Origin of the sequence: Rhodoglobus aureus, assembly GCF_039527955.1 — a bacterium.
In the GTDB taxonomy this organism is placed as follows: Bacteria; Actinomycetota; Actinomycetes; order Actinomycetales; family Microbacteriaceae; genus Rhodoglobus; species Rhodoglobus aureus.
Map to the genome: position 1 here is coordinate 115,343 of NZ_BAAAKW010000030.1, position 46,546 is coordinate 161,888.

A 46,546-nucleotide genomic window follows, 5' to 3' on the forward strand; every position below is an offset into this window, starting at 1 on the left:
GCCATTGAGCTTGCCCGCCTATGAACCTGTACCGGTCTTTGTAGTGAAGATCGACGACGACGGCGGGGTTCTCATCGACCCCGAGCTCACTGTCGCCATCGAGGGCTAAACGCCCTCCTCACGAGACCATTAAGGAAAGAAACACATGTCAGTACTCCAAGTCAAAGACTTACACGTCAGCGTTGAAACCGAGCAAGGAACCAAGCACATCCTTAAGGGTGTCAACCTCACTATCAAGCAGGGCGAGATCCACGCGATCATGGGTCCAAACGGCTCAGGTAAGTCGACGCTCGCCTACACAATCGCTGGCCACCCCAAATACCACGTCGAGAGCGGATCGGTAACGCTAGACGGCGAAGAAGTGCTCGACATGAGCATTGATGCGCGTGCCCGTGCTGGACTTTTCTTGGCCATGCAGTACCCGGTTGAAATCCCCGGGGTCAAAGTTGCCGACTTCCTTCGCACGGCAAAGACCGCGCTGAGTGGCGAGGCGCCCGCGCTCCGCCCGTGGATCAAAGAGGTCAACTCCTCGATGAAGGCACTGCGCATGGATAAAGCTTTCTCTGACCGCAATGTGAACGAGGGTTTCTCTGGCGGCGAGAAGAAGCGCAACGAGATCTTGCAGCTTGAACTTCTCAAGCCACGATTCGCGATTCTGGACGAGACCGACTCAGGACTCGACGTTGACGCGCTCAAGATCGTCTCTGAGGGTGTTAACCGCGCTCAAGAGTCGACCGGTCTTGGCTTGCTATTGATCACTCACTACACCCGCATCCTCCGGTACATCAAGCCGGATTTCGTGCACGTCTTCGTCGATGGCCGCGTCGCTGAACAGGGCGGTCCTGAGCTTGCAGATCGCCTAGAGAACGAAGGCTATGATCGATTTTTGACCGACACGAGCGTAGTCTAAGCGTATGTCTACAGTTTTGGCTCCCGCGCTCTTCGACGAGGTTGAAGAGGCGCTAAAAGACGTAGTGGACCCTGAACTTGGCGTCAACATTGTCGATCTCGGCCTGATCTATGATCTGAGCTGGGATCCCGAGAACAATGCGCTCATCATCAGCATGACGCTCACTTCGGCAGGATGTCCATTGACTGATGTCATTGAAGAGCAGATCGCACAGTCTCTCGACGATGTTGTTCAAGCATTCCGCATCAACTGGGTGTGGATGCCGCCGTGGGGACCTGAGAAGATCACGGATGATGGTCGCGACATGATGCGTGCCCTGGGGTTCTCAATCTAGTTAGCGTTCTCGTGTAGCGAGAAGCCGTCGCGATACCGTGCGCCAAAACACGAGCGACGAACACTCCGGATTGTGTAGATCTTCGACTGCACTGCACTGCACTGCCAACGCTAGGAAGTAGACTAGTTGGTTGGTGCTGTCGCCTGTGAACCCCTACCCCAAAGATTTGGATGTTTTGCCGTGCTTGCTGTGCATGATCTCGAGTTGCGCGTTGGCGCACGCATGCTGATGCAGGGCGTCAATTTCAGAGTAGATCACGGCGACAAAATCGGCTTGGTCGGGCGGAACGGTGCGGGCAAGACAACTCTCACCAAGACGCTAGCTGGCGAGCTGGAGTCCACCGGCGGCTCAATCGAGCGCACCGGTGAAATCGGCTACCTGCCTCAGGATCCCCGCTCAGGGAATCCAGAAGACCTTGCACGCACGCGAATTCTCGACGCGCGTGGTTTGGGCAGTATCGTCCTGAAAATGCGTCAAGCTCAAGACGAGATGGGCAGCAGCGATCCCGAAGTCAGCGGTGCCGCCATGGACCGCTACGGCAAACTGGACGATCGATTCCTTTCATTGGGTGGCTATGCTGCCGAAGCGGAAGCGGCATCAATCGCAAGCAATCTCAGCCTTCCCGACCGAATCCTCGACCAGCAGTTGTCGACGCTTTCGGGCGGCCAGCGACGACGGATCGAGCTCGCTCGCATTCTGTTCTCGGGCGCAGACACGATGCTCCTCGACGAACCGACCAACCACCTCGATGCCGACTCGGTTGTGTGGCTCCGCGAGTTCCTCAAAAACTTCAGTGGCGGTCTGATTGTGATCAGCCACGATGTTGAGCTTGTCGAAGACACCGTAAACAAGGTTTTCTATCTGGATGCCAACCGCCAGCAGATCGACCAGTACAACATGGGCTGGAAGCACTACCTGCGCCAGCGCCAGTCTGATGAAGAGCGCCGCAAGAAGGAGCGTGCTAACGCCGAGAAGAAGGCAAGCACGCTGCAAGCCCAGGCAGCAAAGTTCGGCGCCAAGGCGTCCAAGGCTGCCTCTGCTCATCAGATGGTTGCTCGAGCAGAGAAGCTGCTTGCCGGCCTTGATGACGTGCGCGCCAACGATCGAGTTGCAGCGCTTCGCTTCCCAGAGCCAGCTCCGTGCGGACGAACACCGCTCATGGGCTTCAACCTCAGCAAGAGCTATGGATCGCTAGAGATCTTTGCTTCGGTAGATCTCGCGATCGACCGCGGATCGAAGGTAGTGATCCTAGGGTTCAACGGTGCGGGAAAGACCACGCTGCTGCGCATGCTCGCCGGGGTCGACGAGCCCGATACCGGACATATCGAACCCGGGCACGGGCTCCGCATTGGTTATTACGCTCAGGAACACGAGACGATCGACGTCAAACGTTCCGTACTCGAGAACATGGTGTCGTCGTCGCCCAATATCACTGAGATGGAAGCGCGACGCGTTCTCGGTTCGTTCCTGTTTAGCGGCGATGACGCAACAAAGCTTGCTGGCGTTCTCTCCGGTGGAGAAAAGACCCGACTCGCTCTCGCAATGATCGTCGTCAGCGGCGCCAACGTGTTGCTTCTCGATGAGCCCACAAACAACCTTGACCCCGCGAGCCGTGAAGAGATCCTCGGCGCACTCTCCAATTACAAGGGTGCCGTTGTACTCGTAAGCCACGATGAGGGCGCTGTCGAAGCCCTTAACCCCGAACGAGTCCTCATTTTACCTGACGGCATTGAGGATCACTGGAACAAGGACTACGCAGACCTCATTTCCTTGGCCTAACTCGCGGGTAGCGGCGCCAGCAACTGATCGGGCTCAAGACCTACGCGTCGAGAATCGCGTCTTCGATCTCTGCATCAGTGGGGCCACGATCCTCTACTTTTTGTTTGCGCTTTTCAGCGCGCTCTCGCTCAGCAGGATCCGCTTCGTTGATAAGTCGGTACTCCTGACGAACTGCCCAGCCAAGTCCAATGAAGGCTAGGACGCCGAACGCTACCCACTGGAACGCGTAGGACAAGTGTGCGCCTTCATCGAGAAGCGGTTGTGGGTAGGCGAGTGGCATATCGGCGACGCTGGGAGACTCGGATGCCAATAGCCCGTATCCACCGATATAGGTGGGTTTGTCAACAAGATCGGCAACTGTTGGCAAATGGATTGTAGCTACCTGGCCGTCTGGTGCTGACCGCCCTTGAACCGTCGGCTCGCCCGGCTTGAGACGCAGCACAATCTCGACGCGCCCTGTTGGGGGAGCGGGCACAGCATCCGGAGAATCTTGGGCATTGCCCGCGGGCACCCAGCCGCGATCGACCACGATCACACGACCGCTCTCAAGTTCAAACGGCACAAGAATCTCGAATCCCGGCTGCCCAGAGTACGGTCGGCCACGAACCAACAGCTGCTCAGATTCCAGATACTCACCGCTGACGGCTACTGACATCCACTTATTGTCGATATCAAACTCGGTGAGCTCTGGCATAACCTTCTCGAGTTGCCGGGGTGCGGCGTCCCAGTTTGCGCTGACACGAGCCACTTCCGCGGCGGCTTCCCCGCGGCGATCAAACTGCCACTGTGAGAGAAACACGCAACCGATTGCGAACGCGATAACTAGGGCCAAATATCCGAACCAGCGTTGAGAGAAGGCGAAGCGCCACTTTTTCATTGGGCGGCACCGTCGGGCACGACAGTGGCGGGATGTGCAAGATCGCTGACGACTACAGGAAAGCCTCGCGAGCTGAGGTACTCATTGAGGTAGTCGACATGTTCGTTGCACGCCAGCCAAATTTTTACGCGATCAAGGCCATGGATGCGCGGATTGCGCCAATTGACGTTCCATTCGGCGTCTAGTGGGCACCCTGCTCTGGAGCACTGCGACGTTGCCGGGCCGTTCTCACCGATCACCGAGCTGCCTCATCAGGAGCGCGAGGAATATGTGCCGAACTGGCAGGCTCTAAGGCGAATTGACCTGGAACATCGATCGTGCCGGTTCGTCGCGTGTGGACGTTTGCAAGCACAACGGCGACATACGGCAACACGACCGCGCCCAAGATGGGCAGCACTAGCCACCATCCGCTCACGAAGACGCAGAGGATTACACAGACGACTCTGATCCCCATAGCAATCGAGTAGTTGACCACGCGCCGTCGGCGCTCGTCATCGGGTCGCTCGGGAAGCGAAGTTATCGACTCAGGACTGTTCATGGGCTTTCTTAGGTTGCCGAGGAAGGTACCCCTAAGCCTACGCCGCTGTTCGCGACTATATGCTGGGAACTATGAGCAGCACAGCACCTGAATCACGAGTCGTTCTTGTCACCGGAGGCAACCGCGGCATTGGCCGGGCAATTGCCGAAGAGTTTGTAGCTCAGGGGCACCAAGTTGCCGTCACCGCTCGCTCTGGCACGGGCCCCGAGGGCACCCTCACGGTAGTTGCCGACGTAACTGATGCTGCCAGCATTGATGCAGCATTCACCGAGATAGAGTCCAAACTCGGCCCCGTCGAAGTCGTTGTGGCTAACGCCGGAATTACGCGCGACATGCTGCTCATGCGAATGAGCGACGACGATTTCACTCAGGTGATCGATACCAACCTTTCCGGCGCCTTTCGTGTCGTCAAGCGTGCATCTAAAGGGATGATGAAGGCGCGCTTTGGGCGCATCATCCTCGTTTCGAGTGTCGTCGGACTTCTCGGTTCCGCTGGCCAAGTCAACTATTCGGCCTCCAAGAGCGGCCTCATTGGTCTCGCTCGCTCGCTGACTCGCGAGCTGGGAAGCCGCGGCATCACCGCAAATGTTGTGGCTCCTGGGTTTATCGAAACTGACATGACGGCCGCGCTGCCGACTGAGCAGCAGGATGCGTACCTCAAGCAGATTCCGGCAAGTCGCTTTGCGCAGCCACAAGAGGTCGCGAAAGCAATCGCATGGTTGGCGAGCGATGACGCGGCGTATATCTCTGGCGCCGTGATCCCGGTCGATGGCGGCCTCGGGATGGGTCACTAGCCCCAAGCTTCGCCGACGCGACGGCCAACTAGCCGCGAAGCCCCAGCAGGGGCAAGAGCGCGCTCAAATCTCGCGAATCAATGTGCACGTCGACATTGGCACGCACAATCGGTTTCGCCGTAATCCCGACGGAGAGCGCCGCAGCCTTCATCATGAGCAAATCGTTGGCACCGTCGCCGACGGCGATCGTGGCCGATAGGGGAGTGCCTGAGTCCTTGGCCCATTCGTGCAGCGCATTCGCCTTGGCCTGGGCGTCAATGACCGGCCCAATGACTTTTCCAGTGAGCCTGCCATCGATTACTTCGAGACGGTTGGCGCGGGCATAGCTCAGTCCAAGCGTGCGGGCGACAGGATCCAAGAGCTCATGAAACCCGCCGGAGACAGCAGCCACTAGACCGCCGGCAGCGACGACCGCAGCAATCATCTCCTCGGCCCCATGCGTCACCTGGATGTCGCGTCCGCTCTCAGCGAGCACAGACTCAGGAAGTCCTGCCAGGGTGGCGACTCGTGCCCGCAAGCTCTGCTCAAAGTCGAGTTCGCCGTTCATCGCTCGCGTAGTGATCTCGGTTACCTCTGGTTCGGAACCAGCATGGGCGGCGAGCAGCTCAATTACTTCGTTCTCGATCAAAGTGGAATCTACATCGAGAATGACGAGAAATTTTGCCAAGAGATTGGGCCTTTCGTGCGACAGCTGTGGTCGTGGATAGTCGGAACCGCACGACACCGAGTGCCAGACTATCGGGATCACTCGAGTGGCTTACACGCGCGATCGTCTGAGCGAATAGGATAGGTGATCATGGCTAGTGTCCTCTCTTTTTCTGACGTATCCGTTACTCGCAACGGCACCACGATCCTCGACTCGATTTCTTGGAGCGCCGAGGCATCCGATCGGTGGGTGATTTTGGGTCCCAACGGTGCAGGCAAGACAACGCTGCTGCAGTTGGCTGCCGCACAGATCCACCCCAGCTCGGGAAAAGTCGTTGTGCTCGAGAGCACCCTCGGTTCTGCTGATGTGTTCGATGTCCGACCGAGAATCGGGTTCGCGTCCACGGCGCTCGCCCGTCGTGTGCCCAATAGCGAGCGTGTAATCGACGTTGTTCTTACCGCCGCATACTCAGTCACTGGTCGCTGGAACGAGCAATACGAGAAGGTAGACCTCCGTCGCGCCCGTCGCGTTCTTGCAGAGTGGAGCCTCTCGCACTTAGAGGACCGCCGCTTTGGTGATCTCAGCGATGGTGAGCAGAAGCGAGTTCAGATTGCTCGCTCGGTAATGACTGATCCAGAGCTGTTGTTGCTCGACGAGCCTGCCGCGAGCCTAGACCTCGGTGCACGCGAAGAGCTCGTTCAGCTATTGAGCGGTTATGCGAAGGCCGAAAGCGCGCCTGCGATCGTCATGGTTACTCACCACGTTGAAGAAATTCCTCAGGGATTTACCCACGCGCTGATTATTACCGACGGCACAGTGCATAGCGCCGGTAAGATCGACGATGTCGTTACGTCAGAGAACTTGAGTGCCGCTTTTGGACTCGAGCTCATCATCACGAAAGACGCCGGCCGCTACACCGCACGAGCTGCCTAAACCTCTGATAGGCTTGTGTGTCGGTCCGCGTGACCGCCTACGTCTTTTTTTAATCCAGAACCCAGGGAAATCCAATGAAGTCCGAGACCCACCCCACATACATGCCCATCGTTTTTCGCGACCTCGCGTCGGGCTCCACGTTCCTCACTCGCTCAACTGTGACGAGCGAGAAGACGATCGAGTGGGAAGACGGCACCACCTACCCGGTGATTGACGTCGAGATCTCCTCCGAGTCGCACCCGTTCTACACGGGTAAGCAGCGCATCATGGACTCCGCAGGCCGTGTCGAGAAGTTCAAGAACCGTTACAAGGGCTTCGGCAACTAGTAACACCCAGATTTCACTGAAGGCGACCGATAATCGGTCGCCTTCAGTCGTTAACAGAAGGATTCGAGCAGAGCGCGCACTTCATACGCCCTGCCACGGTCGCCGGTTCTGTTGTGCGAGCACAGCTGTGCTCGCTACTGCCGTGCGCGCTACTGCTGCGGGAAGGAACGAACCGGCCACTCACCGTTGGCGACAAAACTGTGATCGCCCTTTGACGAACGCATGTAATCCTGAAAACTGGCAGCCTGATCGGCATACCACTGGCGCTGACGATCGTGGAGCTCTGAGAACGGGATGCTCAGCTCGTCGGTGAACTTCACGAGTAGCGCTTGAGCGACGCGAGCAGCCGCGATCGCATCCGAGCCAGCATCATGAGCGTCATCAAGCGAAACACCGTACAGCCCTGATGTCACCTCAAGGGTGCGTTTTCCGCGACGGTAGCGATCTACTGCTTTATCGATCACGAGAGGATCGATAACGACGTACGGTTCGAGAAGAGAATCGATCGAATAGCGTCGGCACTCTCGGTCGAGCAACGAAAGATCATAGGGAGCGTTGTACACGACGAGGGGGATACCCAGGGCGCACGTGACTTTGAGGGTTTGCGCGATTTCGGCAACAACGATCGCAGCCTCACGACCCTCAGCACGAGCCCGTTCGGTCGAAATTCCGTGAATTGCGGCAGCGCCTTCCGGAATTTCCACCCCCGGATCTGCCAGCCAATCCCACCGCGAGATTACGACGCCAGCGGAATCGACAATCGCAATACACGCTGAAACGATTCGACTCGTTTCAACGTCGACGCCGGTGGTCTCAAGATCGAAAGTGGCTAAAGTGCCCGAGTTGCTCATGAACTCAGCGTAGGCGGACGCACCGACAGCAGGAACGCGGCTCGCGGAGATCTAACCGCGAAGCCCCATTGTCGACGGCGCGGATGCCAGCAACACAGCGACGACTGCCTACAATTGTGTGAATGAGACCCGCATCGCCGTACGGAGCACTGCTCGACCAGAATCCGGCGAGGCACTCCACTATCGACGTGCTCGGCGCACCCACGCACTACTGGGAGTACGGACCTGCCGATGCCGAGACTGTGCTCGTGCTTGTGCACGGGTTTCGGGGAGACCACCACGGTCTGGATGCTGTGTGCGCGCATATTCGCGGCATCCGCATCGTTAGTCCAGATATCCCCGGTTTTGGTGAGTCCGCACCGCTCAATGGCCACGCCCACGACATCACTGGTTACGCAATGTGGTTGGAAGCATTCGTCGGCTCGCTGGGGCTCAGCGGGCGCGCCGTACTTCTTGGGCATTCCTTCGGCTCAATCGTCGTAGCGGCAGCCATCGCTCGTGGGCTGGCTACTCCGCAACTTATCTTGGTGAATCCCATCGCCGCACCGGCACTCGCCGGGCCCAACGCGGTCTTGAGCAAGATCACCCTCGGGTTCTATCGACTCGCGCGAGCGCTCCCGCACGCGCTCGGTGCACCACTTCTCAGCAATTGGCTTGTCGTACGCGTGATGAGTCTTGCAATGGTCAAAACTCGTGACCGTGAACTTCGCCGTTGGGTTCACCAGCAGCATCACGCCCACTTCAGCAGCTACGCAAACCGCGACAGTTTACTCGAGGGATTTGAAGCATCCATCGGCTCAGACGTGAGCATGTTCGCCGAACAGCTTTCGATGCCGACCTTGCTGATTGGAGCACGACAGGATCCGATCAGCCCGGTGCCTGCGCAGGAGCGGCTCGCGACGTTGATTCCGGATGCACGACTCGAACTTTTCGACAATGTCGGCCACCTCATCCACTATGAATGGCCGCGCGAAGCAGCCGAGCTAATTGTTGCGTTCCTCAACTCAGGAACAGTTGCGGAGACCACCACATGAAAATATTCTTCGATTGCCGCTACACGCGCATAGGCAGACACGATGGAATCAGTCGCTACGGCTCACGGCTCGTAGAAGAACTGAGCAAGTTGCATCCAGTGACCATGTTGATTTCTGATAAGCGTCAACTGGAGCTGTTGCCCGATCTTCCGTGGGAACTCGTGAGTTCACCAACCGGCGTGGGCGAGCCCTTTGTGGCCCTTCAGGTCAACAAGCTCAACCCCGACGTCGTATTTACTCCGATGCAAACCATGGGACCGTTCTGGCGCAAGTACACACTGGTCACTACCGTGCACGATTTGATCTATTACAAGCACCCCACACCGCCACACAACTTGCCCTGGCCGGTTCGAGTGATGTGGCGCGTTTACCACCTCACCTGGGCGTTCCAGCGGGCACTTCTCAATCGGGCGGATGCTCACGTTACTGACTCCCAGACGACTCGAGATCAAATGCTTGAGCACCGTCTCACCAAGAATCCTATTTCGGTCGTCACGCTGGGCACAGACAGCCCTGACGAGTCCCCGGTGCGCGCGGTTCCCACCTCACGCGAGCTGGTTTACATGGGCTCCTACATGCCGTACAAGAATGTGGAGCTCATGGCGCGCGCTCTGCAGGACCTGCCCGGCTACACCCTTCACCTCATGAGCCGCACGGACAATGACGTGAAGGCCCGGTTGACCGAGCTCGCCCCAGACTCAAGCCTGATCTTCCACGACGGGGCCAGCGATGAGGTGTATGTCGAAACACTGTCGCGGGCAACGGCGCTCGTGTCAGCGTCGCGGGATGAGGGTTTCGGTCTTCCTCAGGTAGAAGCGATGGTGTTGGGAACCCCAGTATTGCTGAGCGACATTCCGATCTTCCGCGAGATCTCTGGACCTGCCGGCGGGTTCTTCAATCCGGATGAGCCCGCAAAACTTGTGCGTGAAGTCCGAGCACTCGAAGATCCCGCAGTCTGGCAGAAGCGCTCAACCGCCGCGCGCGCCCGATCCGCAGACTTCACGTGGACGAAGGGTGCGGCTGAGCTTTCTCAGGTGTTGCAGGATGCTGTGGCAGCCCGCACGCAATCACGCAAGTGAGCTACCGCGTTGCCCCGCTACTGAACCGACGACTCCCGGCGCGCGATAACGTTCTGAGCGTCGAACGGCTCTCCACCCTTGGTTTCTGACTCGGCTTCAATTGGGTCATCGAAGTTGACCAAGTAGAGAGATCCATCGTCATGGCGAAAGCTGTGCACTGAACCGTTGACGATTGGCGCGCGAGGTCGCTCTGGTGCCACTGCGGCCAGGATCGCCGCAATCACACCACCGTGGGCTACAACGATCATGGACTTCCCATGGTTTCGTTCGGCAAGCTGCACGAGAGCGGGGAGAGCTCGTTCACTCACAGATTCGCGTGTTTCGCGGCCGGGGACTTCGGTATCTCCCGGATAGAGCGCGTCTACTTCAGTGTCGGTGCGCCCTTCGGCATCGCCATACCGGCGTTCGACAACCTCGGGAAGTGCAATCGGCGCTGCCAGACCGACCTCGGCGGAAATGATCTGCGCGGTTTCCATGGCGCGCGAGAGAGGGCTGGCAAAGATTCCATCCCACTTGCGTCGGGCGAGCAGTTCTCCGGTGGTCCTTGCTTGAGCGCGGCCCGTCGAATTCAGCGGAATATCGCTGCTGCCCTGAATGCGTCGTTCACGGTTCCAGTCCGTTTCGCCGTGACGCACGAGGTAAATGAACACAAAACTCCCTTCGATAGCAGCCCACGCATTCGCGCTTGTGGAGCGCTCAGGCGGTAAGTCGTTCCAGCAAATCGCACAGAATCACGGATGCTCCGCCGTCAAGCTTAACGTCGGCCCGCCGATCAGCTTTAGTTGTGCCGCGATTAATGATCACGAGAGGAATGTGCTTGCGAAGTGCTCGCTCCACCAGTCGGATTCCGGAGTTCACCACGAGCGATGAGCCCGCGACGATGAGCGCTTGTGACTGATCCACGAGCGCGGATGCGAGCTGGAACTTTCGGGTGGGAACAAACTCACCAAAGAAGACGACATCCGGCTTCAGCATGCCGCCACAGACGGTGCACTCCGGAACCACAAAAGCGTCGACGTCGTGGACATCGGCGTCACCGTCGGGGTTGAGGGTATGGGATTCAGATTCTTCTAACCACGGGTTGAGATCTTCGATCCTCTGAGCGAGAGGGGTGCGAGCGTAATACTGGCCGCACCGAAGGCAACGGGCTCGGTCTATGCTGCCGTGGACATCCACAACCCGTGTTGATCCTGCCTGCAAGTGCAGCCCGTCAACATTCTGAGTGATGACACCGTTGCTCAGTCCGCGACGTTCAAACTCAGCAAGGGCGGAGTGGCCATCGTTGGGGGCGGATGCCGCAAATCGCTTCCATCCCAGGTGGCTTCCCGCCCAGTACCGCTTGCGAAGGTCTTCGGCGCTCTGAAACTGCTGAAACGTCATCGGATTACGCACAGCGGCACCCTCACCGCGATAATCGGGTATGCCGGAATCGGTGCTGAGGCCAGCACCCGTGAGAACGCTGATGAGCTTTCCGTTGAGGAGCTCTGCAGCACGGTCGATGTCGTGGCTTCCGTTTTGTGTCTGCACACCTCCAGCGTAGACACTGCTAACAGCACAAATGCCTCGTCAAGCCTCTCTGAGCCGCGAATCTGCAAGTTGGGAACACATAGTGAATGTCGTCAGGGTCACCGAACTCTCCGATCCACGGTTGAGCGACTTCGCCAACCTCACCGATGTTGCCCTTCGGCGGCGCACTGAACCTGAGGGCGGCTTGTACATTGCCGAGTCGTCGAAGGTCATTGCTCGCGCTCTGCGCGCCGGACACATCCCGCGCGCCGTTCTTGTACTCGAACAATGGCTCGACGACGTTGCCGAACTGCTCGGTGACTCAGACGCCCCTGTCTATGTGGGGGAGCCAGAGCTGCTGGAACAGCTCACGGGGTTCAATCTTCACCGCGGCGCTCTTGCCTCGATGCACCGCCCACAGCTGCGCTCCGTTACGGAATTAATCGAGGGCGTTCGGCGCATCGTTATCCTCGAAGACATCGTTGACCACACCAACGTTGGTGCGGTGTTCCGTTCGGCTGCTGCGCTCGGAGCGGACGCTGTTCTCATTACGCCGCGCTGTGCAGATCCGCTATATCGTCGCAGCGTGCGGGTAAGCATGGGCACTGTGCTTCAGGTGCCCTGGACCCGGCTCGACAACTGGCCTGCCGATGCACAGGTGCTGCAGGCGGCTGGTTTTCACCTCGCAGCACTCGCGCTGAGCGACGACGCAATCGATCTCGACACGTTTGCCGCGAATGCCCCTGAACGTGTTGCCCTGATTCTCGGCACGGAAGGCGATGGCCTTTCGCGGCAGACAATCGAGGCTGCCGACAGCGTTGTTAAGATTCCCATGATGCACGGCGTCGATTCGCTCAATGTGGCTGCCGCTAGCGCAGTGGGCATGTACACGCTCCGCGTGCGCTAGCGCTCACCCACGACCAAACTGTTACCGTTATGCGGTGCCGCTGACTCAATATCAAATCTTTCGTCGCCGTCGCGTTATCGTATTTTCCGCGATCGGTGTTGTGCTGGCAACGGCCTTCTACTTGCCAATGACGTTGCTAGCGCCGCTCGGTGAAGTGTCTGCGTCAGTGATAGCACCGGCAGCGCCGGAGCTCCCAAAACCAGAACTCGCGTTCCCAAGCTACGGAGCATCGGCCATCGCTGACCTTGACCGGCCTGGAGTACTCGCTAAAGCTGGCAGCGATGAGGCTTTGCCCATCGCCTCAATAACCAAGGTCATTACCGCGCTTGTCGTGCTCGACGCGAAACCACTCAGCGCAGATGAGGCGGGGCCCACGATCACGTTCGGGCCAGCCGATCTCGACTACTACTACACGCAGCAGTCGCAATTTGGACTCGTGTGGCCAGTAACTGACGGCCAACAACTGTCGCAGCGCGAGGTCATGAACGTCGTGCTCCTTGCTTCAGCCAACAACTATGCCCAGTCGCTGGCGCGGTGGGCCTACGGCTCAGAGGAAGCGTTCGTTGCCGCTGCTGCGGCGTGGCTTAGCCAGCAGGGGCTCGGCAATACGACGCTGACCGAGGCGTCGGGCATCCAAACTTCTAATAAGAGCACTGCGGAGGACCTCACGGAACTCGCACGACTCGCGATTGAGAGTCCTGTCGTTGCCGCGATCGTGTCAACGCCATCCGTTGACGTGCCGGGGCTAGGCACAGTGAGCAACCGCAACCAGTTGCTCGGCATTGACGGCGTCGACGGAATCAAGACGGGAACGCTCCTCGACGACTGGGCCTGCCTACTCTTTTCTACCGATGTCACCATCGGCGGCGAGATCAAGACGCTCGTCGGCGTTGTCGTTGGTGGGCCAGATCATCCCACTATTGCTGCGGCAATTCGTGCCCTCATTGCGGATGCGACTGAGGGGTATACCGAAGTGACCCTCGCAAGTGCCGGTGAAGAGTTCGCCGAGTACGACACGCCGTGGGGTGACGACTCGAGCGCTGTCGCCTCCGACACGGTCACTCGCGTGGTGTGGGGCGAGGACGACATCACAGCGACAGTGGATGCCGAACCAGTCCGTCTCACAGATGCGGGTGCGAGCGCGGGTGTGGTCTACGTTCGCATCGGCACGGAGTCCATCGAGATTCCGTTGGAGTTCAGCGACGAGATTGACGATCCCGGCGTGTGGTGGAGACTCACAAATCCACAGAGTCTGTTTTAGTTTACGAATAAACACTGGGCTCACAGGCACTCGCGGTAGGGTGGAGTGCATCTGGAGCACCCGCTCGTATGTCACATGGCTGGGAAGTCATTCGAAATTTCTGAGGTCACGTGAGCAGTTCTCTCTCAGCCGATTCCGCACGTGTAATTAAAACTGGTCCACGCGGTGTTGGTAATCCCATCAGCGAATTCGCCGCGCTACTGCGCACTGTTCGCGAAGCTGGACTGCTGCGTCGCAGCCGAAGCTTCTACATCATCACTTTTGCTGTCATCACCATTGCTATGGTCGCAGCGTGGTTCGGCTTCGCGATGCTCGCAGGCACATGGTACGTGCTGCTTATCGCTGCCGCCATGGGCATTATCTTCACGCAGTATGCGTTCTTGACCCATGAGCTCGCTCATCGTCAAGTGTTCGATTCGAGCAAGCTCAATGACACTCTCGGACGTGTCTTGGCCGATCTCGTGGTCGGTATTAGCTACGCCTGGTGGATGAATAAGCATTCGCGTCATCACGCTAACCCCAACACGGTAGACAAAGACCCCGATATCGAGACCGACTTCATCATTTTCCAGAAGGAAAAGGCTGTCGGCCTCAAGGGAATTACTAAGTTCATGGCCAACCGCCAGGGCTACCTGTTCTTCCCCGCGCTTCTCCTCGAGGGTTTCAACCTTCATTCACACGCTTTCCAAGAGGTTTTCAATCTCAAGAAGAAGGTAGATAAGCGCTCGCTCGAAATCGCGCTCCTGCTTGTGCGAAACATCGGTTACCTCGCGGTCGTCTTCACATTCTTGCCTGTGGGCATGGCGTTTGCTTTCCTTGCGGTTCAGATGGGCATCTTCGGCCTGTACATGGGTGCGTCGTTTGCCCCCAACCACAAGGGAATGCCGATTCTGCCGAAGGGCTCGAAGGTTGACTACCTGCGTCGTCAAGTGCTCACGAGCCGCAACATTCGCAGTGGTCACTTCATGAACCACTTTATGGGCGGCTTGAACTACCAGATCGAGCACCACTTGTTCCCCACGATGCCGCGCCCGCACTTGCGTCGCGCCGCAGAGATGGTCAAGGAGTACTGCAAGACCAAGGACATCAGCTACACCGAGGTTGGACTCGTCACGTCGTACGGCATTGTGATCCGTTACCTCAACGAGGTCGGACTCGGTGCCGACGGTGACCCGTTCGATTGCCCCGCTGCTGGCCGAACCGGCTACACCGGCTAGGACACCGCATACATACTAGAAGGGCCTCTACCGAGCTGGTAGGGGCCCTATTAGCATTGTCCTGGCTTAGAAGCCCGGGCGCTTGGCCGTGATGTTGTCTCCCGACGACTGATGACGAATTCGCCGCAGCACCCAGGGCATGAAGTGTTCGCGGGCCCAACCCATATCTTCGACACGGGCTCGACGCCACCGCCGAGGGGGTAGGGGCTCTGGCTTGAACGGTTCGAGTTCGTTCGCGACGTTGAGCGCGTTAAGAACCATACGGGCTACGGTGTGATGGCCGACCGGCGAGAAGTGCAGGCGGTCCGGTGCCCACATTCGCGGATCAGCAAGCTCTCGCAATGACCACATGTCGGCGACGACTGCATCGTGACGCTGGGCGATTGCGCGAATGTTCTCGTTATAGATGGCAACTTTGCCACGCATGCGGCTGAGCACCGGCGTCATCCCAATGTCTGGTCCGGTGAACAGGATCACGGTTGCGCCATCTCGACGTAGACCTGCAACGAGCGTATCGACCCGGGCAGCGACCTCATCGGGGTCTGAGCCAGGCCGAATGATGTCGTTACCGCCGGCAGAGACGCTGATGAGGTCTGGCTTGAGCTCCAGCGCCGGCTCAAGCTGTTCGGCCTGCACCTGGTTCAATAGTCGACCGCGGATGGCAAGGTTCGCGTAGGCGAAGTCATCTTTGTTGTGGCCAAGCACCTCGGCCACGCGGTCAGCCCAGCCTCGATTGCCGCCGGGGGAGTCGGGTTCGGGATCGCCGATCCCTTCAGTGAATGAGTCACCGATCGCTACATATCGGGTCCAGGGATGTTGTTCTTCCATTTGTCTAGCTTGCCTCAGATCGTGTCTCAGGTCTTGTCTGTGCGAAACCCGTGTGATTCCTGTGAGCGACCTGTATGGCTTGACCCCTGAACGGGGTTCATATTATATTTACTCACGGTCTTCACCTCGAAGACCATTTAACCCCGTTTGGAGAAAACACAATGGGAATCATCGGTTGGATCATACTGGGACTGATCGCTGGCGCTATTGCTAAGGCCATCCTGCCTGGCCGCCAAGGCGGCGGTTGGATCGCGACACTGGTCCTCGGTGTCGTTGGAGCCCTCATCGGCGGTTTTATTGGAGGCCAGCTCTTCAATATTGGACTTGAGAACTTCTTCTCGATCCAGACATGGTTGGTAGCCATCGCTGGCTCCGTTCTCGTACTGTTCATCTACGGGCTGGTTACTCGCGGCTCACGTCGCTAACTCTTTATCGGCATGGCGGGCGGCACACTTCGGTGTGCCGCCCGTTGTGTTTAACACCAAGCGTGGCAATTGATCCGCTGCCCCGGAGTACTTCGCAGGTTTACCGCGCACGTTCAGTCAGAGGCTGCTGAGACAATAGACACATGGGCAAGCAAGACGGACTGAAGCGGCATGTTTCCGCGACCGACATCGATGACAGCAGCGCGACCATCCTGCACGTCGACATGGATGCCTTCTTCGCTTCGGCCGAGCTCCTCGACCGCCCAGAGCTCATCGGCAAGCCCGTGATTGTCGGCCACAACTCGACCCGCTCTGTCGTCACGGCGGCCACCTACGAAGCACGCAAGTATGGCGTCAACTCGGCGATGCCGATGGCTCTCGCGCTTCGTCGCTGCCCCCAGGCCGTCGTGCTCGAACCGCACTTCGAGCGATACCAATACTTCTCCACACAGGTCTTTGAGATCTGCGACGAGCTCACCCCCAAGGTGGAGCGATTGGGCATCGATGAGGCCTTTCTGGATGTCGCTGGTGCGCGCGCCATTTATGGCTCGCCGATAAAGGTGGCCGCCCTACTGCGCGCGCGGGTGCTCGCCGAGACTGGTCTGGTCTGCTCGGTGGGTGCTGCGGCATCCAAATACGTCGCCAAGGTTGCCTCTGGTTTGTCGAAGCCTGATGGGTTGTTGGTGATCCCTGCCGACAAGACGATCGAGTTTCTTCACCCGTTGCCCATTTCTGCGCTGTGGGGTGTTGGGGGCAAGACCGAGGAGGCGCTTCAGCAGCGGGGATTCTCTACCATTGCCCATATTGCCCACGCTGATCGTGCATCGCTGACTCGCGCAGTGGGGGAGGCAAGCGCCGTTAAGCTGCACAATCTCGCGTGGGGCAACGATCTGCGGCAGGTGGTAGAACGGCCGGCAGAGAAGAGCATCGGACACGAGACAACGTTCGAGTACGACGTGCTCGACGCTGACGAGATCTGCAGAGAGTTATTGCGGCTGTCGGGAAAGGTCGCGATTCGCCTGCGAACAGCGGGCATGGTGGCGCGCACTGTTGTTCTCAAGTTGCGGTTTGACGACTTCAGCACCGTGACTCGCTCGCGCAAGCTTCCCGAACCCACCGACTTGGGGCGCACCCTCTATGACACAGTGCGAGGCGTCTATGAAGAGTTCGCGGCGGAAGGCCGGCCCGTGCGACTCGTCGGCGTGCGCGGTGAGCAGCTTGTCGATCCTGGTGGCACGCTCGTGAGCTTGTGGGACACGACAGATGGCTGGCGAGACGCAGAAGAAGCGATGGAGGCGGCGTGTGCACGTTTTGGCCGAGGAGCTGTTGGCCCCGCTCGCTTGTTAGGCGCTGAGCGTTCTGAACGGCCGCGGCTCGGCCAACGCGATTAGCCCGCGCCCACAGCGAAACTCCGCGGTGGCGACCATCGATGTCAGTGAGAAACGGTAAAGTCTTATCAAGTGAGCACTTCATTGCCTAGCCCAACTGTGGGCACGTTTGCGGCGGAACATCTCTCACCGTCGTACCCTGAGCGAGCCGCCAGAGGCACCGCATCCAAATTGCGAGCGTGGCAGGCCGAAGCTCTCGATCTGTATTTCGAGCGGGAGCCGCGAGACTTTCTTGCCGCAGCAACCCCCGGTGCCGGCAAAACTACATTCGCGCTGCGCCTGGCTGTAGAACTCATCGCCCGTCGCGAAATCGATCGCGTAACCGTTGTCGCGCCTACCGACCACCTCAAACGGCAATGGGCCGACGCCGCCGACCGTGTTGGGCTGCGCCTCAACCCTGGGTTCTCCAACGGAGACGCCTGGGGCGGGCGCCGGTTCAACGGAATCGCCGTCACCTACGCGCAGGTCGCCATGAAGGCGTCCCTGCATCAGGAAATCACCGACTCTGCACGAACCCTCGTGATTCTTGACGAAGTGCATCACGGTGGTGATGCCCTCAGTTGGGGCGACGCCATTCACACAGCATTTGGTCGAGCGACCAGACGCCTCTCGCTCACCGGAACCCCGTTCCGCAGCGACACTGCCCCCATTCCGTTCGTCACTTACGCCCCCGACGGTAAAGGCATCCGCACCTCCGTCACTGACTACAGCTACGGCTACGGCCGAGCACTCAGCGACGGCGTCGTGCGCCCGGTCATGTTCATGGCCTATGCGGGCAAAATGCGCTGGCGCACCCGAATGGGCGACGAAATGGAAGCGCGTCTCGGCGAAGGCGACACCAAAGACGTCACCTCGCAGGCGTGGCGCACTGCTCTCGACCCCAAAGGCGAATGGATCCCGGCGGTGCTGCGTGCGGCCGACCGTCGCCTCAGCGAAGTGCGGCATTCGATTCCGGATGCCGGTGGACTCGTCATCGCTACCGACCAGCTTGCTGCCCGCGCCTATGCGGGGCTCATCAAGGAGATCACGGGGGAGTCGGCAACCATCGTGCTCTCCGACGAGAAAGAATCTTCCGCTCGAATCGAGAAATTTGCTGCGAGCGACAGCCGGTGGATGGTCGCCGTGCGGATGGTGTCTGAGGGCGTAGATGTTCCTCGACTCGCCGTCGGAGTGTACGCAACCTCGGCTTCCACACCGCTCTATTTCGCTCAAGCGGTCGGTCGTTTCGTGCGTGTGCGCCGCCGTGGCGAAACCGCATCAATTTTCTTGCCGAGCGTGCCGTCGCTGATGCTTCTAGCCGAGAAATTGGAACAAGAGCGTGATCACGCGCTCGATCGCGACAGCGCACAAGATGAAATGCTCGACGACAGCCTTCTCGACAGCGAAAACCGCGAAGAGAAAACGAGCGATGAACTTGCCGACGAATTCATCTGGGAAGCAATCGAGTCAGACGCAAACTTTGATCGGGTTCTCTTCGACGGCAACGAATTCGGTTTCGCGGCCGAGACTGGCAGCGACGAAGAACTCGACTTCATCGGGCTCCCCGGAATCTTGGAGCCCGACCAGGTGCGCGAACTACTTTTACAGCGCCAGAAACGCCAGTCGCGCCGCGCCGAAAGCAAGCCCAAGGCAGATCAGCCACAGCCGCTCTACCGCACGCTCAAAGAGCAGCGCACACTCCTGAACAATCTGGTGGGTCGACGCGCAAAACTATCCAACGAGCCACACGGGCTCGTTCATGCAGAACTGCGACGAGTGTGCGGCGGCCCGGCCGTTGCCCAGGCGACGGTGACTCAGCTGCAAACTCGGATCGACTACCTGAGTAAGAGCAAGCACTCCTAACTGGAGTGGGCCCCGAAATCCTAGAGAACACTTGGTGCTGAGCTCTCTGCACACACGTTCATCGTGGTTTCGCACAGTGCCGGTCAACGAATAGCGCCTGTTAACAAGAAAACGCCCCCGGTATAGGACCGAGGGCGTTTTCGTTACTGAACTATCAAGATCAGATGGGGCGGATGTTCTCCGCCTGGGGTCCCTTGGGACCCTGTGTGATGTCAAACTCAACCTTTTGGTTCTCGTCGAGCGACTTGTAGCCATTTGTTGCGATGGCCGAGTAGTGGGCGAACACATCAGGACTTCCGTCCTCGGGGGCGATGAAGCCAAAGCCCTTTTCTGCGTTGAACCACTTGACGGTACCTAGTGCCATTTAAAACTCCTCCAGGAGCGTTCTTTCAGGCCCCGACAGTCGAGGCCGCATCCATGCCTTGTATAGAACATGAACGATTACATAAGGCTATATCAGTACAGGGCTTCATGTGTCATCTATTTCATTAAGTTCACACAACGGTAATGAAACGGTCGCTAGTGAAAATCACGCGACTGAGTGCGGGGGAGCCCTGAAAGCGGCTCAAACCGGTCGGCGAGCACGTTAATGACGCCATCCTCTGATCGCTCAATAATGCCCCGAACAATAAGCGCAGCACTGTCACGAGCGACCCTGCGATACCGTCCCCACACACCAACACTGCAGATCACGTTGATCAGACCGGTTTCATCTTCGATATTCATGAACGTGATGCCGCTAGCTGTTGCCGGGCGCTGCCGATGAGTAACAACCCCACCGATCTCAATCCGGCGCCCTGACTCGGTAACAGTGAGATCAGCGGCAGACAACACCCCGCGGCTCGTCAGCGCCTCACGGAGGTGAACCACGGGGTGACTCTCTGGCGAGATACTCGTTGCCCACAAATCAGCCATCAGATCATCGAACTCGGTCGCCAACGAGAACAGTGGCGGTTGCACCGTGACCATGCTGTTGGGCAAATACTCTTCACGATCGTGTGCAGCATTGCCCGCATTCCAGAGCGCCTCTCGACGCGTGAGCCCTAGGTCCTCGAAAGCACCCGCCGCAGCCAGCGCTTCTAACTGTTTCGTTGTGAGCCCCACGCGGCGAACCAGGTCATTCATCGAAACGAACTCACCAGAATCACGCTCAGCCACAATCTTCTCCGCGACAGCTGTGCCGATGCCCTTCACCTCATCCAAACCAAGACGCACAGCAAACGCGCCATCTCGGCGATGGTCATCAGTATCAAAATGAGCCGAGCGATCAAAGGGGCCGACTGGAGGCTGTTCATGATCTACACAGCGACTGTTTCCGGTGGGAGCTGTGCTCTCGGCGTGCTGCTCAAGCACAGCAAAGACTCCAGAACGTTGGATGTCAGGGCCACGCACCTGCACACCGTGACGCCGAGCATCCGCCACCAACGACTGCGGAGAATAAAACCCCATCGGTTGCGCACGCAGCAGAGCCGCAAGGAACGCGGCCGGATAGTGCAAGCGAATCCAGGCACTGGCGTAGACGAGCAGTCCAAAACTGAGGGCGTGGCTTTCGGCAAAACCAAAACCGGCAAATGCTTGAATGCTCTCGTAAATGCGGTCGGCATCCGCCCCAATAATTCCGTTGCTCGCCATTCCGGAATAAAGCTTCGACCGCAGTTTGTCGATGCGTTCGATACCGCGCTTAGAGCCCATGGCCCGCCGGAGCAGGTCAGCATCATCTGCCGAGCAACCGCCAACTGCCACCGCGATTTGCATTAATTGCTCTTGAAAGATCGGCACACCCAAAGTGCGCTCAAGAGGCTCGACCAAGTTGGGGTGCAGATAGGTGATCGGGTCGGCACCCATTTTGCGGCGCACATAGGGATGAACAGCCCCACCCTGAATTGGCCCGGGCCGCACCAGCGCAATCTCCACCACCAGGTGATAGAACTCGCGCGGCTGTAAGCGCGGCAGTAGTCCCATTTGGGCGCGACTCTCAACTTGGAAAACACCAACGGCATCCGCTCGACACAACTGGTCGTAGACACCCTGCTCTTCGGCAGGGATAGTCGCGAGATCCCAGCGTTCACCGAGGGCCTCATCGACGAGATCGAAACTGTATTGCATGGCCGACAGGATTCCGAGGCCGAGCAGATCAAACTTGACCAGCCCCATCCACGCGCAGTCATCTTTATCCCACTGCACCACCGTGCGTTTCTCTTTGCGGGCATGCTCAATCGGCACGACCTCGCCGACCGGCCGCTGCGTCAGCACCATTCCGCCCGAATGGATGCCCAGGTGCCGGGGAAACTTCATCACCTGCTTGGCAAGATCCAACACCGAGTCGGGGATGTCGTGGTCGACTCCCGAAACCTCAGAACCCCACCGTTCCATTTGCTTCGACCACGCGTCTTGCTGGCCTGCGCTGTAGCCGAGTGCTTTCGCCATATCGCGCACAGCAAATCGAGGACGGTACTGAATAACGTTCGCCACCTGCGCCGCATTCTCGCGCCCGTAGCGCTCAAAGACGTATTGGATGACCTCTTCTCGACGCTCGGAATCAAAATCGACATCGATGTCGGGTTCTTCTTCCCGCATCGCCGAGATGAATCGCTCAAACGGCAGCTTGTAGCGAAGCGGATCAACCGCCGTAATTTTCAGCAGGTAACAGACCACTGAACTTGCCGCCGAGCCTCGCCCCTGGCACAGGATTCCCCTCCCTCGAGCGAACGCCACAATGTCGTGCACGATCAAGAAATAACCCGCGAAGTTCTTTTCCTCGATCACATCAAGTTCGCGCTGGATACGGGCCCGATTCTCATCAGAGAGATCGATCTTGCGGTCGGCAACACCCGCCCACGTCAACTCACGTAACCAACTTGACGGAGTATGGCCATCTGGCACCTCCTGATCGGGAAGAGCCGGCTTAGCTTGTCTCAGTTCGAATGCAGCCTCGTTCGCAACGTCAACCGTCGCGGCCACGGCCCCCGGGTAACGGGCAAAGCGTGCAGCCATCTCAGCCCCCGACCTCAAATGGGCTGTTCCCGCAGCGGGAAGCCACCCATCCATCTCATCAAGACTGCGCCGAGCACGCACGGCAGAGATCGCCGAATGCAAATGGTGTTGGCGCGGCGTTGCATAGTGAGCATTAGAGGTGGCAACCACGCGGAGGCCTCGCTGGGCTGCAAGAGAATAGAGAGCGTCGTTGTAGGCCGAATCGAGGGGATAGCCCTGATCGAAGAGCTCAACAATCACGGACTCGCTGCCAAAGAGTTCACACAGTCGGTCAAGCTCGTGGCCTGCCTCCAGCATCGATTCACGGGTGGGAGCTGAATTCAGTTGCGTGCCACAGAGTGCTCGGCGCACTGCCCCCTTGCGGCATCCCGTCAGCACAAACCAGTGCCCCCCTGCCAAATCAGCCAACTCGTGCAGGTCGTACTGCGGGCGACCCTTTTCTCCGCCCGTGAGTTGGGCGCGGGTAATGGCCAGCGCCAACCGGTGGTAGCCCTCCTCTTTGCGGGCAAGCACCAGCAGGTGTTCACCTTCTGGATCGGCATTACCTGCTTGCGGTCCGGTGAGGCCCAAGGAAAGTTCTGCACCAAACAGCGTCGAGAGCCCCAACTCGGCGGCAGCCTCAGCCATCCGCACGATGCCGTAGAGCCCATCGTGGTCGGTAAGGGCAAGAGCGGTGAGCCCAAGTCGAGCAGCTTCTTCTGCCAGCTTCTCTGGCATGCTCGCGCCATCAAGAAAGCTGAAACTCGAGTGCACATGCAGTTCGGCATAGGGCACCACGTCAACGACGGATGCTGCCTCTGGGTCGTGCAGCGGCCCATCGTTTGGCGCCTCTGGCTGCGCGATCGGCGCGACATAGGGGGCACGCTTGCTCGACACCAAGGACATGGCGCGCCCGTCACCGGCCTCACCGATGGGTGTGACAGCGCCAAAGCCCGACAGCGTGCGCTCCAACTGATGCCACGGAATCGGCGGATTAGACCAGGCCATGGCGCACTCCCATCAGTCGTACCTCGCTTCGGCCCACCAGCCGCCATCATCGAGCACCAGCAACCACGCGCATCCGGTATCGTCAACAGCTTGAAAACGCCACGAACGGCCCGACGACTCTGCCTCCCACCAGCGTTCGGCCAAAGGCCAGGGGCCAGCCCACGCCGTGAGCGTGCGGGAACGAGAGTCGCTGGTGGCGAAACGTGCGGGTGGCGCAGCAACATGACCACGGTCATCCACAGAAACTGTGCTGCCATCGTGAGCAAAAACGTGCACGGCATGGCGTGACGAAAAAACTGTTCCCGGCAACGGAGCCGGTAATGCTCCGGGCCACGGCCGCTGCGCAGAACGCTTGCCCATGCTGCGATCGCCCCACGCGGTGAGTTGCTGTCGCGACTGCAGGGTACGCCCGCCCTGCACTGTTGGCATGAGCACAGCACCATGCCCGAGCATGCTCTGCACTCGAGAGAGTCCGTGGTGGATGCGCGGCTCAAGCCCCGAACCCCACAACCCCGTTTCGTGGTTGCCGATCGCATCCACCGTTTCGGGCACAATGCGCACACGGCTGATTCCTGAGCTCAACCCTGCCTCGATAAGACTGGAACCTTGCACTTGCCAACGAACCCGGTCAACAACATCGCTGGCACTGAACGACCGCGGATGCAACCACACGCGTTCTGCAATTTCGCCAGACTCGGAATCAAGTTCGATGCGAATCGCAGTAGCCACCAGTTGGGCCCGAACTAGGGCCTCAATAAAGTCATCGGCTCGACTGCGAACACCGAAGGCAACCTGGTCAACCCTGTCGAGCGCTGGTTCAAAATCGATGACGACGTCGAGATCGAGTGGAGGCGTGCGTGCAATAAATGCCTGAGGGTCACGACCACCCGCGAGCGAATGCAACCGGGCGCCGAGCTCTCCAAAACGAGTACGCACATCTGTGTGCCCGAGCTGTGCAAAATCACCCAGAGTAGAGATACCGAGTTTTATCAGCAACGTTGCGATCTGAGGTTCATCGAGCACAGCGATCGGTAGCGGTGCCAAAAATTCTGCAGACTTCCCCACAGGAACGAGCCGCGCCCGCCCAGAACGAGAACGAGGTTCTGCGCCTACCGTGTTGCGCGCAGCGTGCACCGCGGTGAAGAGAGCATCTGCGATGCCTACCCGCGCATCGGAAGCAGCAATCTCATTGACGCGATCAATCACCGTAAGCGCAGCAGCCTTTTCGCCGCCGTAATACTGTGCGGCGCCACGCACCCGCACAGCACACATACCGGGCCGGAGAAGTTGCACCCCGGGGATCAGCTCTTCTACGCCAGCAATGACCGGCTCGAATGCGCGGCTATCGAGCGCAGGATCATAGGCGCGATCAATGAGCCCAGGAAACCGTGACTGCGCCTCCCGCAGCCGCAACCCACGAGTGATCCCTTCGGTGCGGGCAGAAGCAGAAGCAGCAAAAACGAGACCTTTCTCGGTGAGCACCAGCGGAGCATCCGCCGGCAGCTTCTCATGTTGCCTGGCGGCAACCACCGGCCAATCGGGGCACCACAGCACGAGAACGCGGGGGAGAGAGTCGGAGAGTGGTTCGGCGGTCATGCTGACACCCGATGAGGCAAAACGGCCAGTTCAGGTAGCACGGTCAGTTCAGGTAGCGCAGTCAGGCCGGACTTAGCTCCCTCGTGATCGTTGTAGGCACGAACAGTTTCTGAAGAGTCGGGCAACCACAATCGGGCGCTGCGAGGTCGGGCAGCACTCTTGCTTGTGACAGTGACAGTTACCTCGCGTGCCGCTAAATGCCCATAGCCCGCGCCAATGCCATGCCACCGACTCTCGCCCAAGGAAACCATCGCCTCGCTTTGCGGCCACGAGCCCATCATGAGCAACGTAGATTTGCGCTGCCGAAGCCGTGAAGCCAGCCGAGCCACAGCAGAATCGGAGGCCCGTGTAGGCGGTCGAGCGACGACGACATCGATCACATCAGCGATCGCAGCAGTAACAGCCAGCCACTGATCGCCCGGATGCGGAACCAACACCAGCCGTTCAAGATCAACTCCGAACCGCGCAGCAGCTTCAATGCCAAACTCGGGCACACCAATAACAGCACACCATGATCCTGCCGCAGATGGTGGTGCGAGCAACGCCATCAACAGCATTGTTGACTTGTCTATCGAATAAACGCTGCCCTGCTGCAAGCCACCACCGGGTAAAAGCTGCCCGATAGCTGGGTGGGTAGGGATCAGTTTCGTATTGAGTGTGCGTGACTGCATCTGGCTGATGCGGGACTGCAGCTCGGCTACCCGCTCTGGAGCTGCACGAACTGGAGTTGCACCACCAGAAGGCTCGCTTGATAGCGCTTCAGCGTTTGCTGAAAAGGCTTGAGCGGAGACAGGGGACACCTGTTCATGTTCGAACATATGTTCGAGTGTGTCAATTGCTTGCGACATCCATCGGCGTGTCTTTACGATGTCGCAGGCGTGCCTTACCGTTACCTCGTGACTTTTATCGAAGCAGTGGAGCTCAGAAAGACTTACACGCCCAAAGGGGTCGCACCAGTGCACGCCCTCGACGGTCTCGATCTTGTTGTACCTCAAGGCACAGTCACTGCTCTGCTCGGGCCGAACGGCGCCGGGAAGACGACAACGGTAAAGGTGCTCACAACACTGATCCGCCCTGATTCAGGCAGCGCAACAATCGACGGAATTGATGTGATTGCTTCACCTGAACGCATCCGTCCGATGATTGGGGTCTCCGGCCAATACGCGGCCGTAGACGAAAACCTCACCGGCTTTGAGAATCTCGACATGGTCGGGCGCCTTTATCACTTGGGTGCAAAACAGTCTCGTGAGCGTGCACGTGAACTCATCAATATCTTCGATCTCAAAGAAGCACAGAATCGACCGGTCAAGGGTTTCTCCGGCGGCATGCGACGACGTATCGACCTCGCCGGTGCCCTAGTTATGCGACCGCCAGTGCTCTTTCTCGATGAGCCGACAACCGGCCTTGACCCGCGCAGCCGCCTGGGAATGTGGGACATCATCACGACGCTCGTGGGGGAGGGCACAACCGTTCTCCTCACCACCCAATATCTCGAAGAAGCCGATCAGCTCGCTGACAATATTTCGGTGATCGACGATGGCAAGGTCATTGCCAAAGGCACATCAGATGAGCTCAAAGCTTCGATCGGCGGCCAGCGTGTTGAAGTGAGTCTTGTGTCGACGGATGACTCGGCTGTCGCCCACGAGATCCTCACGCGGTTCGGCACAACCGAACCTGCCGTGAGTCTCGACGGCCGCGGGCTCACTGTTAATGCAGAAGATGCCCCCGCTGCACTGCAGCTCATCCTTAGCGAATTCGCCAAGCGGGGCGTACAGCTTTATGACGCAGGCATGCGCAGACCAACGCTTGACGATGTGTTCTTGAAGCTCACGGGCCACACAGCAAGCACCGATGACACCGAGAGCGACGACTCAACGTCATCAACACCTACGCAGAAGGCGCCATCGGCAAAGAAGGCACAGCAATGACCACTTCGGTTCGCGAGAAGACGCCGTACCCGACCACAACATCGTCTGTCATGGCGTGGCTCAATGATGGGTGGATCACCACTCGTCGCAACCTCATCAAGATCAAACGCGTCCCAGACATCTTGGTTTTTACGACGCTGCAGCCGATCATGTTCGTTCTGCTCTTCACTTATGTCTATGCCGGCGTGATTGATATTCCTGGCAGTACATACGCAGAGTTCATCATGGCGGGTATTTTCGCCCAAACCGTGGTCTTTGGTTCCACCTATTCGGGCTCAGCCATGGCCCAGGACCTCAAAGATGGGATCATTGATCGCTTTCGCACACTGCCGATGAGTTCATCCGCTGTGTTGGTGGGGCGCACGAACGGTGACCTTCTCATCAACTCGATTTCGATGATCGTCATGATGGCTACGGGACTCATCGTGGGATGGCGCATTAATTCGAGCCCGCTCGAGGCATTAGCCGCGATCGGGCTCCTGTTACTCTTCGCCTATGCACTGTCTTGGGTGATGGCGTTCATTGGAATGAGCGTACGCAGCCCCGAGGTCATCAACAATGTCTCGTTCTTGGTGCTCTTCCCACTCACCTTTATCTCAAATGCATTCGTTCCCGCGGAAACGCTGCCCACCCCATTGCGAATCTTCGCCGAGCTCAACCCGGTCTCCGCATTGGTGCAAGCAGCACGAGAGCTCTTCGGCAATACTCCTGCCGGATCGGCACAATCCGAGGTGTGGTCGCAGCAGCATCCTGTTCTCACTGTGCTGATCGGAATTGTCGTAATGCTGGCTATTTTTGTTCCACTCGCGGTTCGCAAATTCGCAAGCATCAGCACGCGCTAGGTCATGAGGCGAGGTCAGCCGCGCCTTTTGACTATAGAAACGCGGTCATTACGGTGTAGTATCCGCATGATTGCTATTGCCCCTCTCGCCGGGGGTTTTACGTCGCAATATCCTGAGCGACGCACTCCGCCATTGCCCGAAACGGAGATCAAGAGATGTTCGCCACCCTAGGACATGTCGCTATGAAGTCCTTCATGATTGTGTGGCTATATACATCTCCGCATTCGTGGCGAGGCCTCCCGGTTCCCGAACCAGGGCCACCCGTTGTCGTCGCTGGCCCCCATTTGCTGCGTGTTCTCCTGTGCGGTTCGGGCATCGTTGTCGGATACGGGGTCGCATCGCCCGAACTTGCACTCGGCGGGTCTCTAGCGCGCTCGCTAGCAGCCCTAACCAACCGCGGCGCCGAAGTTACTACCGTCGCGAGTGCTCGGCTGAACACCAAGGCCGCACAGATACAACTGCATTCTCAGATACTCGAAGGGGTAGACGCGGTGGTTCTTTCGTTCGGAACCTTCGAACTGCTCACGTACTTGCCAGCGAAGAGTTGGGGCCGAGGGTTGGGCGAGCTCATCGACTCGGTGATCGCAGATACTAGCTGTCAGTCGCAGATCTTTGTGATCGGTTGCACTGCGCCCAGAATGTCAAATTTCACGGGGGCGTACCGTCGTCATCTCTTGCGAATGACTTCCGAATACAACGAAGAAGTTCGCTCGCTCGCGCAGCGCCACGACCGAGTCCATCAGATTGAGTTCACCCCAGAACCAGAAGACCACGAGGCGATCGAAGGCCGGCAGAGCTATCGCCTATGGGCTGACGCAATCGCCCCAACGATCGCGACACAGCTCGACCCGCCGCCAACTAGCAAATAGCGCATGCGGCACATGCGGCACATGCGGCACATGCGGCTGGAGCGAGACTAGCTCCGGCGCTTTTTTGGCTGACGCTTATCTGGACGAGCTGCGCGCCGTATTTTTCCTTGCAACTGATTCGCGCGCGAGTTTTTCGGGTTTGGTCGCGACTGTTTCTTGGCGGAGGGCTTGCTTGGGTTGCCCTCATCCTCGGCGTCACCAGAATCTGAGATATTCGCCGTACCTCGCGAACTTCGAGCGGTTCGTCCACGAACGATACCGATGAACTCTTCAACGTGTGGATCTACCGAACCGTCGCGCCACGCGACAGCAACCTGCCACTCGGGGCCATCCTCGACCAACTTCGCCGTAACATCCCGCCGCATGAGTGCTCTAGCGACTGATTGTGGCATCAACGCCACTCCCACATTCGCCGCCACGAGTTCGGTTGCCGCCCGCCACTCTCCTGAAACATCATTCTCTCCATCGAGTTCAGCCAGGTGTACTGAGTCGCTCTTGGCGATGGCATGGTCTTTGGGTACAACAACAACTGCGCGTTCCGTATACAAGGGAATTGCTGCCAGGGGGCGATCGCCATCGAAGTCGAGGTCAATGGGAAGCCGAATAAGGGCAACGTCAGCAGCGCCGCTGCGAAGCATGTCCAGTGCTTCTTCTTGTTCGCTAGCCACGAGACTAAGAGGAACATTGACGAGCCGTTCGTTCCAGACACGCGCCCACTTGCCCGGAGTTGCACCGATAACAAAGGCGACAGTGAATGATGAAGGCATGTGTTCAGGTTAGTCTTGGGTCGTGCCAGTTCAGACCATGAAGCCCGCGACAGCCGCCAAAAAGCTCGGTATCTATTTGCCAGCGACCCCAGAAGAGTTCCGCGACTCTGAAATCAGTCGCGAAGAACTTGCAGCATTGCTGGAGTCGCCTCCGGAGTGGTTAGCGCAGCTGCGACGTGAAGGCCCGCATCCCCGACAGGTGGTCGCCCAAAAACTCGGCGTTTCAACGTCAGGGCTCGCCCGCGCCGGTGCACCCGATGTGATGACCACCTCCGAGATCAAAGCCCTGCTAGTCGAAATGCCCCAGTGGCTTGTCGAGGAGCGTTCGGTGCACGCAGCGGTCAACGAAGAGAATGCACGCATCAAGACTGAGCGAGCCACCAAGGCCGCGGGAAAATAGTTGCTAGTTTTCCTCAATCTATTGAGTACTGAAAAGATTTCAGGTCTATACTTTGTAGCTTGAGTGCGTCCGTGTCTGGACGTTCAGGTGGAGATCGATTGTTTCGTAGCTATGCTGCGCTTTTGGCGTGGCCCTTAGTCAAGCTTTGTCTTGCGGTTATCCCGCAGGCTTGGCGCACCCTTGCGGTGCCCACAGACGACCCGCGCGCCGAAGCAGTGGGACCCGATCCTGACCGCGTGTTACTTCTCGGGCCGGGCAAGTCAGCTGGGTATGGAGTACACACCCACGAACTGGGTCTCGGTGGTCACCTCGCCCGCGAGCTAGCTTCACTCACCAAACGCGGGTGCAGTGTCGACATCGTTTCCGATCCCTCAATGTCAGTTGCAGACGCAAAAGTCGTCATTGGCTGGGCGCGTCTAGAAAAATTCGATGCGCTCGTACTGACCCTGGGCGGAGTCGACATCCTTCGGATGCGTTCGCTCCTCGTGTGGCGCAGAGACGTGACAGCTTTGCTCAACACCACTGAAGAGAGCGGAGGAGGCACGCTGCAGAGTTTCATCGTGGGAATCGCGCCTGCCGACGAATTACTTTCACTGCCACCGTTGCTGCTGCGCGTCGTCAATCTGAACATCGCGAGGCTCAATGCAATTTCTGAAGAGTTGTGTGCTGGGCGACCAAGTGTCTCGTTTATTCCTGCGACGGCACCGGCAGATAACCAGAGCATGCCGTTCGAGAGTCGCACCTACGAGCATTGGGCACGCGAACTCGCACGCTCTATAACTGTTCGGCTTGTGCACGTCGCCGCTCCTCCGTCGACAAGCATGTCGAGTAATCTCAGCGGCACAGCATTCGATGGTTCTTCACTCAATTCAAAGTCAGTGTCGACGACCCTCACCGCAATAACGCACTCCGCACGAGTCGTCCTCAACACGACCGGGGCGGCCGTTACCTTTCATGACCAAGAAGCGCACTGGTTCACCTCTACCTCGGGCATCGGCGATATGCGCCGCGATGACGCAGGCGCGTTCTGCAGTTCGGCGTTCACCGCTCGAGGGCTCGTAGTGCTCGAGGACACACTCCACGATGCACGATTCGCCGAGCATCCATGGGTACTGAGGGGTCCGCGCATTCGCTTCTATGCCGGGTATCCTATTTCGGCAGCCAACGGTGACATTATTGGCGCCGTTTGCGTCTTTGACTCAGGGCCTCGCAAATTCGATTCAAGTCATGAAACGCTACTTCGCGAATTGGCCATGCGGACAGAGTCGGCAATACAGCGCCGATAATTGCCGTACCTTGGGAACGGAGGTCATTTCTGAACTCCGAGAGAGGACCCAATGAGTGGCACCGAGTGCATCCACGGCTTCGAGAATCAATTGTGCGATTCCTGCTTCCCCAAGGCTGCCCCTGCCAAGCCTGTGACGCGTGCTACGACGTCGTCACGCACAAAACGGGTTCCTGGCGCGCCTCGAGCGTCTAGCAATAAGCTGCCCGTTTTGGCTGATCAGCGGGTGTATCACGTCACCCACATCAGCAACCTTGAGAATATTCTTCGCACTGGCCAACTTGTTGCCGCAGCGCAGATCGAGACTCCGATTTTGGATGTCAGTTCTCCGCTCACTCGCGAGCTTCGCGGAACTGCCTCGCTCAGTACAGGGGAGTCTGTCGACCGCTACGTTCCTTTCAGCCTCGTGCCAGAGTCGAATGCGTGGCGTGAGCTTCGCGATGGTGCGGCCGAACCTCGATGGTCGGATGCTGCGCGCACCGCATCGTCTACAGACTTTGTTTTCTTGGTAACCACCATTCGTGCGCTGGGCGACGACGCCGTTCTTGCTGACGGCGATGCTGCAGCAAGTCTCACTCGATTCGCCGCTGATGAGGATACCAAGACCCGCATGTTGGGCAATCTTCGCGCGGATGAGCTCACTGATGACGCTGAAGTTTTGATCCACGGCTCGTTCGCCTTCGACGAAATTCAACTCGTCGGTGTTGCAAGCGATCGCGCGCGCGATCGCGTGAAGCAGCTGCTCGACGCGGCATCCTTCGCGACGAAAGTGGCGGTCTACCCGCCATGGTTCATTCAGTAAGGTTCGCGGTAGCGTTGGGGTATGATGAACGATTTCGCTAAGCACCCCGTAGATGAGACCTCAGCCGCTTCGTTGGCTGGTAACGGATTGCGTTACGGCTTAGTTGACACCTCAGATCGAGCATCTTTCACCGCCTGGTTTCAGGCCGATTCCCGTGGTTTTCACGGACCAACCATGTCGAAAGAGCAGGTTGATTCAAGCTTTGCTGGCGTGACCTACCGTCGCACTATCGGGGTATGGGACGAAAATCTTGTCGCGCCAGAAGTTCCGGTGGCGACAACAAGCTCGTGGACCGAGCAACTGACAGTACCCGGTAGTCGCAGCATCGATGCGTGGGCGATTAGCTCAGTCACTGTCTCTCCTACACACCGACGCAGAGGGATTGCCCGCTCACTTCTCGAAGGCGAGTTGCGATCCGCTGCTGACATGGGCATCCCGATGGCAATGCTCACTGTCTCAGAGTCGACAATCTACGGTCGTTTCGGCTTTGGTCCCGCAGTTTTTGCCGCGGAGCTTTCCATCGATTCCAAGCGCGCGACTTTCACTTCCGCGAAGCGTCGCGGCAAATTGCAACCGGTTTCGCCCTCAGAGTTCGGCAGCGAAGCCCCGCAGATTTTCGAACGAATCCGCACATCAACCCCTGGGCAGATAAAGGTCTGGCCTCTGCGCTGGGATCAGATTTCAGGCAAAGCGCCCGGTGATGAGGATTACACCAAAAAGACCCGCGTCGTGAGGTTCGACGATGATGGCGGAACTCCGCGCGGCTTTGTCGTCTACCGCGTGACGGGTGGGGGGCTGGACTTCACCAATCACTCGCTGACAGTCGATTATCTCCTCGCTGAGAACGCCGAAGCATACGAGGCTTTGTGGCGTTATGTTCTTGAGGTTGATCTGGTGCGAGAGGTGAAGGCAGAACTCCGCTCAGTGGATGAACCGCTCTTATGGAACCTGACAGACATGCGAGCAGTAAAAGCCACGCCGGTCGACCACTTGTGGCTCCGTATTCTCGATGTTCCGGAGTCTCTCTCGGCGCGCCAGTATTCAGGTGCCGCGCGTATCGGCTTTGATGTTTCGGATGCTCTGGGATTCGCTCAGGGACTTTTCCTGCTGGAGACCGACAAAACGGGCACTCCTCGAGTGTCCAGTGTTGATGAGTTGCCTGCGGATGCAGCCATTGTGGCCCTGTCCGTCAACGAACTGAGTTCCTTGTATCTCGGGGGAGTGGCCGTCGAGTCTCTGGTGACCGCCGGTCGGGTTCGTGAGGTCACCGCCGGGGCTGCGGCAATCGTTGAGCGCACTTTCCACTCGCCGGTTACCCCTTGGTTGAGTGTCTGGTTCTAACGAGACGATTTCAGGAGGCAGCGGGACGGATGCTCAACTAACAGTGCGAGAATTGTCGTATGACTGCCGCTTTCGATCACGTCCACGATCTCGCTAGCTTTGTTTCCGCATCCCCATCCTCGTTTCATGCGGTAGACGAGGCCGCGCGCCGTCTACACGAGGCTGGCTTTAGTGAACTCCATGAGGCCGACGACTGGAACGGTGCTCGTACCCGAAAAGCGGCAAAGTATTTTGTGATTCGCGACGGGGCGATTGCAGCGTGGATCCAGCCGACCAAGGCGACGGCAACGACGCCATTTCGCATCCTGGGCGCTCACACGGATTCGCCGAGCTTCAAGCTCAAGCCGAAACCAACCACAGGCAATGAAGGCATGCTGCAGGCCGGCGTAGAAGTTTATGGTGGGCCGCTGCTGAACTCGTGGCTGGATCGCGAGCTTGAACTGGCTGGTCGAATCATCTTCAGTGATGGCACCACAGAACTGGTGCGTACTGGACCGCTACTTCGTTTTCCGCAGCTCGCAGTACACCTTGATCGCAAGGTCAACGACGGACTGACCCTCAAGCGCCAGATGCACATGAACCCGGTTCTCGGTTTAGGCGACCTTGGCGATGCCGACTTGCTTGAACACCTCGCTTCGCTCTTGTCGACTGAGACTTCAAAGCGCTCCGCAGCTGACATTGACGGCTACGACATCGTTGTCGCCGACACAGCCGCACCCGCCGTATTCGGACTCGAGGAGAAGCTGTTTGCTTCGGGCCGGCTCGACAATCTCTCATCGGTTCATGCGGGCCTTGTCGCCCTCATTGAGCTTTCAACCAAGCTTGATCACATTCCGGTGTTCGTCGCTTTCGATCACGAGGAAGTCGGCTCCGCTACCCGCTCGGGTGCCGCTGGACCGTTCCTCGCGGATCTTCTGGCACGAATCGGTGGCGGGCTCGGAGGCTCAGACACTGATCGGATGCGGGCTGTTGCCCAGTCGTGGTGCCTGTCATCTGACGCAGGTCACGCTGCACACCCCAACTACCCCGAACGGCACGATCCCGTTAACCGGCCGCGCCTCGGTGGGGGTCCGCTGCTCAAGATCAATGCGAATCAACGGTACGCAACAGACGGTGTTGGCGCCGCGGAGTGGGCTCGTGCGTGCCGTCAGGCGGGGGTCGAGTATCAAGAGTTCGTCTCCAACAACGACATGCCATGCGGATCGACGATCGGCCCGATTACTGCGACTCGTTTGGGTATCCGCACGATCGATGTTGGGCTCCCGCTACTCTCTATGCACTCGGCTCGTGAAATGTGCGGCGTCGCTGACCCGCTCGCGTTGAGCAAAGCTATCGCAGCGTTCTTTTCGCCAACATAGAACCGTCTATGCGCTGAGCGCGGCTTCTTTTAGGCGAGCAGTTAGAACAGTGGGGTAGTGCCGTGGGATGGGGCGCTGGATGTCGCACCAAGACGTGAATCGCTTACCGCAGCGCCGGGATAGCCGGGCCCTGCCGGACACTCGCTTCCACGCTGGAAAGACTCCGCAGCACCACGCGCACGCACATCAGCTGCCTCGTTGAGCGGATGACCGACGTGACCGCGAACCCATTCGAACCGGTACCGTCGCCCCACGATGGCGTCGTCGATCTGTTTGAGCAATTCGACATTCATCACAGGTTTGCCGTCGCCCTTGCGCCAACCCTTTTTCTTCCAGCCGGGCATCCACTTGGTCACGGAATTAATCACGTACTGGCTATCGCACAGGATCAATAGATCTTCATCAACGTGGGCAGTTGAGCGAAGCAGCTGCAGAACGGCCATGAGCTCCCCCTGGTTGTTCGTTGCATGATCCCAACCGCCAGCCGCCCACGTATTGTCGTCGACGTACCAGGCCCATCCCGCAGGCCCGGGGTTGCCCAATGCTGACCCATCGGCAGCGGCAATAATCGTCATAACAACCTTTCGTCTGTGCGTGCTTTGTTGCGTTGGCACCAAGCTATTCGACTCTAGTAGCTGCGCATCGCCACAGATTCTGGTCTCCGAGACACTGTGAGCACCATTCGGTTTTAGGCTAGGGCTGTGCCCGATGCCAATATTCTCCCGCCAGCCCTAGAAATCCGCGGACTTACCAAACGATTTGGCGACAAACTTGCCGTGAACTCTGTCGACCTGATCGTTCCGCGCGGCTCATTCTTCGGTCTCGTAGGCCCCAACGGCGCCGGAAAGACCACGACGCTGTCAATGGCAACCGGACTGTTGCGGCCCGACTCGGGCACCGTGGCCGTGCACGGCCTAGACGTCTGGACCAACCTGGTGGAGTCGAAAAAGCGCCTTGGTGTCTTGAGCGATGGGGTGCGGCTGTTTGATCGACTCACCGGCCTGCAACTCGTGACCTACGCTGGCCTCTTGAACGGAATGGAACGCACCGTGGTTGCGGAACGCGCTGCTGATTTACTCGATGTGTTTGATCTCGAGGCTGCCAGCGGAACCCTCGTTGTCGACTACTCAGCGGGCATGACCAAGAAGATCGCTCTCGCCTGCGCCCTCATTCATGCACCTCAAGTGCTGGTGCTCGACGAACCATTCGAGTCTGTCGACCCTGTTTCAGGTGCAAACATCCGCGATATTCTGCACGGTTTCGTTGAGTCGGGCGGAACAGTGATCGTCTCAAGCCATGCAATGGATCTCGTGCAACGCATGTGCGATCACGTCGCCGTGATCGCCGACGGACGTGTTTTGGCATCCGGCACTACCGCTGAAGTTCGAGGTGATTCCACTCTCGAAGACCGCTTTGTTGAATTAGTGGGCGGACGACGTCAGGGAAGAGGGCTCGAGTGGTTGCGCATCTCGTAAGGCTGCGCTTTCGGCTTCTCATTAATGGGCTGAGCCGAAGTCCCTGGCAGGCCGTAGCCGTAATCCTGGGCTCCGTGTACGCGCTATTTCTTCTGTTTTTGGCCATTATCGGCCTCTTCACTATGAGTTTTGCGCCCGCCGAAGTGGGCCGCACGGTGAGCGTGCTCGGCGGTGCTGCGCTCGTGCTCGGTTGGACAGTGCTGCCGCTGCTCAGCTCCGGTATCGACGAAACTGTCGACCCTGCCAAGCTCGCCACTTTCCCCATTCCGATCAATACTCTTGTGCTCGCTCTCGCGGTTAGCGCGCTTCTCGGGGTTCCCGGGGTCGTCACCACTCTCGCCACCCTCGCCACGAGCCTCATCTGGTGGCAATCGCCTCTGATCGCTGTTGTGGCCGTCGTGTGCGGGGCAGTCGGGGCAGCAACCTGCATTGTTGGATCGCGGATGCTCGCAGCCCTGACAGTTCGGATCTCTAGCGGTCGTCGGGCCCGAGAAGCAAAGACCGTGCTGGTTGTGATCCCGCTGATTCTGCTCGGCCCCGCAATTTTAGGCATCTCTTCGCTTTTCCGAGAGTTCTCTGCTGTGTTTCCGGCTATTACCACCGTCGTGGCGTGGACACCTCTTGGTGCCATCTGGGCAGTACCCGGTGATCTCGCGCTCGGAAACCCTGGTTATGCAGTACTTCACGCTCTGATCGGAGTCGCGACGCTCGCAGCCTCTGTGCTTGTTTGGCGTTGGGCACTCGACCGTACACTTGAAAGGCCGGGCCGCTTAACAACAAACGACCGCTCCAAGCGTGGACTCGGTTGGTTCAGAGTCTTCCCCGGAACTCCGAGCGGCGCTGTGGCTGCACGCGCACTCACGTACTGGATTCGCGATCCCCGCTATACCCAGTCGCTCATCAGCGTTCCACTCGTACCTGCGTTGGTGTTTTTTTACAGTGGGGCCAGTGGCGACCTGACCGGTTTGCTCTTTGTCGGGCCCATTGTTGCGGTGCTCCTCGGCATGTCGATCTACACAGATGTCTCCTATGACAACACCGCCTTCAGTTTGCATCTGCAAACTGGTGTCAGCGGTCGAGATGATCGCTGGGGGAGAGTGTTGGGGGTATCGGTATTTGCGATGCCCGTCACGGCCATCCTCACCGTCGCAAGCGTGTGGGTCAGCGGTAGTTGGGACCGTCTGGCTGGGCTTCTCGGGATTTCACTCGGCTTGCTTCTCACAGGGCTCGCACTCTCATCTCTAGTTTCGGCCCGCTTTGCATTCTCGGTGCCCGCGCCCGGTGATAATCCATTTAAATCCCGCCCGGGCGGAGGGTTCACCCTCATGCTGTCGATGTTTGCCTCGTGGACGGCGCTGACGATTCTGGCACTACCGGAGATGATTCTGGCACTACTCGGATTCGCCATCGACCAGCCGATACTGGGGTGGATAGCTCTGGTAGTCGGTGTCGGACTCGGCATGGGGCTGCTGATCATTGGTGTGCGTTGGGGTGGAAAAATTCTTGATCAGCGCGGGGCCGAGTTGCTTGTGCAACTTCAACGACAAAAGTAGCGGCAGAATTCTGACGACGTTTACAGCTAAGCGGCGTAGTGTCTCCCTATGAGTGACGATCCCACTCGCTTGAGGAACCAGCCAGCGCTAACTACCGCTTCTGGCAGTAGTTGGCTTATCGTCGGTGCCCTCTTTGCAGGCATCTCGATTGCGATGCTTGCAGTGCTAGCAACGCTGCCACCGCCTGGCCTAGCGTTGGCTGCTATCGCGGCGATTATCGCTCTCTACGCGGCGATGCTCATTGTGCGGTTCGTTGTGCACGCCCGCAGACGCCGCTTGAAGCTCATCGCCGCATGCTTTCTGACGATCGCGGTGGTCGGTTTGGGTTCAGTCATCGCCATTGCGACAGTGAATTGGGCACCATTGTAACGCTCGAGTGTTGCGACAGAGTGCTAGCGAGACAGCAACTCCGCGCGCGCCGGATTCGCTTCGAACCAGTCGGCGACGTACGAGCACATTGGCAGAACCCTCTTTGAAGAGTTGGATTCGACGTCATCCATCGCAAATTTGACGAGTTCCGCTGCGTATCCTTTGCCACGGTGGGCAGGCTGCGTATAGGTGTGGTTGAACGAAATAGAAACGCCGTTTGAGCGATAGTCGGCAACAGCAACGAGAGCGCCGTCTACATTCATCACGTAGCGGTTCGAGTCAGTCTCGTGCACAAATTGCGTGGTCATAGATCCACCCTAAGCGGGGAGAGCCACTTCGATTGCATTGACGATGGCGGGGTCATCCGGAACCGTCGTCGGGCGAAAACGTTGCACCTCGTTATTCGGCGTGACCAAGAACTTCTCAAAGTTCCAAGCGACGCGACCTGCTTTTCCTGCGCTATCAGGCGTCTTCTTGAGTTCTGCATACAGCGGGTGCGCGGCCTTGCCGTTGAGCTTCACTTTCTCGAACATCGGGAACGTCACACCCCACGTCATCGTGCAATATTCTTTGATCGCATCTTCGGTGCTCAACTCCTGCAAGAACTGATTGCTGGGAAAGCCCAAAACGGCGAACCCGCGCTCACCGTAAGTTTTTTGCAGCTGCTCGAGCTGTTCATACTGCGAAGACAGCCCGCAGCGCGAGGCTACGTTCACGATGAGAACCACCTTGTCGCGAAAATCAGCGAGAGAAGTTTCAGTGCCGTCAATAGAGGTTAGGGGGATGTCGCGAAGTTCGGTCACACGACAACGCTACGCCCGCAGGCTGGGCACTCGCCTGCGACATCCCGAATGTTGCCAGCGAGGTTCGGTACTGTGGAACATTCACCCGAACACTGCGGATGCCGCACAGCGAAAGCGAGTCCATGCCCGATAGCCCCTTGTCAGCGAGTGCCTACGAGGTACTCGGTGTTGAGGCCTCGGCTAGCGACGCTGAGCTGAAGAAAGCCTTCCGTCGTGCGCTTAGGCAAACACATCCGGACACCGGGGGAGATCCCGCGCGCTTTGCCGCAGTTCAACATGCCTGGGATCGTGTGGGCACACCAGAGAAGCGGCGTGGCTACGATGCCGGATTCGTCTCCCGTTCCAGTTCAACGCGCTCCACTAGTTCGCCGTTCGCCGCTGGCGCCGGTGCCGGCTCCGCTCGCGAAAACTCTCGCCCCGGGGCGAGAGCATACGGGCACCCCGGGGGATGGCGACGAGAACGTTTTCTTGACGGCATGCGCGAGTGGGTTGGGCGCGGTGCAAGCCTCGATGATCCTTACGATCCCGTTCTCGTCAGAAGTGCGCCACGCGAGATTCGACGCACCCTCGCTGATGCGCTTGCCGAGGAGGCAACGGCTCGCACGGTGAGCACGCTCGGCATAGGATTCACCGTCTGGCACGATGTTGCTACCGGTTCTCCCGACCGCAAGATCGATCACGTTATCCTCGGCCCTACCGGGCTATTTGCGATGCTCTCGGAAGACTTCGGCGGACAAGTCAAGGTTCGCCGCGGTGAACTCATCGGTCCCACCGTTCAGCCAGAAAAGCCCATGCATGAGCTGTCATCGCGGGCAAAGGCACTCAGCCGCCAGCTCAGGGTCGCCTTCACATGTTTCGTGATTGTTGTTCCTGATGATGCCCTTGTTCAACCTCAGGCGTCTCTCGGCTCGGTGCGCGGACAGCCTGCGATTGTGGTGCGCCAGAGTGTTCTTGCCCACCTTCTCCGCACCGGTCCTGATGCAGCGCGCAGTCGTCACATTGGCGGCAACGAGCTCTTTGATGTTCGCACCAGGCTCAGCAACGGAATCACGTTCGTTGACTAGCAGGCGCGGCCTCTAAAGTTTCTCCGTTAGTCAATCGCCGTTCATCCGACGCCGGTGTCGCACGGCGCTGGTACGCGCACGCCGGGAGTAGGGTATTCACGTGAAGACGGACGCCGCCCTTTCGCGGCGATTGACCACACTCGATGCCACCATGATTGGTCTTGGATCAATGATCGGCGCTGGGGTGTTCGCAGCATTCGCGCCCGCAGCTCAGGCCGCCGGCGCTGGTCTGCTGATCGGGCTGGTGATCGCTGCAGCCGTGGCGTGGTGCAACGCCGCAGCTTCCGCACAACTCGCGGCAGTGCATCCGGTAGCTGGGGGCACCTATGCGTACGGCAGGGAGCGGCTAGGACCTTGGTGGGGTTTCTTCGCTGGATGGTCATTTCTCGTTGGTAAGACAGCAAGTTGCGCCGCTATGGCGCTCGTATTTGCCGCGTATGTTGCGCCCGCTGCGTGGGAGAAGTCGGTTGCCATCGCCGCCATCGTTGCTATGACGACTGTGAACCTTCTCGGTGTGACACGCACTGCGTTAGCCACAAAGATCATTGTGACGTTTGTGGTGGTCGTGCTCGTCGGTGTTTTGGTCGTCGCCGTAGGTTCAGATTCGTCGACAGCACACCAGATTTCTTTCCTTGGCAACACTAGTATTTACGGAATCCTTCAGTCAGCGGGTGTGCTGTTTTTCGCGTTTGCCGGGTATGCACGCATCGCGACGTTGGGCGAAGAGGTCATCAACCCGCAGCGCGCGATACCCCGCGCGATCATGATCGCCCTTGCTATCACCGCTGCCCTTTATCTGGCGTTGGGCCTGGCGATGCTCTCCGTGTTGGGGGTAGCGGGGCTGGCACAGTCACAGGCACCGGTCGCCGATCTACTAGATTCTGCTGGCTGGGGCTGGGCCTGGGCATCCAGTCTTGTTTCAGTGACCGCCGGTGTCGCCTCGCTCGGAGCCCTACTGGCGTTGATGGCAGGAATCGGCCGCACAACGTTCGCAATGGCGCGAAATAGCGACGTGCCACGCTGGCTCGGCGCCGTGCATCCTCAGTTCGCGGTGCCGTATCGTGCCGAGCTGATACTCGCGATCGTCGTGATTGTGGTGATATTGCTCGCTGACCTTCGTGGCGCAATCGCGTTTTCATCGTTCGGGGTTCTGCTCTATTACTTCGTAGCGAACGTTGCCGCATTTACTCAACCCCAGACACAGCGTCGTGTGCCTCGATTTGTCAGCGTACTAGGGGCAGCGGGATGCTTGGTACTGGTGGCGACTGTTCCTCTCATTGGTGTTGTGGTTGGGGCGATCATCCTGATCGTAGGAATTCCTGTGCGTTTGTTGTCGAATCGACAATCTCGCGGACTTTCCGCTCATGGCGCATAGGCTGGTTCTCTCTTAAGGAAGAGGTATTTGGATTCGTGATTCGCGTAATTAGCTACAACCTCCGCAAACATAAAGCCGTCACCGAGTTGGCGGCACTCGCAGAAACCCCTGACCTTGATGCTCTTTGCCTTCAAGAGGTTATTTCGTCTGAGCTTCCGACCGAGATTGGTGATTTGCATCTTGCGAATTCGACCAAAAACAACAGGCTCGGGCTTGCCGTCTACTATCGGCGCGAGCGCTATGAGCAGACCGCGAGCCAGTCTTTCGAACTAAAGAAGTCAATTCATGACCGGGTATTCACGCCAACTACAGAGCGACTCGTCGGTTCTCGATTAGTCGACCGCGACTCCGGGCATGAGCTTGTTCTTGCGTCGTTCCATGCCGCTCCGCTCACCGCGCTCAACTCGTTGCGTCGCAACCAGATCAAAGCTGCGCACGAACTTCTGCAGACTCTTGGGTCTGGCGCGCCAATTCTTATGGTGGGTGACTACAACTATCCGCTCTTCAAAGAAGGACTCAGCCAGCACGTTAACAAGACTGGCTACGACCTCTCCCTGAGCGACAGCATGACCTACACCAACTACAAGTTCTTCCGCGGGCACTTCGATTTCGTGACTTCGCAGGGGTTCACCGTCGAGGGCGTAGAGACTCTTGCTCGCGGCGCGTCAGATCACATGCCGATCTTGGTGACGGCCCAGTACGGCTCGACGAGCACACACCGCTCAACAATACGTCAGAGCCCCGCGCAGGCTAAGGGCGAAGGTGACGCAGCCATTGGTAGGTCACGCTAGACCTGTGTGCGCGTAGCTCTGCTAGCGCGCAGGGTAGTTAGCCTTCGCCGCCGAGGTTTCCAGCGAGACGATCGTGCATGTACAGACTTGCTTCGTTGAGACCGATGAGAACCACACGTTTCCCGAGGCGCTCATATTTGGTCGTGATCGCATCAAGTGCAGCAACCGTTGAGGCGTCCCAGATGTGCGAGTTTGACAGGTCAATAATGATCCGATCCGGGTCATCTGAGTACTCGAACTGGGTCGTCAAGTCGTTGCTGGATGCAAAGAAGAGCTCGCCGTTGACGCGGTAGTGGGCGGTAGGAACCGTCTCATCCTCGGGCAATGTGCGCTCGACGGTTGCGAAGTGCGCAACGCGGCGGGCGAAAGCGACCATCGCTACGATGATTCCCACGAGCACACCGATTGCCAGGTTGTGGGTCGCGACAACGACAACGACCGTCGCTACCATAACGACTGTCTCGCTCATCGGCATCCGCTTGAGGGTTGACCACTGCACGCTGTGCCAGTTGAAGGTAGAGACCGCGACGATGATCATCACGGCAACGAGTGCAGCCATGGGGATGAGGGCGACGATGTCACCCAGCACAACGATCAGGATGAGCAGGAAGATCCCGGCCAAGAAGGTCGAGATGCGTGTGCGAGCTCCGGATGCTTTCACGTTGATCATCGTTTGACCGATCATTGCGCAGCCGCCCATTCCGCCGAACAGACCGGAAAGTACGTTCGCGACTCCCTGGCCCCAGGCTTCACGCGTTTTGCGCGAGTGGGTGTCAGTGATGTCATCGACCAGTTTGGCCGTGAGCAGTGACTCGAGGAGTCCGACGAGCGCCATCGCGAGGGCGAAGGGGCCAATAATCGAGAGCGTATCCCACGTGAGAGGAACGTTCGGGATGAAGAGCTCGGGAAGGCTGCGGGGAAGTTCACCCTGGTCGCCGACTGTTGGCACCGCGATCGCCATGGTCACGGTGACGATCGTGATCAACACAATTGCAACCAGCGGTGCGGGGATCACTTTAGTGAAGCGCGGCATCAGCACCATGATGATGAGTCCGACGCCCACGAGCGGGTAGACCATCCACGGCACATTGATGAGTTGTGGAAGTTGGGCCATAAAGATCAGGATCGCCAACGAGTTGACGAAGCCGAGCATGACGCTTCGGGGGATGAAACGCATGAGCTTGGCTACGCCAAGCACCCCCATGACCACCTGGATAAGTCCACCGAACATCACCGTGGCGATGAGATAGTCCATGCCATATTCGCGGGCTACTGGTGCGATCACGAGTGCAATCGCTCCCGTAGCTGCGGTGATCATTGCTGGCCGGCCGCCGAGGAAGGCGATCGATACGGCCATCACGAATGAGGAGAACAATCCAACCCGCGGGTCGACTCCGGCAATGATCGAGAATGAAATTGCCTCAGGGATCAGAGCCAGCGCTACAACAAGCCCCGCCAAAACTTCACGAGTGAGGATGCGCGGCGTGCGGAGCGCGGTGAGCACAGACGGTTCTGCACGATAACGGTTAGGCCGGGGTGTTTGAGCAATAGCGATAATTTTCTCCTGCGAAATGCGCCACACGAGGGCGCGGTTTACTAAATGTTTAAGGAGCCTGGGTGCGAGATTCGCACGGCTGAGAGCCAGCAACGTTGCCGGCTATAGACCAGGGTTAGCCCGGGCTAGAAAGGAACGGACAACAGTCGGTGCATCTGGGTCCACTAACACGTTAGCGGATCGAGCAGATTCATGGGCGACTCTCAGTCTGTGTGGTGCTCCGCACGCGTGTGATTCAGTGGCATCGTCCACCGGCCGGGTAGCTCACTCAAAACGGGCGGTTTCGGTTGACGATCCCCGCTAAGAGAGCATGCGCGAGTGGGAGCGCCGAGACGATCATCAGCATTGTTCCCAGGTTCGAATCTGTCGGCCGCAAGAGGATTCCGCCAATCAGCAACCCCGTGAAGAGAATTGCCGACAGCACCCGGCGGGTGAGCTGTTCGATCACGCGAAGTCGCTTATCTGCCCCGGGCGTCTCTACAGCGAGTTGACCGCGTTGCATGAGAGTGGCGACGCTCTCCAACTGTTGAGGCAACCGCAGGAGGAGTCCTGCAGACGATAAAGCCTGCTTAGCGAACTCCTTGACCGTGCCGCCGCCCTCATCAATCGCGAGTCTCTGAGCGAAGGGCTCGATCGCCGTCCACACGTTATACGAAGAGTTGAGGTTGCTGGCTACACCAGACGTCACAGAGACGGCCCGGATGATCAGCAAGAAGTTCTCGGGAAGCTGGAACGGCATGGTGCGCATAACGTCACCAAATTCGTTGCCGAATTCCCTGAATTCTTCTGGGTCGACTCGCTGGAGTTCGGCGAATCCCATTCCGCCAAAGCGGTCGAAAAGCTCACCCATCGCTCGTTCCAGTGGCGCAGTCTCGGCGGAACGCAACAGCACTCCCATATCGCGCACGCTGGCGACGAGTCCTGGTGCGTCTCGTGCGGCCGCAGCAATAATGAGGCGCTGCAATCCCCGGCTGAGGTTTTCAGGAACTTCGCCCATCATTCCGAAATCAATGAAGGTGAGCGTCCATTCTGGTGTCGCGGGATCCGCCCGATCGACGTCTGCGGGAGTGACAAAAATGTTGCCTGGATGCGGATCGGCGTGAAAGAAGCGGTGAATGAAGAGTTGCTCAAACATTGCGCGCGACAACTCGTCAGCAACCTCTGAGGGGTTTATCCCTGCTGCTTCGAGGCGCCGCAGATCGTTGATCTTAATGGCGGTCGCGTCAGAGAGCGTCAAGATTCGTCGTGTTGTGCGCTCCCACACGACCTCTGGGGCTTGCACCCTCGGGTCGTCAGCGAAGTTCGCGGCGAAACGTTCAGCGTTGCTGCCCTCGTTGAGGTAGTCGATCTCCCGCAGGCTAATGACGGCGAACTCTTCTAAGAGGGCGGGAAGATCTACGCGGCGCGAAATGAAGCGAACGCGGCTGAGCCAGCGAGCGACCTTCCGTAGTGCGGAAAGGTCAACATCGATGATCTCTGCGATCCCCGGACGCTGAACTTTGACGACGACAGCGTTGAATCCCACATCAGTAGCATCTGACGGCGTGAGACGTGCGCGATGTACTTGGCCGAAGGACGCCGCGGCGATGGGCGCCGGATCCACAAAGTCGTATGCCCGCTCAAGCGAGAGTCCAAGTTCGCGCTCGGCACTCTCGCGGATGAGCGCAAAGTCAACCGCAGGTACTTCATCCTGAAGCCCCTCGAGTTCGCGAGTGATCTCTGCAGGGAGCACGTCGAGGCGTGAGGACATGAATTGCCCGACCTTGATCATGAGGCCACCGAGGTCTACCGCGAGTGTGTGGAAGTTGCGTGCGATATGGGCGGCACGAGCGAGCCGGCGTCGGGCCGCAACGCGTTCAAGGCCGAAGCGCGGTAGTACGAGTTCGAACCACCATTCCAGAACCATGTACCGGGCAGCGAAACGCAGGATCCGACGGTAGCGGGCGCGCAGCTGTCTGGTGTCGGTCATCGATTCTCCCTAGTGCCGACGGTGCGGCGACATCCGATCAGTCCTGAGCGAGGATTGCGTAAAGCTTACGACGCGCATCATCAACAACTGTGATGGCTTCATCGACCTGCTCAGGGTTGCCATTGCGCATGATCGGGATCACGGCTTCGGCCAGTTTGGCTGCAGCATGGGGGAGTGCAGTCGGTCGTGACGTGTCGCGTGGCTCAGAGTCATGCCACGGAGCTGGACGGCTCGACTTGACCTCGTCATTACCTTTCTCAGTCAGCGTGTAGGTCTTCTTGCCGTCGGCCTCATGCGCTTCGATGAGCCCTTCGTCGGCCAGCAGCTGAAGCGTCGGGTAGACCGAACCAGGGCTGGGCTTCCACGCGCCATTACTGCGCTTCTCGATCTCGTGAATAATTTGGTAGCCGTGCATCGACTCTTCGGCCAGAAGGGAAAGGATGGCGACGCGCACATCACCGCGGCCCATGCGCGGTGCTACTCGGCGCTCAAACTCTGAACGCACGTTGTCGAGGGCGTCCCAGAGGCCTTGGCCTGCGTGGTCGAATGCCTCTGCGAACGGGCGGCGAGAGTTGCGCCCACCGGTTCCGAATGAGTTGTTCATGCTAATCCTCCACTCTCTGGATGCGGGGCACGAGCGGCCCTGCCGATACTCAACGATACATCGTTGGCATCCAGTCAGTAGAAAATCCCAGAGAATGTACAGCCGCCGAAGACAGCGAACTGTCTCGGAGACAAGCGACCCCGGAAACGGAAAAAGGCCGGCAGCCGTATAAAACGACCTGCCGACCTAATTTCTCAACCACTGATTCGTAAGTCCGAATCATTCGCTGTGCGCGAGGGGGTGTGTGGTTTCAGGAGATCGTTCATACCTGTGTCGGGTCATCGTTCCTAACTGATAGTTCATCGCTGTCTCGGAAGATGCTGCACGGTTGACAGTGAGTCGAT

The 46,546-nt window shown here is 58.5% G+C and carries 47 protein-coding genes and 1 pseudogene (1 of these 48 only partly in view); 30 read left to right on the forward strand and 18 right to left on the reverse strand.

Features of this window, described 5'->3' with window-relative positions; translation table 11 throughout:
• The 4 genes from ABD112_RS08790 to ABD112_RS08805 all read left to right on the forward strand — a co-directional run.
• Positions 1 to 109: the 3' end of a non-heme iron oxygenase ferredoxin subunit gene (locus tag ABD112_RS08790; protein ID WP_343925067.1), read on the forward strand. Its footprint begins 227 nt before the window's first position; only the last 109 of its 336 coding nucleotides appear in the window; its start codon lies off the left edge, out of view; the stop codon is at positions 107 to 109.
• A 36-nt stretch (positions 110 to 145) separates the two neighbouring features.
• Positions 146 to 910, forward strand: coding sequence for a Fe-S cluster assembly ATPase SufC (gene sufC, locus ABD112_RS08795; protein WP_343925069.1), 765 nt, complete (start codon positions 146 to 148; stop codon positions 908 to 910).
• A 4-nt stretch (positions 911 to 914) separates the two neighbouring features.
• Positions 915 to 1,244, forward strand: a complete 330-nt coding sequence (locus tag ABD112_RS08800) for a metal-sulfur cluster assembly factor (protein WP_343925071.1) — start codon at positions 915 to 917, stop codon at positions 1,242 to 1,244.
• A gap of 180 nt (positions 1,245 to 1,424) precedes the next feature.
• Entirely contained in the window at positions 1,425 to 3,023 is a 1,599-nt protein-coding gene (locus tag ABD112_RS08805) for an ABC-F family ATP-binding cassette domain-containing protein (RefSeq protein WP_343925073.1), read from the forward strand.
• 40 nt (positions 3,024 to 3,063) lie between these two features.
• Here ABD112_RS08805 and ABD112_RS08810 read toward each other — a convergent pair whose 3' ends face one another.
• Positions 3,064 to 3,900, reverse strand: a complete 837-nt coding sequence (locus ABD112_RS08810; protein WP_343925074.1) for an SURF1 family cytochrome oxidase biogenesis protein — start codon at positions 3,898 to 3,900, stop codon at positions 3,064 to 3,066.
• Positions 3,901 to 3,932: 32 nt separating this feature from the next.
• Here ABD112_RS08810 and ABD112_RS14610 point away from each other — a divergent pair, with 32 nt between their 5' ends.
• Entirely contained in the window at positions 3,933 to 4,085 is a 153-nt protein-coding gene (locus tag ABD112_RS14610) for a hypothetical protein (RefSeq protein ID WP_425563816.1), read from the forward strand.
• 50 nt (positions 4,086 to 4,135) lie between these two features.
• On the opposite strand, the gene ABD112_RS08820 is transcribed toward ABD112_RS14610, so the two are convergent.
• Positions 4,136 to 4,438, reverse strand: a complete 303-nt coding sequence (locus ABD112_RS08820; RefSeq protein WP_343925076.1) for a DUF3099 domain-containing protein — start codon at positions 4,436 to 4,438, stop codon at positions 4,136 to 4,138.
• A gap of 71 nt (positions 4,439 to 4,509) precedes the next feature.
• Here ABD112_RS08820 and fabG point away from each other — a divergent pair, with 71 nt between their 5' ends.
• Positions 4,510 to 5,232: a 3-oxoacyl-[acyl-carrier-protein] reductase gene (fabG, locus tag ABD112_RS08825; protein WP_343925078.1), complete on the forward strand. Its 723-nt coding sequence runs from the start codon at positions 4,510 to 4,512 to the stop codon at positions 5,230 to 5,232.
• Between the two features lie 28 nt (positions 5,233 to 5,260).
• Here the strand turns inward: fabG and serB are convergent, their stop codons facing one another.
• Entirely contained in the window at positions 5,261 to 5,899 is a 639-nt protein-coding gene (gene serB, locus ABD112_RS08830) for a phosphoserine phosphatase SerB (protein WP_343925080.1), read from the reverse strand.
• Between the two features lie 129 nt (positions 5,900 to 6,028).
• On the opposite strand from serB, the gene ABD112_RS08835 reads away from it, so the two are divergent.
• Together ABD112_RS08835 and ABD112_RS08840 are read left to right on the forward strand one after the other, a co-directional pair.
• Positions 6,029 to 6,811, forward strand: a complete 783-nt coding sequence (locus tag ABD112_RS08835; protein ID WP_343925082.1) for an ABC transporter ATP-binding protein — start codon at positions 6,029 to 6,031, stop codon at positions 6,809 to 6,811.
• A gap of 74 nt (positions 6,812 to 6,885) precedes the next feature.
• On the forward strand, positions 6,886 to 7,137 hold the full coding sequence (locus tag ABD112_RS08840) for a type B 50S ribosomal protein L31 (RefSeq protein ID WP_010202510.1): 252 nt from the start codon (positions 6,886 to 6,888) through the stop codon (positions 7,135 to 7,137).
• Positions 7,138 to 7,286: 149 nt separating this feature from the next.
• On the opposite strand, the gene ABD112_RS08845 is transcribed toward ABD112_RS08840, so the two are convergent.
• Entirely contained in the window at positions 7,287 to 7,988 is a 702-nt protein-coding gene (locus ABD112_RS08845) for a 3'-5' exonuclease (protein ID WP_343925084.1), read from the reverse strand.
• A 122-nt stretch (positions 7,989 to 8,110) separates the two neighbouring features.
• Between ABD112_RS08845 and ABD112_RS08850 the strand changes: the two genes are divergently transcribed.
• Both ABD112_RS08850 and ABD112_RS08855 read left to right on the forward strand, forming a co-directional pair.
• On the forward strand, positions 8,111 to 9,022 hold the full coding sequence (locus ABD112_RS08850) for an alpha/beta fold hydrolase (protein WP_343925086.1): 912 nt from the start codon (positions 8,111 to 8,113) through the stop codon (positions 9,020 to 9,022).
• On the forward strand, positions 9,019 to 10,101 hold the full coding sequence (locus ABD112_RS08855; RefSeq protein ID WP_343925087.1) for a glycosyltransferase family 4 protein: 1,083 nt from the start codon (positions 9,019 to 9,021) through the stop codon (positions 10,099 to 10,101). Before ABD112_RS08850 ends, ABD112_RS08855 begins: the two co-directional genes overlap by 4 nt.
• 17 nt (positions 10,102 to 10,118) lie before the next feature.
• On the opposite strand, the gene ABD112_RS08860 is transcribed toward ABD112_RS08855, so the two are convergent.
• The gene (locus ABD112_RS08860; protein ID WP_343925089.1) at positions 10,119 to 10,751 is read right to left on the reverse strand and encodes a histidine phosphatase family protein; all 633 of its coding nucleotides are present in this window, start codon (positions 10,749 to 10,751) and stop codon (positions 10,119 to 10,121) included.
• Between the two features lie 46 nt (positions 10,752 to 10,797).
• Positions 10,798 to 11,628: a Sir2 family NAD-dependent protein deacetylase gene (locus tag ABD112_RS08865; RefSeq protein ID WP_343925091.1), complete on the reverse strand. Its 831-nt coding sequence runs from the start codon at positions 11,626 to 11,628 to the stop codon at positions 10,798 to 10,800.
• A gap of 82 nt (positions 11,629 to 11,710) precedes the next feature.
• Here ABD112_RS08865 and ABD112_RS08870 point away from each other — a divergent pair, with 82 nt between their 5' ends.
• The 3 genes from ABD112_RS08870 to ABD112_RS08880 all read left to right on the forward strand — a co-directional run bounded on the left by ABD112_RS08870 (position 11,711) and on the right by ABD112_RS08880 (position 14,992).
• Positions 11,711 to 12,514, forward strand: coding sequence for a TrmH family RNA methyltransferase (locus ABD112_RS08870; protein ID WP_343925093.1), 804 nt, complete (start codon positions 11,711 to 11,713; stop codon positions 12,512 to 12,514).
• A 34-nt stretch (positions 12,515 to 12,548) separates the two neighbouring features.
• Entirely contained in the window at positions 12,549 to 13,775 is a 1,227-nt protein-coding gene (locus tag ABD112_RS08875) for a D-alanyl-D-alanine carboxypeptidase family protein (RefSeq protein WP_343925095.1), read from the forward strand.
• A 110-nt stretch (positions 13,776 to 13,885) separates the two neighbouring features.
• Positions 13,886 to 14,992: a fatty acid desaturase family protein gene (locus tag ABD112_RS08880; RefSeq protein ID WP_343925097.1), complete on the forward strand. Its 1,107-nt coding sequence runs from the start codon at positions 13,886 to 13,888 to the stop codon at positions 14,990 to 14,992.
• Positions 14,993 to 15,058: 66 nt separating this feature from the next.
• On the opposite strand, the gene ABD112_RS08885 is transcribed toward ABD112_RS08880, so the two are convergent.
• Positions 15,059 to 15,820 carry an SGNH/GDSL hydrolase family protein gene (locus tag ABD112_RS08885; protein ID WP_343925099.1) on the reverse strand — a complete coding sequence of 254 codons (762 nt, stop codon included), beginning with the start codon at positions 15,818 to 15,820 and terminating at the stop codon, positions 15,059 to 15,061.
• 161 nt (positions 15,821 to 15,981) lie between these two features.
• Here ABD112_RS08885 and ABD112_RS08890 point away from each other — a divergent pair, with 161 nt between their 5' ends.
• From ABD112_RS08890 to ABD112_RS08900, 3 genes are all read left to right on the forward strand, one after another.
• Positions 15,982 to 16,245, forward strand: coding sequence for a GlsB/YeaQ/YmgE family stress response membrane protein (locus tag ABD112_RS08890; protein ID WP_343925101.1), 264 nt, complete (start codon positions 15,982 to 15,984; stop codon positions 16,243 to 16,245).
• Positions 16,246 to 16,388: 143 nt separating this feature from the next.
• Positions 16,389 to 17,636: a DNA polymerase IV gene (gene dinB, locus ABD112_RS08895; RefSeq protein ID WP_343925103.1), complete on the forward strand. Its 1,248-nt coding sequence runs from the start codon at positions 16,389 to 16,391 to the stop codon at positions 17,634 to 17,636.
• Positions 17,637 to 17,705: 69 nt separating this feature from the next.
• Positions 17,706 to 19,475, forward strand: coding sequence for a DEAD/DEAH box helicase (locus ABD112_RS08900; protein ID WP_343925105.1), 1,770 nt, complete (start codon positions 17,706 to 17,708; stop codon positions 19,473 to 19,475).
• Positions 19,476 to 19,635: 160 nt separating this feature from the next.
• On the opposite strand, the gene ABD112_RS08905 is transcribed toward ABD112_RS08900, so the two are convergent.
• From ABD112_RS08905 to ABD112_RS08920, 4 genes are all read right to left on the reverse strand, one after another.
• The gene (locus ABD112_RS08905; protein WP_009772173.1) at positions 19,636 to 19,839 is read right to left on the reverse strand and encodes a cold-shock protein; all 204 of its coding nucleotides are present in this window, start codon (positions 19,837 to 19,839) and stop codon (positions 19,636 to 19,638) included.
• A gap of 155 nt (positions 19,840 to 19,994) precedes the next feature.
• On the reverse strand, positions 19,995 to 23,456 hold the full coding sequence (locus ABD112_RS08910) for an error-prone DNA polymerase (RefSeq protein ID WP_343925111.1): 3,462 nt from the start codon (positions 23,454 to 23,456) through the stop codon (positions 19,995 to 19,997).
• A 12-nt stretch (positions 23,457 to 23,468) separates the two neighbouring features.
• A complete protein-coding gene (locus tag ABD112_RS08915; protein WP_343925113.1) occupies positions 23,469 to 25,052 on the reverse strand; it encodes a DNA polymerase Y family protein in 1,584 nt (527 codons plus the stop codon).
• Positions 25,049 to 25,870 (reverse strand): hypothetical protein, encoded by an 822-nt coding sequence (locus ABD112_RS08920; RefSeq protein ID WP_343925115.1) that lies wholly within the window; start codon positions 25,868 to 25,870, stop codon positions 25,049 to 25,051. Before ABD112_RS08920 ends, ABD112_RS08915 begins: the two co-directional genes overlap by 4 nt.
• A gap of 78 nt (positions 25,871 to 25,948) precedes the next feature.
• Between ABD112_RS08920 and ABD112_RS08925 the strand changes: the two genes are divergently transcribed.
• The 3 genes from ABD112_RS08925 to ABD112_RS08935 all read left to right on the forward strand — a co-directional run bounded on the left by ABD112_RS08925 (position 25,949) and on the right by ABD112_RS08935 (position 28,691).
• On the forward strand, positions 25,949 to 26,980 hold the full coding sequence (locus tag ABD112_RS08925) for an ATP-binding cassette domain-containing protein (protein ID WP_343925117.1): 1,032 nt from the start codon (positions 25,949 to 25,951) through the stop codon (positions 26,978 to 26,980).
• A complete protein-coding gene (locus ABD112_RS08930; RefSeq protein WP_343925119.1) occupies positions 26,977 to 27,822 on the forward strand; it encodes an ABC transporter permease in 846 nt (281 codons plus the stop codon). The genes ABD112_RS08925 and ABD112_RS08930 overlap by 4 nt, the downstream gene beginning before the upstream one ends.
• Positions 27,823 to 28,004: 182 nt before the next feature.
• Positions 28,005 to 28,691 carry an SGNH/GDSL hydrolase family protein gene (locus ABD112_RS08935; RefSeq protein ID WP_343925121.1) on the forward strand — a complete coding sequence of 229 codons (687 nt, stop codon included), beginning with the start codon at positions 28,005 to 28,007 and terminating at the stop codon, positions 28,689 to 28,691.
• Between the two features lie 47 nt (positions 28,692 to 28,738).
• Here the strand turns inward: ABD112_RS08935 and ABD112_RS08940 are convergent, their stop codons facing one another.
• Positions 28,739 to 29,458 (reverse strand): LysR family transcriptional regulator substrate-binding protein, encoded by a 720-nt coding sequence (locus tag ABD112_RS08940; RefSeq protein ID WP_343925123.1) that lies wholly within the window; start codon positions 29,456 to 29,458, stop codon positions 28,739 to 28,741.
• 37 nt (positions 29,459 to 29,495) lie between these two features.
• On the opposite strand from ABD112_RS08940, the gene ABD112_RS08945 reads away from it, so the two are divergent.
• The 5 genes from ABD112_RS08945 to ABD112_RS08965 all read left to right on the forward strand — a co-directional run bounded on the left by ABD112_RS08945 (position 29,496) and on the right by ABD112_RS08965 (position 34,644).
• A complete protein-coding gene (locus ABD112_RS08945) occupies positions 29,496 to 29,858 on the forward strand; it encodes a DUF5997 family protein (protein WP_343925163.1) in 363 nt (120 codons plus the stop codon).
• A 122-nt stretch (positions 29,859 to 29,980) separates the two neighbouring features.
• Positions 29,981 to 31,144: a GAF domain-containing protein gene (locus tag ABD112_RS08950; RefSeq protein ID WP_343925125.1), complete on the forward strand. Its 1,164-nt coding sequence runs from the start codon at positions 29,981 to 29,983 to the stop codon at positions 31,142 to 31,144.
• A gap of 210 nt (positions 31,145 to 31,354) precedes the next feature.
• Positions 31,355 to 31,945, forward strand: coding sequence for a DarT ssDNA thymidine ADP-ribosyltransferase family protein (locus ABD112_RS08955; RefSeq protein WP_343925127.1), 591 nt, complete (start codon positions 31,355 to 31,357; stop codon positions 31,943 to 31,945).
• Positions 31,946 to 31,966: 21 nt separating this feature from the next.
• A complete protein-coding gene (locus tag ABD112_RS08960) occupies positions 31,967 to 33,286 on the forward strand; it encodes a GNAT family N-acetyltransferase (protein ID WP_343925129.1) in 1,320 nt (439 codons plus the stop codon).
• 59 nt (positions 33,287 to 33,345) lie between these two features.
• Positions 33,346 to 34,644 (forward strand): M18 family aminopeptidase, encoded by a 1,299-nt coding sequence (locus tag ABD112_RS08965; RefSeq protein WP_343925131.1) that lies wholly within the window; start codon positions 33,346 to 33,348, stop codon positions 34,642 to 34,644.
• Positions 34,645 to 34,754: 110 nt separating this feature from the next.
• On the opposite strand, the pseudogene ABD112_RS08970 reads toward ABD112_RS08965, so the two are convergent.
• Positions 34,755 to 35,219: pseudogene (locus tag ABD112_RS08970) on the reverse strand (RNase H family protein); the annotation flags it as partial.
• Between the two features lie 126 nt (positions 35,220 to 35,345).
• Between ABD112_RS08970 and ABD112_RS08975 the strand changes: the two are divergent.
• The 3 genes from ABD112_RS08975 (at position 35,346) to ABD112_RS08985 (ending at position 38,041) form a co-directional block, all read left to right on the forward strand.
• Positions 35,346 to 36,119, forward strand: a complete 774-nt coding sequence (locus tag ABD112_RS08975) for an ABC transporter ATP-binding protein (RefSeq protein ID WP_343925133.1) — start codon at positions 35,346 to 35,348, stop codon at positions 36,117 to 36,119.
• 74 nt (positions 36,120 to 36,193) lie between these two features.
• On the forward strand, positions 36,194 to 37,672 hold the full coding sequence (locus ABD112_RS08980; RefSeq protein ID WP_343925135.1) for a transporter: 1,479 nt from the start codon (positions 36,194 to 36,196) through the stop codon (positions 37,670 to 37,672).
• A gap of 48 nt (positions 37,673 to 37,720) precedes the next feature.
• Positions 37,721 to 38,041 carry a hypothetical protein gene (locus tag ABD112_RS08985; protein ID WP_343925137.1) on the forward strand — a complete coding sequence of 107 codons (321 nt, stop codon included), beginning with the start codon at positions 37,721 to 37,723 and terminating at the stop codon, positions 38,039 to 38,041.
• A 23-nt stretch (positions 38,042 to 38,064) separates the two neighbouring features.
• On the opposite strand, the gene ABD112_RS08990 is transcribed toward ABD112_RS08985, so the two are convergent.
• Together ABD112_RS08990 and ABD112_RS08995 are read right to left on the reverse strand one after the other, a co-directional pair.
• Positions 38,065 to 38,349, reverse strand: coding sequence for a GNAT family N-acetyltransferase (locus ABD112_RS08990; RefSeq protein ID WP_343925139.1), 285 nt, complete (start codon positions 38,347 to 38,349; stop codon positions 38,065 to 38,067).
• A 9-nt stretch (positions 38,350 to 38,358) separates the two neighbouring features.
• Positions 38,359 to 38,844 carry a glutathione peroxidase gene (locus ABD112_RS08995; protein ID WP_343925141.1) on the reverse strand — a complete coding sequence of 162 codons (486 nt, stop codon included), beginning with the start codon at positions 38,842 to 38,844 and terminating at the stop codon, positions 38,359 to 38,361.
• 122 nt (positions 38,845 to 38,966) lie between these two features.
• On the opposite strand from ABD112_RS08995, the gene ABD112_RS09000 reads away from it, so the two are divergent.
• The 3 genes from ABD112_RS09000 (at position 38,967) to ABD112_RS09010 (ending at position 42,074) form a co-directional block, all read left to right on the forward strand.
• The gene (locus ABD112_RS09000; protein WP_343925143.1) at positions 38,967 to 39,908 is read left to right on the forward strand and encodes a J domain-containing protein; all 942 of its coding nucleotides are present in this window, start codon (positions 38,967 to 38,969) and stop codon (positions 39,906 to 39,908) included.
• Positions 39,909 to 40,008: 100 nt separating this feature from the next.
• The gene (locus ABD112_RS09005) at positions 40,009 to 41,283 is read left to right on the forward strand and encodes an APC family permease (protein ID WP_343925145.1); all 1,275 of its coding nucleotides are present in this window, start codon (positions 40,009 to 40,011) and stop codon (positions 41,281 to 41,283) included.
• Between the two features lie 38 nt (positions 41,284 to 41,321).
• Positions 41,322 to 42,074, forward strand: a complete 753-nt coding sequence (locus ABD112_RS09010) for an endonuclease/exonuclease/phosphatase family protein (RefSeq protein WP_343925165.1) — start codon at positions 41,322 to 41,324, stop codon at positions 42,072 to 42,074.
• Between the two features lie 37 nt (positions 42,075 to 42,111).
• Here the strand turns inward: ABD112_RS09010 and ABD112_RS09015 are convergent, their stop codons facing one another.
• The 3 genes from ABD112_RS09015 to ABD112_RS09025 form a co-directional block, all read right to left on the reverse strand.
• Entirely contained in the window at positions 42,112 to 43,578 is a 1,467-nt protein-coding gene (locus ABD112_RS09015) for a SulP family inorganic anion transporter (RefSeq protein ID WP_343925147.1), read from the reverse strand.
• Between the two features lie 319 nt (positions 43,579 to 43,897).
• Positions 43,898 to 45,598, reverse strand: coding sequence for an ABC1 kinase family protein (locus ABD112_RS09020; protein ID WP_343925149.1), 1,701 nt, complete (start codon positions 45,596 to 45,598; stop codon positions 43,898 to 43,900).
• A 37-nt stretch (positions 45,599 to 45,635) separates the two neighbouring features.
• On the reverse strand, positions 45,636 to 46,202 hold the full coding sequence (locus tag ABD112_RS09025) for a PadR family transcriptional regulator (protein ID WP_343925151.1): 567 nt from the start codon (positions 46,200 to 46,202) through the stop codon (positions 45,636 to 45,638).
• Positions 46,203 to 46,546: the final 344 nt, after the last annotated feature.

What these genes read in the sequence shown, in the direction of transcription:
- ABD112_RS08910 (WP_343925111.1), bottom strand. Translation starts at nt 23,456, where the DNA reads ATGGCCTGGTCTAATCCGCCGATTCCGTGGCATCAGTTGGAGCGCACG.
- ABD112_RS08945 (WP_343925163.1), top strand. Translation starts at nt 29,496, where the DNA reads ATGAAGCCCGCGACAGCCGCCAAAAAGCTCGGTATCTATTTGCCAGCG.
- ABD112_RS08840 (WP_010202510.1), top strand. Translation starts at nt 6,886, where the DNA reads ATGAAGTCCGAGACCCACCCCACATACATGCCCATCGTTTTTCGCGAC.
- ABD112_RS08915 (WP_343925113.1), bottom strand. Translation starts at nt 25,052, where the DNA reads ATGACCGCCGAACCACTCTCCGACTCTCTCCCCCGCGTTCTCGTGCTG.
- ABD112_RS08820 (WP_343925076.1), bottom strand. Translation starts at nt 4,438, where the DNA reads ATGAACAGTCCTGAGTCGATAACTTCGCTTCCCGAGCGACCCGATGAC.
- ABD112_RS08890 (WP_343925101.1), top strand. Translation starts at nt 15,982, where the DNA reads ATGGGAATCATCGGTTGGATCATACTGGGACTGATCGCTGGCGCTATT.
- ABD112_RS09020 (WP_343925149.1), bottom strand. Translation starts at nt 45,598, where the DNA reads ATGACCGACACCAGACAGCTGCGCGCCCGCTACCGTCGGATCCTGCGT.
- ABD112_RS09000 (WP_343925143.1), top strand. Translation starts at nt 38,967, where the DNA reads ATGCCCGATAGCCCCTTGTCAGCGAGTGCCTACGAGGTACTCGGTGTT.
- ABD112_RS08845 (WP_343925084.1), bottom strand. Translation starts at nt 7,988, where the DNA reads ATGAGCAACTCGGGCACTTTAGCCACTTTCGATCTTGAGACCACCGGC.
- ABD112_RS08855 (WP_343925087.1), top strand. Translation starts at nt 9,019, where the DNA reads ATGAAAATATTCTTCGATTGCCGCTACACGCGCATAGGCAGACACGAT.
- ABD112_RS08940 (WP_343925123.1), bottom strand. Translation starts at nt 29,458, where the DNA reads ATGCCTTCATCATTCACTGTCGCCTTTGTTATCGGTGCAACTCCGGGC.
- ABD112_RS08920 (WP_343925115.1), bottom strand. Translation starts at nt 25,870, where the DNA reads ATGTTCGAACATGAACAGGTGTCCCCTGTCTCCGCTCAAGCCTTTTCA.
- dinB (WP_343925103.1), top strand. Translation starts at nt 16,389, where the DNA reads ATGGGCAAGCAAGACGGACTGAAGCGGCATGTTTCCGCGACCGACATC.
- ABD112_RS08985 (WP_343925137.1), top strand. Translation starts at nt 37,721, where the DNA reads ATGAGTGACGATCCCACTCGCTTGAGGAACCAGCCAGCGCTAACTACC.
- ABD112_RS09025 (WP_343925151.1), bottom strand. Translation starts at nt 46,202, where the DNA reads ATGAACAACTCATTCGGAACCGGTGGGCGCAACTCTCGCCGCCCGTTC.
- ABD112_RS08930 (WP_343925119.1), top strand. Translation starts at nt 26,977, where the DNA reads ATGACCACTTCGGTTCGCGAGAAGACGCCGTACCCGACCACAACATCG.
- ABD112_RS08800 (WP_343925071.1), top strand. Translation starts at nt 915, where the DNA reads ATGTCTACAGTTTTGGCTCCCGCGCTCTTCGACGAGGTTGAAGAGGCG.
- ABD112_RS08965 (WP_343925131.1), top strand. Translation starts at nt 33,346, where the DNA reads ATGACTGCCGCTTTCGATCACGTCCACGATCTCGCTAGCTTTGTTTCC.
- fabG (WP_343925078.1), top strand. Translation starts at nt 4,510, where the DNA reads ATGAGCAGCACAGCACCTGAATCACGAGTCGTTCTTGTCACCGGAGGC.
- ABD112_RS08885 (WP_343925099.1), bottom strand. Translation starts at nt 15,820, where the DNA reads ATGGAAGAACAACATCCCTGGACCCGATATGTAGCGATCGGTGACTCA.
- ABD112_RS08990 (WP_343925139.1), bottom strand. Translation starts at nt 38,349, where the DNA reads ATGACCACGCAATTTGTGCACGAGACTGACTCGAACCGCTACGTGATG.
- ABD112_RS08960 (WP_343925129.1), top strand. Translation starts at nt 31,967, where the DNA reads ATGATGAACGATTTCGCTAAGCACCCCGTAGATGAGACCTCAGCCGCT.
- ABD112_RS14610 (WP_425563816.1), top strand. Translation starts at nt 3,933, where the DNA reads ATGTGCAAGATCGCTGACGACTACAGGAAAGCCTCGCGAGCTGAGGTA.
- ABD112_RS08850 (WP_343925086.1), top strand. Translation starts at nt 8,111, where the DNA reads ATGAGACCCGCATCGCCGTACGGAGCACTGCTCGACCAGAATCCGGCG.
- ABD112_RS08835 (WP_343925082.1), top strand. Translation starts at nt 6,029, where the DNA reads ATGGCTAGTGTCCTCTCTTTTTCTGACGTATCCGTTACTCGCAACGGC.
- ABD112_RS08935 (WP_343925121.1), top strand. Translation starts at nt 28,005, where the DNA reads ATGAAGTCCTTCATGATTGTGTGGCTATATACATCTCCGCATTCGTGG.
- ABD112_RS08810 (WP_343925074.1), bottom strand. Translation starts at nt 3,900, where the DNA reads ATGAAAAAGTGGCGCTTCGCCTTCTCTCAACGCTGGTTCGGATATTTG.
- ABD112_RS08905 (WP_009772173.1), bottom strand. Translation starts at nt 19,839, where the DNA reads ATGGCACTAGGTACCGTCAAGTGGTTCAACGCAGAAAAGGGCTTTGGC.
- sufC (WP_343925069.1), top strand. Translation starts at nt 146, where the DNA reads ATGTCAGTACTCCAAGTCAAAGACTTACACGTCAGCGTTGAAACCGAG.